We start from the raw sequence: 51,483 nt of genomic DNA on the forward strand, positions 1-51,483 counted from the left end.
GGGTGATATGGACGTTCGCGACTACGCCGTGCTGCGCGAGGCAGGCGCGTGCGCAATGCAGCGGGCAGCCGTCGATAGCCAGGATCGCTCGGCCAGAGTTGGCCTTATTGACCAGCGAGCTGACCCGGCCGCCGACACCGGCAATGCAGGACATTTCGGCCAGACCGGCACGATCCAGGCGCACCGCAAGGGTATTGGCCAGTTGCGCCACGTTGGAGCAACCCGAGCAGGCATAGACGAGGGGCAGGCGGGGTGCGGACATGCGGTTCTCCCGATTCGAAAGGGCCAGCGAAAGTATCCGGGCCAATGCAGCGGTGGCCCATGACGATCGTCAAGAAGCTGGGGCAATCCGTCGCAGTTCAGTCCTGATAAGCGGCCAGGCCCCGGCTGTCGAGTATCTCGATGCGCCGGCGCTGCACGCTGATCATTCCCGACTCGATCAGCCGGTGCAGGATGCGCGAAAAGGTTTCTGGCTGAATGCCCAGCTTGGAGGCGATCAGACGCTTGGGCACATCGAGGGTGACCACGCCGCTGTCGTCCTCTTGCGACTGATAGAGAAAGCGCACCACGCGATGACTGGCGTTGGCCAGCGTCAGGGTGTCGATTTCGTTCAGACGCTGATGCAGCCGAATGCTCAGGGTGCCGAGTATGTCCAGGCAGATGCTCGGGTGTTGCTCGAGCATGCGTCGGTAGTGCGGGCCGTTGAGGCTGGCGAGGAGGCTGGCCTTAAGTGCCGTGGCACTGACCGGATAGTTCGGCGCGCCAGTGAACAGCAAGGCTTCGGCAAATGACTCGCCAGCGCGGATGACCTCGACCAGTTTTTCTTGGCCGTCGCAGACTACGCGGTGCAGTTTCACCTGACCGCTGAACAGAAAATAGAACCGCTCCGCCTTGTCGCCCTGATGAAACAGCGAGGCACCGGCGGGCAGCCGCTTGAGGTTGGCCGAGGCGCACACTTCCTGTAGCGCGGCTTCTGGCAATCGGCTGAACAGGTGGTGTCGGCGGAGGTCCGCAACGAGGGATGTTTCGGTCAGCATGGTTCCTCCACCGGCACCTGTCCGGGATTGTTCGACGTTGCATCCTAGGAGCACGCATCGCCCACCTTCCTTGATCGCAGACAAGATCGTCGGCCGCGGTTGCCTCAGAGCCATTATAAAAATACGGCCAAGGTGAATTGACGATGGTCAATTCGCTTGCGGACGTAATTGCCTACATTTCACATCATCTAGTGTTTAAAGAAGTTTTTGTAACTACATATGGTGATGGAGGCATGATGCTGGGGCTTGAAGAAGTGAATCGACCGGTCTCGCTGCGCAAGCGGGATGGGAGGCTGGTCGCGTTCGTACTGGACAAGATCGGCGCGGCAATCGAGGCCGCGGGCCTGGCCACCGGTGAGTTCGAACAAGCCACTGCCCAGGCGCTGGCTGCTCAGGTCCTGGTACGCCTGCCGCAGCGGGTGGTGGAGGTCGAGCAGGCTCAGGATGCGGTCGAGCGCGTATTGATGGAGGCGGGTTACTACGACACGGCGCGCGCCTACATCGTCTACCGCGAGCGACATGGTCGGCTGCGGCGTGATCGCAAGTCACTGGTCGATGTCGCCTCATCGATGAACGAATACCTTTCGCGCGAAGACTGGCGGGTACGCGCCAATGCCAACCAGGGCTATTCGCTGGGCGGGCTGATTCTCAACGTGTCGGGCAAGGTCACTGCGAATTATTGGCTAGACGAGGTCTACAGCCCGGAAATCGGCATCGCCCATCGCGAGGGCGATCTGCACATCCACGACCTGGACATGCTCGCCGGCTATTGCGCGGGCTGGTCGCTGCGCACCTTGCTCAACGAAGGCTTCAACGGCATACCCGGACGCGTTGAGGCGGGACCGCCGAAGCACCTGTCCAGCGCGCTGGGGCAGATGGTCAACTTCCTCGGCACCCTGCAGAACGAGTGGGCGGGTGCCCAGGCGTTCAGCAGCTTCGATACCTATCTCGCGCCCTTCGTGCGCAAGGACGGCCTGGGATTCGCCGAAATCCGTCAGGCCATCCAAGAGTTCATCTACAACCTCAATGTGCCGTCGCGCTGGGGCACGCAGACTCCCTTTACCAACCTGACGTTCGACTGGGTCTGCCCCGAAGACCTGCGTGAGCAGATTCCCTACATCGGTGGTGAGGAGATGCCTTTCGCCTACGGTGAGCTACAGGCCGAGATGGAGTTGATCAACCGCGCCTATATCGAGGTCATGCAGGCGGGTGACGGGCTGGGCCGGGTATTCACCTTTCCGATCCCCACCTACAACATTACCCACGATTTCCCCTGGGACAGCGAAAACGCCGACCGCCTCTTCGAGATGACCGCGCGTTACGGCCTGCCGTACTTCCAGAACTTCCTCAATTCGGATATGCAGCCCAATCAGGTGCGTTCGATGTGCTGCCGCTTGCAGCTGGACGTGCGCGAATTGCTCAAGCGCGGGGGTGGGTTGTTTGGTTCGGCCGAGCAGACCGGCTCGCTCGGCGTGGTGACGGTCAACTGCGCACGCCTGGGTTATCTGCATTCCGGCGACTGGCCCGGGCTGATCGAGCATCTCGATGCGCTGCTTGAACTGGCCATGCAGAGCCTGGAGGTCAAGCGCAAGGTGATCCAGCACCACATGGATGCCGGGCTCTATCCTTACACCAAGCGTTACCTGGGCACGCTGCGCAATCACTTCTCCACCATTGGCGTGAACGGGCTGCACGAGATGGTGCGCAACTACACCGAGGATACCGAGGGCTTGCACACCGAAGCCGGCCGGCGTCTGGCCGTCGACCTGCTCGACCATGTTCGAGCCGTGCTGGTGCGCTTTCAGGAAGAAACCGGCCACCTTTACAACCTCGAAGCGACGCCCGCCGAAGGCACCACTTACCGATTCGCCAAGGAAGACCGCAAGCGCTTTCCGGAAATTCTACAAGCGGGCTCTGCCGAGGCGCCGTACTACACCAACTCTTCGCAGCTTCCGGTGGGCTTCACCGACGACCCGTTCGAAGCCCTGATGCTGCAGGACGAGCTGCAGACCAAATACACCGGCGGCACCGTATTGCACCTGTACATGGCCGAGCAGATCTCCTCGACACAGGCCTGCAAGAATCTGGTGCGCACCGCGCTGGGACGCTTCCGCCTGCCTTACCTGACCATCACCCCAACGTTCTCGATCTGCCCGGTTCATGGCTACCTGAGCGGTGAACACGAGTTCTGCCCCAAGTGCGACGAGGTGCTGGTCGCCAAGCAGCAAAGCTGCTGCGCCTGATCTGGTTCCGTAGGAGCCAGCTTGCTGGCGATCATCTATCAGCGCGCCAACTGGCGCATCGGTCTAAAACCCAACCCTGAAGGAGCGACACATGACCCAAACCACTCAACTCCCCGAAGCCCAACGTCAGCGCTGCGAAGTCTGGACCCGCGTGATGGGCTATCACCGTCCGGTCGCGGCGTTCAACCCAGGCAAACAATCCGAGCACCGTGAACGCACCCATTTCACCGAGCAGGCCGCCGGTTTGGCGCGTTAGTCATGGGCGCCGCGCTACGGGTCGGGGGCATGGTGCCCCTGACCACCCTCGACTTTCCCGATCATCTGGCCTGCGTTCTGTTCTGCCAGGGCTGTGGCTGGCGTTGCCGCTATTGTCACAACCCTGAGCTGATCCCGACCTGTGGCGCCGAGGAGCGCAGCTGGGCGGAGATTCTCGGCTTTCTCGATCAGCGGATTGGTCTGCTCGAGGCGGTGGTGTTCAGCGGCGGCGAGCCGACCCTGCAACTGGCGCTGCCGGATGCCATTGCGCAGGTGCGCGCGAAGGGCTTCAAGATCGGCCTGCACAGCGCCGGTATCAAGCCGAAACTGTTCCGCCAGGTGCTGCCGCTGGTGGACTGGGTGGGGTTCGACGTCAAGGCGTTGCCGGAGCACGGTCGACTGATCACGGGGGTCGAGGGGAGCGGCGAAGCCAACTGGAAAAGCCTCGAGGCGCTGCTGGAGAGCGGCGTCGCGCACGAATGCCGAACCACGGTCCATTGGCAGCTGTTCGACGCCGAACGTCTGTGGGAGATGGCGCAGCGATTGCGCAAACTCGGTGTCGAGCGCTTCGCCGTGCAATGCGTGCGCACGGCGAAAATGCTCGACGACGGCCTCGCCGATAGCCGTGCACCCTACGATCAGCAAAAGCTCTGGGACCGGATGGGGAGGCTGTTTCCGTCGTTCATACTGCGAGGGTAAGGGGAGAAGGCCGTCGATGCGGCGTGCGGTGGGCTAAAGCCCACCCTACGGGCGGTACATAGCGGTAGGGTGGGCTTCAGCCCACCGTCTGCGTAAACGATCCACGGCCTCTTGGCGCCGTGAGGGCCGATAACCTTCAGCCTTCACGCCTATCGCTCTGGCTGGAGCCGGCGTCGGTATCCAGCGGCCAGACGATGCTGCCCCGAGCGGCTGTTCCGCGCGGTTATCCGAGATCCCGGCGCATGCCAATGTGCGGAATCCCATCCTCGAGATAGACCTCGCCCACCGGCTTGAAGCCGTAGCGCCCGTAATAGCCTTGCAGGTGGGCCTGTGCTGACAAGTAGAACGGCCGCCCCGGCCACTTTTCCCCGGCATGGTCGAGTGCCTGCACCATCAATTTATGTCCAATGCCCTGGCCGCGAGCCGAAGGTGCAGTAACGACGCGGCCGATCACCACGTTGCCGTCCTGCTGAACGGGGTCGAGCAGGCGCAGGTAGGCGACCAATTGCTGCTCTTGCCAGGCCATCAGGTGGCAGGTATCGCCCAGCAGGTCCTTGCCGTCCACATCCAGGTACACGCATTGTTGCTCGACCACGAAGACCTCAGCGCGCAGGCGCAGAATCGCGTAGAGCTGCTGCGCGCTGAGTTCGGTGTGGTGTTTGCAGATCCAGTTGATAGACATAACGCCGACTCGCTGAGAAAAACCTGCAGCGAATACTAAAGGTATTGCGCGCCCAAACGCTGTCGATGATCCCTCTTCGGGGCAGTCGGCGCCCTCCGACTATTTCGGTGCTGGCGCGTGCTCGCGAAGCGCGAGATCAGAGTCAGCCTTGCCCCTGTAGCGACACCCGTCAACCTGTGCGCTGGTCCATCGACGTGGCGGTGGGCTGAAGCCCACCCTACGGTTGAATACCTAACAGTAGAGTGGGCGGACGAGGTTCCGCCGCAGCCTATCCACCGGCACGAGTGATTCAACTAGGCAGGGTGGGCTTCAGCCCGCCGTTCTGACTGTACGAATCAGCTCCAACCCCAGAATTGCAGATACCAGCCGTAACCAACCACCGCGATCGCCAGCCCCACGCAACCGAATGCCGCCATCCGACGCAACCCATTGGCGCCGTGGCGGCTGATCACGCGCCAGGCCAGGTAGAGACTCCAGCCGACGGCACCAACCAGCAGCAGCGCGCGGGTCGGCTGCGCCCAGGCAAGGATGAAACCCTCGTAGCGCAGCAGCTTGATGGTGGTGGCTGAAAGACCGAGAAAAAGTCCGGCGCCGCCCAGCGGCGTCAGTGTCAGCGCCAGGTGATGAAACACGTTGTCGCCGCGGTTCATCAGCCTCACCGCACCTTGCAACAGCAGCCACAGCGCACCACCGATCAGCAGTGAGCTAGCACCGATGTAGGTGAGAATCGCCGCACCGTCGAGCCAGGTGAACGCATCGTTGTTCTGCGGATAATGCGTCAGCAGCCACCAGGGCGCGTTGGCCTCCAGCGGCCAAAAGATGTCGCGATCGACCAGCCACTCGGCTGCGGTCTGCTTGAGGGTGATGAACCAGGGGCTGACCGTCCACTGAAAGGCGCCCATGGCCAGCCCGATCATGCCAAACAGCAGCAGCGTGCTGTCCCAATGACCTTGTTGCGGCTGGTTGCCGACAATGAGGATTTCCTGATTCGGCGAGCGGGCGGCGAGGGCGACAGCGCCGCGCTGGCCGCTGCAGCGACCACAGGCGTGGCATTCGCTGTTGCCTTGCATGCGGCGGATGTCGATCAGCGGGGCGCAGTTGGGCGTGGCGAGCTTCGGTCCCTGGTTGGCCTTCCACAGCTCCTCGTCGACTTTGTAGTGCATCGGCGCCAGCCGGGCGAGCAGGCCGAACACGCCGCTCACCGGGCACAGGTGCCGGCACCAGACGCGCTTACCACGGCCATAGAGGAAGCCAACGATCATCGCGGCCACCGTCGAGCCGCCAAGGATCAGCGCGGCGGCGCGACCATAGTCATAAACACTGATCAGCTGGCCATAGACGGTGGTCAGCACGAACGCGATGGTCGGCCAGCCGCTCCAGCGAATCCACTGCGGGGTGCGCTTGTTCAGCCCGCGCCAGCTGATCCATTCGCTGAGCGAGCCTTCCGGGCAGAGCACACCGCACCAGAGCCGGCCGAACAGCACCATTGACAGCAGCACGAACGGCCACCACAGCCCCCAGAACAGGAACTGGGCGAACGCCGTGATGTTGTCCAGCATCCGCGCTTCGGACGGCGGCAGCGAAAGCACCGCTGGAACCAGCAGCAGGACCAGATAGAAGCCAACCACCAGCCATTGGATCAGGCGGATGGTGTTGGCGTGCTGGCGTAGCAGGTCGCCGATGCGCGCCAGCCAGGGGGCGTTGGTGATCATGCCGTGCGAGCCTCCAGACGAGCCTCCGGCTTCGGTCGCAGCCAGGCCCAGACGGCTAGCCAGTACAGCGCCATCACCATTACCGCGGCCAGCGAAGGCATGGCGCGGTAACCGGTCAGCCCCGCAAGGGTGCTGCCCAGGGTGCCGCCGTCATCGAGCAGGGCCGAGGTGTCCCAGACCGGGTCACCGAAAACGGTGTAAAGCACTTCAGGCACGTCCATGCCCATCAGCTGGCCGCTGAAGCGGTCGAGGCCAGCCATCAGCAGCGCCGCGCCGAGCAACAGCAACAGTGCCTCGCTGACTCTGAAGAAACGCTTCCAGGAGAACAGCCGGCTGCCAGCCTGCAATGCCGCGTAGCTCAGCAGCGCGAGCGCAAAGCCAAGCACACCGCCGATGACGAAACCGGTCAGGTCCGAACCGTCCTGCTGATGGCCGATGCCATACAGGAACACCACCGTTTCGCTGCCCTCACGCGCCACAGCGAGCATCGCCAGTACCAGCAAGCCAATGCCGCTGCCCTGGCTGAGGTGCGCGGCGGCGCTGTCGACCAGATTACGTTTGAGATCGCGTCCATGGTGGTGCATCCAGCCGACCATCTGCAGGATCAACAGCGCGGCAGCCAGCAGCATGGCGCACTGGAACCACTCGCCGGCGGGACCGGCCAGCCAGTCGCCGGCGCTGAGAATGCCCCAGCCCAGCAACGAAGCCAAACCGAGGCCGGCAACCACGCCGCCCCAGAGCATGCGCAGCGCATGACGGTTGCCTGGCTGCTGGCTCAACCAGGCGTGCAGAATGCCGATGACCAGCAACGCTTCGACGCTTTCACGCCAGACGATGAACATTGATTGGCCCATATCGCTTCTCCTGTGAAGAGACTACTTGGCGATGATTTCGCCTTCCGGGAGGTCCATGTGGAACTCATCGAAGAAGGGGTAGCGGCCGGGTTTGAGCGGATGAATCACGACGAACGAGGTGACACCGGGTGAGAGCACCTTTTCCACCCGCAGGGGTGTGCTCTCGAATTCAGTCGGCCCCTTGCCGGCATTGATCACGACGATCTTGAAGCGCTGGCGAGCCGGCACTTCGATGGTTGCCGGCTCGAAATGGCCGTCGCGGATGGTCAGCTCATAGGTCGGCAGACCGGCCTGGGCGCCGCCGGCAAAGCCGGCCGCGAGCAGGGCGAGGGCTGGAAGCAGGATGCGTTGCATGCTGACCTCCGGCTCAGTAGCCGCCTTTCTTGCCGATGCCGGCGTAGGTGAACTCGTAGTTCAGCGTGCACTGTTCGAACCAGGGCGCGACGCCGGTTTCCTTGTCAACGTGACGGCCAAACATCGCGTGCTTGCCGTCTGGCGGCGAGACGGTGAAGGTCAGCTGATACTTGCCCGGGCCCATCAGTTTGACGTTATCGCCATAGTGCGGGCCGTCGTTGGCCACCATCGGGTGAAAGTCGCCTTCGATTTTTTCGTCCGAGCCTTTCTTGCTCAGCGAGTAACGAATGTTCAGGTAGGAAACGAAGCTGCCTTCCTGCCAACCGTTACGGTTGCCTTCGGTGGCGGCGATGTCGGCTTCCAGATGAACGTCAGATTTGGCGGCGTCGAGCATCATGCCGGCAGGCTCCATTTCGACCGGCTGCAAGTAAACGGCACCAACCTCCATACCGCCGCATTGTTGCGGTTCACCGATGGGGTATTCCTTGGCTTGGGCGAGGGGCGTGAGCAGCAGCGACGCGATGGCGAGGGTAGCGGGAATGCGCATGAAGCCTCCGAAGAGATGGGATGGTTGACGCAGAAAGGTTCGCACCTGTGATGCTTAACGATAATGATTCGCGTCAATTTTGAATGAAATACTTTGTAACGTATACCCTGCATCGTCCGTGACGCTGCGTTTGATAACGCGGCAGGCAGCGTCTTGAGGGGCTTTGGAGTCCTTGCTGCGTTGAGTTGTCACACCCTGATCGCGTGTTGTGGCAAAGCCGTTCTCATCGCTGCGGCTATGGCCAGTCGTTGGGTCGAGAGAACGATTAAATGCTGCGAGGTGGATCGATAGGGGCCTACCATATGCACTTTCGGAGTCGGGGAATTTCATGACTCAAGCTGTACTGGATGCCAGGACCGCCCGCGTACTGCCCTGGCTGGTCGCCATCGCGTTCTTCATGCAAACCCTTGATGGCACCATCCTCAACACCGCCTTGCCGGCCATGGCACGCGATCTTGCCGAAGACCCACTGCGCATGCAGGGAGTGGTCATCGCCTACATGCTCACCGTGGCGTTGTTGATTCCGGCCTCGGGCTGGGTAGCGGATCGCTTTGGTACCCGGCGGATCTTCTTTTCCGCCATCGTGCTGTTCACGCTCGGTTCACTGTTGTGCGCGATGAGCACCAGCTTCAATCAATTGGTGATGTCGCGTGTGGTGCAGGCGGTAGGGGGCTCGCTGATGCTGCCGGTGGGGCGTCTGGTGATATTGCGGGCCTACCCGCGCAGCGAATTCGTCCGCGTGATGACGTTCATCGCTCTGCCCGGCATGGTCGGACCATTGATTGGCCCGACGCTGGGTGGCTGGTTGGTCCAATACGCATCCTGGCACTGGATTTTTTTGATCAATCTGCCGGTGGGATTGATTGGCTGCATCGCTGCCTTTCGTTTCATGCCCGATCTGAAGAGCGCTGAGCGAATGCGCTTCGATACCTTCGGCTTCGTGCTATTTGGCAGCGCCATGGTGCTGATCACCATTGCCCTTGAAGGCCTCGGCGAAATGCAGATGCCCCATGCTCGGGTGCTACTGCTGGTGGTCATTGGCAGTGCCTGCCTGGCGGGCTACTGGCTGCGGGCGGGGCACATCGACAAACCGCTGTTCAGCCCGTCTCTGTTTCATGCCCGCAGCTTTGCCGTTGGCATTTTCGGCAATCTGTTTGCGCGCCTGGGCAGCGGGGCGTTGCCGTTTCTGCTGCCATTGCTGCTGCAGGTCGCGTTGGGCTATTCCCCGGCGCAAGCGGGCATGACCATGATTCCATTGGCGCTCGGCGCGATGTTCATCAAGCCATTGGCCAAGCCACTGATTGACCGCCTCGGCTACCGGCGCATTCTGATCGGCAACACCCTGCTGCTCGGCAGCCTGATCGCCAGTTTGGCGACCATCGACGGGCAGACTCCGACGGTACTGCTGCTCGTGCACCTGAGCCTGATCGGCATGGTTAACTCGATGCAATTCACCGCGATGAATACCGTCACGCTGGTAGGGCTCAGCAACCAGAACGCCAGCAGCGGCAACAGCCTGCTATCGGTCGTGGTGCAACTGTCGATGAGTCTGGGCGTGGCTTCGGCCGGCGCCTTGCTGGGCGGCTTCACTGTGCCAGGTGCGGATGGCGCGGCCGTACTGGACGCGTTTCACCTGACCTTCCTGTGCATCGGGGCAATGTCGATGCTGGCAGCGTCATTGTTCTTTCAGCTGGACAGCAAGCAGGCCATGTCCGCTGGGCATATTGACGCTGACTGATCGAGTTGGGATCAGCCGATACACAGCTCGGCTTCTTCCTCGTCCTCGGGGATCTCATCCGTGACAATCACCCGCGCATGCTGGGCATTGTCCTCCTCCAGACGGAGGCCGAAATACCGAGTGTCATACGCATCCCAGAACGCCTCGACCTGCTCCATCGTGGCGGCCTCGAGGAGTACCTCCAGGCTGTGCTCCAGGACAATGGTGTAGAGTTTTTCGGAAGACATGATTAGCAGGCTCGTGCTCAATTCAGGAGATGGCTGCTCCTCTGCAGCCGTGATGTCATTCTGACAGCTGACGAGCATTTGGTAGCTTCCGCTCATCGCCTGAAAAGAGATTCCCGCTGAACGGTTAGCCGCAATGTTGGTCAGTGCGAGCCGGGCTGGCGTCAGCTATCCCTCTCGCCGATCTCTCTCATCAATCCTGCCCCGTCGTGTCGCTATTTGCGACATGTCTGGCCGCTTGTAGGTCGCTGTTGGATAGCTTCGCTCAAGCGCTTCTGGCGCATAGCGCTGTGCTTCAAGCCACGTTATGGATCCATCACTACCTCCAAGCGTTCCTCCAGAACCCGCTGCCTTTGTTTACCTGTACGGGTAAACAATATCGACCTGTCGTGTATAGCGACATAATGTCTGCGCTTGCCGGATGTGCCGGTCTCGACAGAAAAGGACTTGGTTATGGGAGCAATGGGAACGTTCTGGTTGGTGACGGGAGGCTCGCTCTGTGCGGCTCTGGTGCTGGTCATCATTTCGTGGCTGCAGTGGCTGCAGCTCAGGCAACACAGGGTGGAACTCGCCGTGCTGCGCGAGTTGCTACAGGGGCTCGGCGGGATCATTCAGCGGCTGGAGCAAGAAAAGGCCGAGCTGACTGCAGGCCTGAGAGCGGAGACGGGGCAGGTCGAGTTGCTCAAGCGGCAACTGAGTCAGCTACGTGGATGACTCAGTCTGCTCGCTCGGTTTGCGGCCTACCCCTGGGGGCTGTGTTCGACCTGCTCGCAATATTTCCGGTAGCTTTCCGACAGGTCTGATGGGCACACGCCGCACTGTCGATTGCCTGGGACGGCGTGGTCGATGAACTTCGGATATGGCAGATCCAGCTCTGCCATGATCGACCTGAATCGCTCCAGCGTCACGGCCTCACCCAGCCGCGGGTTGCGGCGCTTTTCCTGAGCAATGGTTGATACGCGGCGGCCATGGTAGTCGTGGCCGGGATAGACCAGGGTGTCGTCCGGCAAGCTGAACAGTTTGCCTCTGACGCTGTGGAAAAGGTCGTCCGCACTGCCGTTCTGGAAGTCCGTCCTGCCGCAGCCGTCTATCAGGAGGGCATCGCCACTGAACAGTCGATCGCCGAGCAGGTACGCGAAGTGCCCATCCGTATGGCCCGGCGTGTGCAACGGCACCAGCTGCAGGCTGCCGACCTCAAACGGGGTGCCTTCCTCGATGCCCACGTCGGTGCAGGCCAGCTTGTCGATGGCAGGGCTTGCGATACGGCAGCCGGTTTTCCGCTTCAGTTCCAGCGCCGCGGTGATGTGATCGGCATGTATGTGCGTATCGAGCGTAAACGCCAGCTTCAGGCCGAGGCCCGCCAGCTCGGCCAGATCGCGCTCCATCGCGGAAATGACCGGGTCAATCAGCACTGCTTGTCCGGTTTCTTCGCAGCCCAGCAAATAGGTGTAGGTGGAGGAAATGGGCTCGAATAGCTGGCGAAAGATCATTTTCATCTCCGTTCAGTGATGAGATGGCTGCGGCGTTTGGTCCAGCATTTCCAGCAGCGCAAACTTCTCACGATCGATCTCGCCGCGCGTGCGGATACCTAAGCGGCGCATGATTGGGAGCGGTGGGCACCAGCCTTGGAGGCCGTGTTGCAGAAGAAACGGCAGCACAACGCCCGGGAGCAGAAACCATTTCCGGTTCACCGTCAGCCCCAGCAACAAGCCGGACAGCGCGAGCGACGAAGCGTTGACCTCCAAGGCCCGCTCAACATCCCACTCGCGATCCAGCGCGTCGATGCGCTGCATGATCGAGTGTCTATCTAGCCGGCTGAAGTGGCGAATGTTGTCGTCGGTTTGTTGATCAATGGCGTGATTGAGGGCCGCGGATGTCGAGCGGCGAACTCGATCCGCCTGGTCACTTGTGGCAATGTTCTGATGGTTCGATGTCATGGCAGTCTCCTGTTGCACGCTGTGCCTGGTGGGGCTGGCGCGACGAGAAAATGACTACGGGAACAGGGAGGCTGTGCGACGCCCTGAGTTCCGATGAGAACCGCTCCGACGAGCAGGAACACTTTATTGAGATATATATCGGTAAAATGTTCCGTCAACCTGTCCTGATCAACGGTGGAAAATGGCCTCTGCGTCAGAAATTGATATGGAAACGCTCCGCAGCAATGCGGCGGAAGCTTGCGGTCTGCTCAAGGTTCTGGGTAACCCGGACCGGCTGCTGCTGTTGTGCCAGCTGACTCAGGGTGAGTATTGCGTCGGCGATCTGGCGACTCTGACCGGTATCACTCAGCCGACCCTTTCTCAACAACTGACCGTGCTGCGGCACAACGGCATGGTCAGCACCCGTCGTGAAGGCAAACAGGTCTACTACGGCATCGCGAGCCCACAGGCGATGGAGGTCATGCAGGTGTTGTACAAGCTCTACTGCCAGGCGCCTCAAGCAGCGGAGCACGTGAGCTGAGCATCGGGCTAACGTTTGGCCTGGTGCGCGCTGCGAGACGCGACCGGCCTCCGCTGGCAGCGCTTACCATCGGATAGCGGCGCAAACGTTACTCTATCGGCGGTTGAGCTGGACGGTCATTCCGCCGCGCAGACCCCTCGAGAGGGATCTCCTGCAGACCGGCGATCAGCTCGACCTGAAGTCCATCGCCATGGGCGGTGAACCTCAGATCGCAACCGCAGCGCTCGGCGATGGCCTTGACGATGGAGAGCCCGAGTCCGCTGCCGTCACCCTCGCTGTTGCGCCAGAAGCGTTCGGTGAATCGTTCGACTTGTTGTGGGGCAATGGCCGGCCCGTGATCGACCACCCTAAAGCAGACCTTGTCTTCAGCGTGCTGCTCCAGTGACAGTTGAACGTGGGACTCTGGGCGCGTATGCCGGCGTGCGTTGTCCAGCAGATTGCGCAGCGCCGCGATGGCCAAGGCGGGCGGCATGGCCAGCTCACGCAGTGGCACGTCTGCCGCCACGTTTAAATCGATGCAGGGTCCCGGCTGCTGGCTGGCGTCAGCGATCGCCTGTTGCGCCACCTCGGCGGCCGTACATCGAAGGCCGTCATCGAAGGAAACAAGCCCCTCCACGCGTGCCAGCATCAGCAATTGCTCCAGCGTTCGGTGCAAGCGATCAGTGCCGATCTCCGCCTGGGCCAATGCCCGTTTGGCGGTGTCGCCCTCGGTCATGGCCGCGACCTGCAGATGAGTCTTGATGGCGGTCAGCGGGCTGCGCAGCTCGTGGGCGGCATCATCGGTCAGCCGCCTTTCGCGTTCGAGCGTTTGTGCAATCCGTGCAAATAGCTGGTTCTGCGTTTCCACCAACGGCACCAGCTCCGGTGGGAGCCGTTCGACGTGCAACGGTTCGACCGAGTCAACGCTGCGCTGCGCCAGGGCGGTGCGGATTCGCCTGAGCGGCGACAGGCCTTTGCCAAGGCCGATCCATAGCACGATCAGGCTGCCGAGGAGGGCGACCAGTACCGGCAGTGCCGCAGCCAGTAGCACCGAGCGCTTGAGCGTCGCGCGTTCATCGAGACGATCAGCCGTGGTGATGCGCATCCCGTCGCGGATCATGGTAAAGCTGCGCCAGGCGGTGTCGCCGATCAGTTGGTCATGAAAACCGGTGCGCTGGGCATCAAGCAGGCTGTCCGGCGCCGCATGGCTACGCGCCAGGACCTCACCGCGCAACGAGCTGACCTGGCAGGCCAATCCGTTCTCGATGCCGAGCTGCTCTGCGCTCAGGCGAGTGATGCCGCCTTCACCCAGCTGCGGCTGCGGCAGTTGCACCAGCAGGCCTGCGACCATCCGAGCCGATGCTGCCAGACGCTGATCGAGTGACAGCATCAGCTGGTTACGCACATCGAACAGCATCCAGGTGGCTGCCACCGACCAGAGCAGCACAAAAGCGGCGCCGAGGGTCAGGGTCAGACGCAGGCGCAAACTCATGAGTCGGGAGCTCTGGCGGGCTCGGTTGTCTGCCCGGCGGGTCCCAGTCGATAGCCGAGGCCCCTGACGGTTTCGACGATGCCATTACCCAGCTTGCGACGCAGATGATGGATGTGGACGTTGAGCGCGTTGCTTTCGACCTCGTCGTCCAGTCCATACACCGCGTTTTTGAGTTGCTCGGCCGAAAGCACCCGGCCCGGGTTCTGCAAGAGCGCTTGCAGCAGCGCCTGTTCGCGCCGGGACAGGTCAACAGGTTCGCCTGCCATGGAAGCCGCGCAGGCGGCCGGGTCATAGCTCAGCGGGCCGTGTTCGATCAGGTGCGTCGTTCGTCCGGCGGCCCGGCGCAGCAAGGCATGCAGCCGGGCTGCCAGTTCGCGCAGATCGAAGGGTTTGACCAAGTAGTCGTCGGCGCCCGCCTGGAGCCCCGAGACACGCTCGGCCACCGCATCCCGGGCCGTCAGAACGAGCACGGGCAGTTCGAGCCCGCGACGCCGCAGTCGCTGGAGAAAGTGCAGGCCATCCTCGTCGGGCAGCCCCAGGTCGAGAATCATCAGATCGAAGCGGGCAGTGCGCAGCAGCGCGTCGGCCTGAGCGGCGGTCGCGGCATGGGCCACCCCGAAGCCCTGGGCTTGGAGCCCGGCAACGATGCCACTCGCGATGAGTGCGTTGTCTTCTGTTAGCAGTACCTGCATGGGGGAGCTCGTCTTGAATGCACCGGTCAGTATCGCGCTTCTCGATTAACGGAGCGTTATCAAAGGGTACGCTGAGTTGCTCGCGAAGCGTCGCTTGTCGGCGTTTCTTCATCGGTCATTGGTCAGCTCCAAGCCAATTCGTTAACGGCCCCTTAATCCCCATTCGCCATGCTCGCGTTGAATCTAGTGACGGGGGTGTGTAGTTCATGCGAGCGGTTCTTTTCTCTCTGGCCTGCTGCCTCTGGCTTGTGCAGCTGGCGAGCGCCGCGCCGTTCGCGCTTGGTCAGAAGCAGGAGACGTTTTTACCGGTAGACCAAGCGTTCAGCCTACATGTAGAGCGCCCAGCCAGCGGCGGTGTCGTGCTGCGCTGGGACATCGCGCCCGGTTACTACCTGTATCAGGAGCGGCTGCGGTTCGGTGGCTTGGCAGCGGGTGGCGAACCGCAGTTGCCGCCTGGGGAGCCCTACCACGACGAGTATTTTGGTGACTCGCAGGTCTATCGCAACAGCCTGGAGGTCACCATCGCCGAGGCAGGCCTCGCCACGCTAGAACTGGGATGGCAAGGCTGCGCCGATGCCGGTCTGTGCTATCCGCCGCAGACTCGCACGATCGATTTGAAGGGGCCTGATGCAGGGACATCTGAGCCTGTTCAGGCCGATGATCAGGCACTGGCGAGCAGGCTGGCGCAACAGCCGCTTGGCTGGAGCCTGTTGATCTTCTTTGGGCTCGGCTTGCTGCTCGCCTTTGCGCCGTGCTCGTTGCCGATGCTGCCAATCCTTGCCGGTATTGTGGTCGGCAGCCGGTCCAGCCCTCGCCGCGGCATGCTGCTCGCCGCTTCCTATGTGGTCAGCATGGCGTTGGTCTACGCAGCGCTGGGTGTCGTGGCTGCGCTTCTCGGTGCGAATCTGCAGGGGTGGCTGATGCAGCCCTGGCTGATCGCCAGTTTTGCCGGGCTGTTCGTTCTGCTTTCCCTGCCGATGTTCGGTTTCTTCGAGCTGCAGTTGCCAGCTGGTCTGCGTGATCGACTAGAGCAGGCCGGGCGCACGCGCCAGGGCGGCAGCCTGGCTGGGGCCAGCGCGCTCGGGGTGTTGTCCGGTTTGCTGGTCGGGCCCTGCATGACCGCTCCTCTGGCCGCAGCATTGCTGTATATCGCCCAGAGCGGCAGCGCCGTCAACGGAGGGCTGGTGCTGTTTGCCCTGGGCCTGGGGATCGGGACGCCATTGGTATTGCTGGTGACGGTCGGCAATCGCTTCCTGCCGAAACCGGGGCCCTGGATGGATCGCGTCAAAACCACGTTCGGTTTCATATTTCTGGTCGCGGCCCTCTATGTGCTCCGCCCGTTGTTGACGGACTCCTGGTGGGTTGGTGTGTGGGGCGCATTTTGGCTGCTGGTTGCCAGCGCGCTGCTACAGCTATCGCGTCAGCTCAAGCTGCACAAGGTGTTGCTCAGCTCCGTTGCAGCGTTAGCGGGCGTATGGGGGGTTGCGCTGGTGCTGGGTGCGGCGGGTGGCGCCCAGGATCCGAATCGGCCGCTTGCCGTATTCACCAGCAACGTCGCTTCGGCAACTGAGGTCGAGGGCCCGCAGGGTTTCGTCGGTTTCGCCGATCCGGCTGTTCTTGATCGTGAACTCGCTGCCGCCAAAGCTGCCGGGCAATGGGTACTGATCGACTACTACGCGGACTGGTGTGTGTCGTGCAAGGTCATGGAGAAGGAAGTGTTTGGCAACGCGCAGGTGCAAGCTGCGCTCAAGGGTGTACGCATGCTGCGACCGGATGTGACGCAGACCAATTCCGCCACCCGCGAACTGCTGGGCCGCTATCAGGTCATGGGGCCGCCGACGCTACTGCTGATTGGCCCGGACGGGGCGGAGCGCCGTTCGCACCGCATAACCGGCGAAGTCGACGCCGGCCAATTCCTTAGCACATGGAACGAAACGATGGAGCAAGGCTGATGATGACGATGAACGTGGGGCCGTTGGCCCTGGCCGTTCCCCATGTATTGCTACTGGTGAGCCTGTTTCTCGCGATGTTGACCGGCTGGTGGGTTGGGCGGCGCAGCGAGCGCAACCCTGAACAGCAGTTGTTCAGGCTGCTGCTGGTGGCGCTGCTCGTCGCGCGGCTGACATTCGTGCTGGTTTATGCCGAGCATTTCCGTGATGAGCCCTGGCGCGTGATCGACATTCGTGACGGCGGGTTCATTGCCTGGCCGGGCGTGCTGGTGGCTGTGCTGCTTGGCGTCTGGCTAGCCTGGCGGGAGGGCAGTTTGCGCAAGCCGCTGGGTGCTGCGGTCGCTGTAGGTGTGCTGAGTTGGGGGTTCGGGACCTTTGCATTGCATGCCTTCGAGCAGGGCACGCGTCTTCCCGAGATGGGGCTGCGCGACAGTCACGGCAAACCAGTTGCCTTGCAGGATTTCGTCGGTAAACCGCTCGTCGTCAATCTGTGGGCCACCTGGTGCCCGCCCTGCCGGCGAGAGATGCCGGTGCTGGCCGAAGCACAGCGCAACCAGCGCGAGGTGACCTTTCTGTTCGTCAACCAGGGCGAAGGCGAGCGGGTCATCGCGGACTTCCTCAGCGCCGAAGGGCTCGGTTTGGAAAACGTGCTGCTCGATACCGGCGGCCGTCTCGGCCAGCACATAGGCTCTTCGGCGCTACCGACAACGCTTTTCTACGACGCCGACGGACGCCAGGTCGGCAGCCACCTCGGTGAGCTGTCTCGCGCCAGTCTGGCACGCGCTCTTGAACAACTGGAGGTAACCACTCAGCCATGAATCACCTACGACCGATCTCTTTTTTCTGTTCAACGCTGGCCTTGCTGCCCGCATCCGTGGCGCTGGCACAGGCCCTGCCTCCTGCGGTCCAGGCCGTTGAGGCTCGCGGCGCCGAAGTGGTCGGCAGCTTCGAGGCGCCGGGCGGATTGAAGGGCTACGCAGCACGCTACAACGGACAGGGCATCGCGTTGTACCTGACGCCCGACGGTGACCACGTTCTGATCGGCAGCTTGCTCGATGCCACCGGCGAAGACCTGACGCGTGCGCCCCTTGAAAGGTTGGTTTACGAACCCCTCAGCAAGGAAATGTGGCAACGGCTCGAGAGCAGCACCTGGATTCAGGACGGCTCTGTTGAAGCGCCGCGAGTCGTCTACATGTTTTCCGATCCAAACTGCCCGTACTGCAACATGTTCTGGAAGCAGGCCCGACCGTGGGTCGAGTCTGGCGACGTCCAGCTTCGCCATGTCATGGTCGGCATGCTACGTCCGGACAGCGCGGGTAAATCTGCTGCGCTTCTGGAAGCCAAGGATCCAGCGGCCGCCTTGAACACACACGAGACCGCAGGAAAGGCGAGCAAACTGGAGCCGCTTGAGGACGTATCGCCTAAGCTGACAGAGAGGCTCGAGGCGAACCTGACGCTGATGGCGGAAATGGGTGCCTCGGCAACGCCGGCCATTTACTATCTGGACGACAATGGACGTCTGCAACAGCAGCAAGGTGCACCTCGTCCCGATTCGCTGACCAAGATCATGGGGCCGCTTTCAGCGAAACGTTAAAAAGGGCGAAACAGCACTCCCCGCTGCCAAAACAATAAAAAACGATCTGGAGGCTTTATGAATATCGCTCGCTGGCCGCTGACGGGAGTGCTGTTAGCAGCCTTTCTGCCCGCCCATGCCGCCGATTCAATGGTTGTCTATACGAAGGGCGGGGCCAACCCTGCCGCGATGGCATGCATTACCTGTCACGGGGCTGAGGGCGAAGGGATGGCGGCGGCTGGCTTTCCCAGGCTTGCCGGTCTCTCGGCGGGTTACATGCGAAAGCAGTTGGCCGACTTCGCGTCTGGAGCCCGCGTCAACCCCATCATGCAGCCTATCGCCGCCGCCTTGAGTGCCGAGGAAGCGGACGCAGTCACGGCGATGCTTGCCGACAAGCCAGGACCGGAGGTGGAGCGGGTCGGCCGAACTGCGGCGGTCGAAGGCCCAGGTGAAACGCTGGCCCTGCGTGGTGCATGGGCGCGCAACATCCCTGAATGCGTCGCCTGCCACGGCCCCAGCGGAGTGGGGGTCGGTGACGCCTTTCCGCCGCTGGCGGGACAATCCGCGCAATACCTGGCCGCGCAGCTGAACGCCTGGCGTCAAGGTACGCGCAAGAACGATCCCAACGACCTGATGGGGCACATCGCCCGTAGCCTGACCGATGACGAGGTCAAGGCCGTCTCGGCGTACTTCGCCGGCTTGACCGACCAAGGAGCAGCAAGATGAACACCCAAACCAGCGTCTTGCTGTTGATCGCCCTAGCTGTACCTGCCTATGCCGATGACATCGCGATGGACGACCAGTCGCAAATCCTTACCGGGGCGGGCGAGCCGGCCAGCAGCCGGTACTTTCAGCCACCCCAGGAAAGCGAACTTCCCGACAATGCCTACGGCAAGCTGGTCCAGGAAGGCCGCGCCATCTTCGTCGACACCAAAAACCGAGCCCCGGAATATGTAGGCAACGGCCTCGCATGCGCGAACTGTCACCTCGAGCAAGGCCGCAAAGCCAACTCCGCTCCGCTGTGGGCGGCATACACCATGTACCCGGCGTACCGGAAGAAAAACAACAAGGTAAACAGCTACGCCGAGCGGCTACAGGGGTGTTTTCAATTCAGCATGAACGGCAAGGCCCCGGAAGCGGACGGGCCGGTGATCGCGGCGCTGACGGCCTATTCCTATTGGCTAGCAACGGGCGCCCCGACTGGCCAGGAACTACCCGGTCGTGCCTATCCGGAAGTGCCAAAACCGGAAGGCGGCTATGACTTGGCCAAAGGCGAGCAGGTCTATGCGGCCCAGTGCGCCGTATGTCATGGGCCGAACGGAGAAGGGCAGAAGTCCGGTGGCGATTATGTGTTTCCACCGCTCTGGGGGGCGGACTCGTTCAACTGGGGTGCCGGCATGCATCGGATAAACACCGCCGCCGCGTTCATCAAGGAGAACATGCCGTTGGGCAAGGGCGGCACCTTGTCGGATGAAGACGCCTGGCACGTGGCGGCCTTCATGAACAGCCACGAACGGCCCCAGGACCCGCGCCTGATCGACGGCTCGGTCGAAAAGACCCGAGACAAGTTCCACGCCAACGACGGCGTGAACCTCTACGGTGAAATCGTCAACGGCACGATGCTGGGCAAGGGCCTTTAGTCGATAGGGCTCGTATCGCAGCGGGCTAGGGCGCCCGCTGACGTTACACCATAGGCAGCCGCTCCCGAAGGTGATTCGCGGCGTCGACACACGTCCCTGCCGCCTGCTGCCAACTGTAGAGATTGTCGATCCTGCCGTCTGACATCAGTGCTCCCCCAGCCATCTGTTTGCGGCTGTCGCGTAATGGCCTGCTGGCTACCGGTCATCATCCGAAAGAAACAGGTCGAATGATTTGAGGAACTGTCATGGCGATCGCGCCCCAAAACTGTACGAACCGCATTTTGCGGGCCGTGAAAACAGAACGGAGGAGATACTGATGACACTCAAGCAATCGGCATCCCTATCGGCAGCAATACTCGCCGCAACCCTGGCCGTTGGCCTGCCCGGGGCTGCCGTCGCGCAGCAGACCGGCCAGACCAATCAGGCAGGCCAACAGGCCGGAACGGGGATGCGGTCCATCTCCGTAGGTCATAACGTCGTGGACGCAGTGGACGATGTGCGTGAGACCAGTGCCGACTTCATTGGCGCGCTCCTTGGCGCCGAGGAAGGCCTGGGACTTGGCAATTGGGAGCAGCAGGAACAGCGGCTCAATCAGATCGAGGAACAGTTGGAGCAGATGGAGGCCGTACTGGACGAAAAGGCCGAGGCCACGGACCAGGAGTGGATCGACTGGATGGGCGGTCCGGATTACAGCGTGACCGTGACCAAGCAGATCAAGAACCTCGGCGCCCATCTGGAGCAGGTCTCCAACATCCTCGCCGAGAATTGGCAGACCAAGGGCATCCAGGTACTGATCGGCAGCAACGTTCTGGAGCAATTACGCGACCTGCGCGAAACGACCGGCGATCTGCTCAACGCGATGGAGAATGCGGGCAGCGACTACGGTTGGACGACGGATCCGAACCAGTTCAAGCAATCGCGGGAGCGGCTGACGAAGATGTCCAACGACATCGACCAACTGTTGGTCATGTCGGACGCTGACTGGCGTGCCTATCTAGAATCTGACCGATTCCATATCGTCATCCACGACAACGTGGCGACCCTGGCCGACGTCCTTAAGAACATGACCAAACCGAACCAGGGCTGACCGGCGCTACCACCCGCCATGCAAGCGGCGGCTTGCCAAAAGCCACCGCTTGCCATACATGACGGAACCCACGAATAGCCAGGCAAGCAGCCCAGACTCAGCACCATCGATGCTCAAGGTTTTTCCAGCGGCTCAGGTATGAATCCTTGATCCCTGAGGGACTTGATCACTCCCCGAATTAGATAGTTGTTTGAAAAGCCGATCGTGTACTGCCTCGCCCCTGGATTGAGCGGCAGGAGCATCCCTTGATCTACTAGCTTTTTGATAAGGTACGTCCGTTGATTGCTCGACTGCTGAGGCAGTGCGGCTGCTACATCTGCAGACTTCACGACCTTCAATTTTATTGCGGCCGATAGCACGGTCTCTTCCGTCTCCGTGATCCACTCTCGTTCCCGTGCGAAAGCCACGGCAGGGGCGAGTATGCATTTGGTCAGGTAGGCATAGTTTGTGAGGCGGTCTACCTTCTCCAATTCATCACGAATGCCTTCCAGCACGTATGTGCACCACTCCTCCAGCCCTTCCTTTGTTCCTTTATCAGCGGTGGCAAGCATTGCGTAATAACGCTCACGGTCGTTGCAGAACACGGCTGTGGGGTTTAGCACGCGGCCGCCTGTGCTGACGTTGAAGCCATACTTCATCAGGAGCGCGTAGGTCAGAAGCCTGACCACGCGGCCGTTGCCATTACCGAATGGGTGTATCCACCCAAACCTATGGTGAGCCAGCGCTACCTTCATGAGGTCATATTTCGGGGAGTCTTCTCGATTCACGAAATCGACAAGCTCTTGCATATAAGCCTGAACCTGGATGAAGTCGGGCGGCAGGTGATCCGATTGGGATATTCGGACACCTCCGCTGCGGTAAGCACCGGGCGTTTTATCACCTTCACGCACCAGGTCGTCTACGGTCATAGCATGCAGCTCTCGGATCGTCTGCTCGGTCAGCAAAGCGCCTGGCGTCATGATCTGCTCGATGTAGTCCATCGCTTTTTCAATATTGCCAACCTCCCGCAATTGGTCCGTGTCTTGGGCCTTACCTTCTACCTTGCTGTCTATGTAGTCCGCTAAAGTCGTGTGGTTGCCTTCTATGCGGGCGGAACCAAGACTTTCCAGTGCATGGAAAAGCGATTTGAGCTGGTAAAACACCTGCGGCGGCGTATCGCCTTCAAGCCTTAGGCGGCGCAGATGCTCCAGCTCGCTCAGTACATCAACAAGCCCCGAGTCAAAGGATGGATTGAGAAGCTCAAGGTCGTGATGGGTAAACGTAGGCATATAGGAAATATCTCAAACTGGCCTAGAAGCTATCTGGAAAAATACCGAGCTAGGCCGCGTGGTTACGGTCATTCGCCAAGCATACGCCAAAAATTATCTTGAATTTGGCCTTAAGCTAAGTGAAAGGAGGGGAATAATTAAGTGCAATATCTCGGCCTGGCGGGGTTCCCATGGCCATGTAGCTTTCCACCGTAACTATCTCCGTAACCGTGCTCATAACGAGACCAAAAGTCGGGCGTTCGCGCTGGTGATTTACAAGATGCTAAAGGCGCTGGCTGACGGAGATCGCCCGTCGACCGGCTTGTGAGTTCCTTTCAACTACACAGCACTCAGGAGTAATGCTCAGGATGGCAATTCCGGATTTTCAAAGTGTCATGCGACCGGTGCTGCAGGCAGTTGGCGACGGCGTGCCGTTACCGCTTAGCGCGCTGCGCGTGCGCATCGCCGATGTATTTAAGCTGACGGAAGAAGAGCGTAAGGAGCGGCTGCCCTCGGGGAATCAGACCGTGATCAACAATCGAGTGGGCTGGGCCAGAACCTATCTGAACAAGGCTGGCCTGCTGACGATCCCGAACAAAGGAATGGTGCAGATCACCGTTCGGGGGCGGGAGGCGCTTGCCAGTGGTCCGGAGCGAATCACCGTGAGCTGGTTGAAGCAGTTCCCTGAGTTCGCCGACTTCCATACGGCCAAACCTCAGGTGATAGATGCCGCCGCCGTTGTAGACAGCGACCTGGCCGAAACCACGCCGGATGAGCAGTTGGCCGAGGCCTATCAGGCGTTGCAGCAATCCCTGGCAGACGAACTGCTGGCGCAGGTGCGGGCTGCTACGCCGAGCTTCTTCGAGCAGGTGGTGGTCGATCTGATGATCGCCATGGGCTACGGCGGTTCGCGAAAGGAGGCCGGCAAAGCGACCCAGCTCACCAACGACGACGGCATCGACGGCATCATCAAGGAAGACAAACTCGGGCTGGATGTGATTTACCTGCAAGCCAAACGCTGGGCCAACACCGTGCATCGCCCGGAGATCGACAAGTTCATCGGCGCACTGACGCGAAAGCGGGCACGCAAGGGCGTGTTCATCACCACCTCGGACTTTTCTACTGGCGCGAAGGACGCGGCGCTCGGCCTGGATATCAAGGTCGTGCTGATCGACGGCATCGAGCTCGCCCGCCTGATGGTCGAACACAACCTCGGCGTGAGTGTTAAGCAGGTGTATGAGGTCAAGCAGATCGACAGCGACTACTTTTCCGAGGAGTGACAGCGCCTCCGCTGTAATAACCAAGCGCGAACGTGACCAAGTGCCGTTCAGCTTGCCTTGGTATGCAAGGATAGAAGCCTCCGGTGGGTCCAAGATCCGGTACGGTTGGCGCTGCACACTGCGTAGCCACATCGATGCAATGGGCGGACAGGTTGAGGTCGTTGCGCGATTTCGGGATGGCTGGGGTGAAGATCAGCAACTCTGCCGAGATTGAAGTCGCCGCTCAGCAGGCGTAAGTCTTCGACAGTCGCTACTCGTGAAAGCAAAAACCCCTGAAATTCACTAGGAAAATCAGGGGTTTAGGTGTTTCGAATTGGTGGAGCCGGGGGGATTTGAACCCCCGTCCTGTCCGCGTATTTCGTGGCGTTGCGCCGTGTGGCTGCTGAAATGTTGCTGAAACTACCATTTCAAGGATTGTGATCGGCCAGGGTCGACCACGTGCCACCGGTCAGTTTAGAAATCATTTTCGGCGATTCGGGCGCCTTGAAAGGAGCTATGTACTCCCAGCCCTCGCTGCCGTCGTATTCTGTTCTACGTAGATGACCGCAGTCAGCGAACACTATTACCAAATCGCTAGACACAATCTGTGCGCCGTATCCATCGTCATAATCGAAATCAGCCAGCACTGTAAATTCATCCCACGAACACGCATGCCCTGATACTGGCGAGCCAATAAACACTATGTCGGCGCTGGCATGACCGCTTTCTGCTATAGCTTCAAGGGTTTCTTGGAGTAGGTTCATGCTGACTCCTCCATAGGGATTTGAACCGGCGTCCCGAACAGCTCTGCCGCCTTGCTGCCCGACGTGTCGCCATCGTTCGGAATGTATCGGCCATAGACGCGGGCAATCATCACCCAACTGCTGTGGCCCATCTGTTTTGCTACCCACATCGGATGCTCCCCGGCTGACAGCATCATTGATGCGTAGGTGTGCCGGGTCTGGTACGGGTTCCGGTAGCGCACCTTCGCCTTGCGGATGGTCGGAATCCAGAATGACTTCCGGATAGCCTGGTCGCCGTCGAAGGGTTTCCCGTAGCGCGGATCATGGAAGACCGGCCCGCCTACTATATAGGTGTGCGCCTTCTGCGCTTCCAGCGCGGCCAGCGCCATCGGCAGTAGCTTCACGTCCCGCAATCCCGCCGCCGTCTTCGGCAACTCCGCTTCCTTGGCCGCCTTGGTCAGTCCTCGCGATATCCGCGCCTCCCCCCGCAGCCAGTCAATATCCCCCCATTCCAGCGCCACAAGCTCCGACGTGCGAAGCCCGGTCCAGAACGCGAACTGCAACATGTTCCGGTATTGCCCGGACGCTGCTTCCAATATCGCGGCCTGTTCCTCTTTCGTGAATGGGTCGATCTCGTCTTCCGCCTTGGGCTTGCCCTTCACTGAGTAGGTCCAGCCGGCCAGCGGGTTCGCTTCGATAAGTTCATCATCGACCGCATCATTCAGCGCCGACCGCAGGCAGCTTTGCACGTTGGCGAGCCGCTTGTTCGAGGCGTCCATCTTGGCCAGCTCATCTCGCACCATCTTGCGCGTGAGCGTCACCAGCGGCGCATGTCCCAGCCTCGGCACAAGTACGCCACTGATAATCTTGCGGTAGCCGTCCAGGGTCGAGGCCTTCAGGTGCGCCTCCTTTCGGTCCAGCCACTTGTCGAGATAGTCGGAGAGTGGAATCAACCCGGTCTGATGCCCGAGCTTTACAGCGCGCTTTGACTTGGGGAAAGTCGCTGCGTAGTCGAAGGTGCCGTTATAGATGGCAAGCTCTACTGCTGCCTTGTGCTTCTCTGCACGCTTCAGATTAGCGGGGCTGGGCTCAAGTGGGAGACGCTCGCGACACTGCGCCCCTTCGTACATGAAACTGATTTCAATGCTGGACGCCGACGCGCGCCGGACTCCATTCCGCTTTCCACCCATGCTTCGTACCCTTCCACGCTGATCAGCACATGGCCGTCTGGTGCCTTGATCCAGATTTCTCCCAGCGGCCAGACTCCTTTGGAGAGCTTGGACCGTATTGCGTGCTCAGTGTAGCCGGTTGCCTCTGAAAATCGCTTGATGGTCTGATATCTGGCCATCTGGTTACTCCTTCACCGTTACGCCGGCTGCTTCGATTGCGGCGCGTGATTCCTTCCATGACTGCCAGAGCTTAGAAACCTGATCGTCCTCGTAATCGTCGCACCCCTCGCATCCTTGCGATGATCCCCAGCAGCGCATATTCGAGCCGGGATGCTCTTTCGCCATGAGCGCTTCGAACTCCGCCCGCATCTTGTCTGTGTGCTGCATGTCTATCTCCTGCTGCGTGTGGTGTTAGGCTGCTGCTCGGCCTGCAGGGACAGGGCTTCTATAGCTGCTTCGTATGCAATGACCAGGAAGACGTTCGGGCAGGAGTTCCGGTCCAGTGCCTTGCGGATCGCTTCGGCTACAGAAAACGGGTCGATGCGTTCCCGCTGCACCTGCTCCAACTGCCGCCACGTCTTGCGGTGCCGCTCCATCTCAAGCTGCAGATCGGCCTTTGCCGCTGCCAGCTCCGCGCCGATGTGCGCTACTCCCTTCAGTGTCTCGTTCATACCTGGCTCCTTGCTACGCCGCATGCCCTAGCGCCCCATCGGCGTAGTGCTCGGCGATCTGTTCGTTGAGTTTGTCCAGCAGGTCGGGCCGCAAGAATTCAAGATGCAGGTTGCTGTTTTTGAAGGCCTTGGCCTTGTAGTAGGCGTCCTCGAATACCTGTCCGGCCTTGAATGCGCCGTTCATGGCAGATTCAAAGCTGCGCGGCTGGAATAGCTGGCCGTCGAGCGTCTTGATCACGCGGTCAATGTCGTTGAGCCTGTCCTGTCCTGTGCCGTGGCGCACCTGCAGGCCGCCCGTCCAGCCCGGCTGAATCATCCAGCTCATGACGACCTTGCGACCGATCCGGAATGGCTCGTTGGCGTTGGTCCGGTAGTCATCCGACAGGCATCGAAACACGTTCACGATGCCGCGCCGGAACATCTCGCCGGAGCGTTGGTGCAGGTCGATAAACGTGGCGCGGACGGTTGAATCAGTGAACTCTGGCGGCACTGGTGACAGGCTGCGCTCGAACTGTGCGACGGCTTCGGCATCCATTAGCTGACGAAAGCCGGTAAGGTCGAACGCCCGGCGCCACATGCTGGCGTCCAGTTCGTGCCGCGCGAGCTGGGCGCTTTCCCGGAACTGGCCGGCGTTCGGCATCAGGTAGCTGCCGTGCTGGTCGAGCAGCGTCTTTGCCATGTCATTCAGGCGGCGCGCCTGCGTGTGTAGGCTAAGGGCTTTCTCTCGTGCGTCGAGCAGGTCGGTTAGCGTTACGGGGAGGGTTAGCTGTGTGAACGGGCTGACGGTCATGCTCTAGCCTCGTCTGGTCTGAATAGGCGCTCCCAAGGGGAATACATGGGACCGGTAGCTGTGTACGCTTTGCGTGAGCGGTAGGTGGGCGACTCAAAGAAACAGGCCTTGCAGCTGTAGCCGAGGCCGTCTTTTGTCCGCAGGTTCCGGAAGAAGAACTCGGTATCTGCCGGCCACCATTCTTTGCAGCAGGCGCACAATTTTTCTGGTTCGGTCATGCGGCTTTCTTCCATCGTCCGGGCGCTGGGGCTGTGATTTCCTCGGCCGGCGACATGCCTTGACGTATGCGGCGGCGGGCATGTACAGCGCTGCATTGGCCGAACCGTTCGCACAGCTCGGCGATAGATCCGGTCACGCCGTTCACTGTCCGCAGATGCTGCCTGTGCCGCGTTTCGTTTCCCTTCTTCGAGCCCGCAATCCGTGCAGCCCGTTCTTCCTCCGTCTGCTGCCACTTCACGTCCGGCATCAGCTTTACGATTTCAGTGAACTTGTTGCGTGAGATGCCCAGGGCTTCGCGTACCTGGCCTTTGCTCTGGCCGAGTGCGGCCATCGCTCGAATGGTGTCATCGAGGTTCATGGTTATTGTCCGGGGAGGAGGGCGCCGAGGGGCGCCCGGGTGGGTCAGTACTGGATGCCGTAATCGTCGTAGTCCGGCGCGTTGTCCGGCTGACGTTGCGTCTGCTGCGGGCGCTGGGTTTGCTGCTGGCGTGGCTGGGATGGCTGCGACTGCTGACCGTCCGGCTTGCCGCCGAGCAGCTGAAGAGTGCCGCCCATGTCCACAACGATCTCCGTCGTGTAGCGCTTCACGCCGTCCTTTTCCCGTTCGCGGGTCTGCAGCCTGCCTTCGAGGTAGCACTGCGATCCCTTGCGCAGATACTCGCCCGCGATCTCCGCGACCTTCCCGAAGAACACCACCCGATGCCATTCGGTGCGCTCCTGAAGCTGGCCGGTCTGCTTGTCCTTCCACGCATCGGTTGTCGCCAGCGTGATGTTTGTGACTGCGTTGCCATTGGGCATGTAACGCGTCTCAGGGTCACCGCCGACGTTGCCGATCAGGGTGACTTTATTGATACCTCTGGCCATGGTGGCTCCTTGGTTGTTGGGTTAGGCAGCGATGCCCATGACCCGATTCATCCGCTCTTCGAGCAGTTCGTAGAAAGTGGTGACGCGCTCGCTGATCTTTCGAATCAGCGCTTCGTCGCGATAGGTGCGTTTGACGAACAGGGGCATCCCCGGCCAGTAGGAAACGAAGTCGATCCACTCGCGATCAGATACCCACAAGCCACCCTGGCACTGTGCAACGTGTTCTTTCGGAACCTCGCCGGAGAGGATCACGCCGACCTGAAACTTGGGCAGCTTCGTCTTGATCTCGGTGAGGCCGGACGCGCCTACCAGCGAGTCCGGCGAGTAACCGATGCCGTGATTCAGGATGATGGCCACCTGTTCCGTGGTGACCTCTTCGCGGGCTTCGTACAGGCCCCGCGCCACGCCTTCCAGCTCGTGGCCGCGCTCGGTGTGGCGGTTGCCGCCGAACGGGTCTGCAGCCTCGCCAGTGATGCGCTCACCGATCAGAGTGTCCATGTAGGTGAAGGCGCCCGCACCGAATCCCGCCTGACCCTTACCGTTGACCAGCAGGCATTCCAGTTCGGAGCAGGTAACGATGCCAAGGCGCAAGGCCAGCCAATCGGCTGACCCTTGATCGACGTCACGGATGATCTGCATGTTCACCTCCCATGCCGTCTGCCATGCGCTGCTTGTGTCGTGCGGCGGCTCGCTCAAGCGAAGACACTATCCCGTCAAACTGGCCTGCCGGGATTTGGGACGGGTCCGGCCAGTCCTTGCCGAACTTCTCAATCACCGCCTCGCTACATTGCGAAACAATGCCCTGTAGCCGCATCAGTTGAACGCCAGTGATTACTCGGGCAGGCGCTGCGCCCGCCCCGTCGTCGTCATCGTCCTGCTCGGAGAGTCCAGTGATGCCCTTGAGTGTGTAGCGCTCCAGATAGGTCTTTGTGCTTGCACGCGCCTGGATGGCGTTCTTGGCTCCACCAGAATCAGGCGGACCGCCCATCGAAACGCTTTCTTCGTGGCCTCCTATGTGGCGCAGGTAGCAGGTGACCTCCATCCAATCTTTGTCATCCTTGGTCAGCTTCCAGAAGGACGAAAGACCGTGCTTGGAAAGCTCCGGAGTTACCGCATCGACCACGTCGTGCAGCTCGGCATAGCTCTTGTTCTTTAGTGGGCCGTCAGTAACTTTCCGGCCCTTGATGATGCGGACCGTTTCGGCTTTGAAGTTGGCGAATGCCGCGTCGTATGCCTTCTTGGCCTCGGTGCGCTCCCAGCGCTCCTGCAGGTCCATCATTTTTTCTACTTGCTCCAAGGTGGCGCCTTGCTGGATAGCTGCCAGCATCATCCCCATCGGGGAGTTTGCGGCCGGCCCGTCTGTGCGGGCCGGGAGTGAGGTGACTTGGGCTTTCGCTACTTCGTTCATGGCTGCCTCAGTAGGTAATGGAAACGCTGGGCACTTCGCCCTTGCGGATCATGTTGATAACGGCCTTGGCCTGTTCTTCGGTGATGCCGGCGCCCATGAATGCCTCTTTGATGGCAGTCAGTACGGCGGTCTTGTGGGCAATGTCTGCCTCACGGGCCTTGGCTTCACGCTCAATACGGGCCTGCTCGTCTGCCTGGCGCTGGCGTTCGGCTGCTGCTGCGCGGTCGGCGCGTTCGGCGGCGTCACGCTCCGCCTGCTCGGCGCGCTGCTGGGCTTCCAGTTCGCGGCGGGCTGACTGCTCGGCTTCCAGCTTCAACTGCAACTCGCGTTGTTCGGCGGCTGCCTTGGCGTCGGCTTCGCGCTTGGCCGCTGCGTCACGTTCGGCCTGTGCGCGCTGCTCGGCTTCGCGCTGGGCTTGCTCTGCTGCTTCACGGGCGATACGGGCTTCGCGGTCTGCCTGCTCGCGCTGTGCGGCTTCGGCGCGGAGGCGTTCGAGCTCGGCTTGCTCGGCTTCGTATGCTTGGCGCTTGGTCAGTGCCAGCTGCAGGGTGGTGAGGGTGGCAGCCTTGACGCGGTGCGCTTCAGCTTCGAACTCTTCCCACTCCGGTCCGATCTCAACCTCTTCAATCAGGCTGATGGCTGCGGCTATCTCTGCGGCTGTGCGGTCTTCGGTGTCTAGCGTGCGCAACTCTTCAAGCCGACGCGCATGCCATGCCACCCGATCCACCTCGGCCTGCTCCCACTCATTCAGCGGTGCCCGCACCTCATCACGCCATGCGTCCAGCGTGTCACGCATCCGCTTGCGCTCGGCGTCGATCTTCTTCGGGATTTCCTTCAGATCGGCGACCAGCTCCTTGCCTACGTTGTCGAGCGCCGTTTTCGAGCGGGCGACCTTGTGCGCAATCGATGCGATGGCGTCGCGGCCTTTCTTCGTCGACACATCCGGCACGAAGGCGTCGATCTCGGCGCGGATCTGCTGTAGGTACGGGTCAAGCCCGTTCGCAGCCTGGAAGACCTGAATTGCGGTTTCTTTCGGCGGCACGATGGCCAGTTGGGTTTCTGTAGACACATGAGCTCCCTGGCCGCGTCTCGCGCAGCCTGTCAGTAGGTTGGTTTATCCGAAGAAGTGATGCAGGGCGCCGATCTGAACCGCTATCAGCACGTCCAGGGCGAAGAAGCCGATCAGCGCAATCCACGCAGCCGCATAGCTGTGGCCTGTGGGGGTGTCGTCGTGTTCGTAGGGGTCGAGGGGGAGGGCTTGAGTTGTCACGGTGCTATCACTCCTGCAAGTCCGCTCAGATAGAGCCAGCCGGTAATCCCGGCCAGCGTCAGTAGAAAGCCGCGCCACCATGCGTAGCGGAGGGCTCTTTGGCGTTGGCTAGCCATCACATGGCCCTCCCGATTTCGGCGGCAGCGCGGACAATTGCAAGGCGCATCGCTTCCAGTTCAGAGAGCGATCCGTCAGCGCCGTAGTCCTGTTCGATATGGCCCTCGCAACCATTTTGATCGTCGAACCACACTTCACCGCCGCCGCCATGACTGCCAATGATGAGCTTCAGCTTCACCGCTAGCCGGAGCGCGTCGCCGTCATCGTCGAGTGGGTTCCATGGCACGAATTCGTCACCTTCAAGAATCCAGATGTCCCGCAGATCAACGGCGCCATTGTGGTATTCGATGTGCTCGCCCCAGCCGCCAGAAACGCCAGCCGCCTTAGCCGCCAGCTCAAGCAATTCCCTGTCATCCATCTACACACCCCCCAACAGGCCGACATGGGCCAAGTAGGCTAGGAAGCCAGCCACGCCTAGCAGCCCGAAGGCCCCGGCGATTTCCTTTGCGGCGTTCATGGCTGCTCTCCTTGCTGGGCGGCGTCTATTGCTTCGTCTAGGCGATCTCGGCTTGGGCAGTCAGTCCCCGGCTTGGCTTGTTGCTTCGGATCGCGAATGACGCATAGCGGGCTGTTCCACCAGTCGGCCATCCGCAGCCACCGATACCGCTCGGCATCCTTCTGCGCTGCATCCCGCTCAGCGAGAAGGGCTTCGTAGTCGGAGACCCGAACCCAGTCGCCAAGCACGTCCTCATGCATCAGCGCGCTCAGTCCGTAGTAGCCGAACGGGTCATACCGCTTCACTTCCTTGCTCATGCCGCCACCTCATGTTCTGCCATGCCATACAGCCGATCCGTCAGCGCGTTCAGGCTGGTCAATATCTGCGCCTCGGTTTCCAGAGGGCTCGGCTTCAGGTAGATGTACTCGCTCAGCGTCTGTGCGTAGCTGGGATCGGCGTAAACCGTGCCGGCCGGGTCAACGCTTACCGCCAGCGTCTCGACGTGACCGTTGAAGTTGATGTGTGCGATGTGCCGGCCCGACTCTTTCAGATGAATGCAGGCCGAAAACAGCCGCTCAACTTCCTCTCGAATCTTGTCGTTCATGCTGCGTCTCTCCTGATCTCTTCGGCGTGTTCGCGGCGCCGGTTGGCCTCGTGTTCGAGGAAATCGTCTATCCGGTCATCGCAGTAGTCGATGAAGGCCTGGACGGTTGCTTCGTCGTGCTCGTCGAGCTGATCCCTGATCGCCTCTTCAAGCGTTGTGTTATCAGCAGGCAGGGACGGCTCTCGGCGCCGCTGGCCGCGTACTAGTGCGTTCATGCTGAATCCTCGCGGAATGGCACCCACTGCAAAGCCCCCGTCCTGTATCGCAGGACCAGTGGTTACAAGGGGAGGCTTTGCGGTGAGTGCTGGGGTAGGAAGGCCGCTATCGGCGGCAAGTCGGCCATCTCAACGGGCAAGCTGTGAGAGCCCGCCAATGGCTGCCGGTGTTTTACGCAATCAGGGCACTACCGGCTTATCCCTGTCGCGGATATCCCGAAGGTCCGCCGAGCGCGGATGTGATTCATGGCGCTACCAGCACCGGGCGCCGTCCGGTTATTACAGGCCCGTTAGGGTCTGGTCTGGCTGGCTCAGGAGGGGGTTATTTGGTGCGGGCTTGCTCTTTGATCAGTGCAGAGCGAGAGGCTTCCCAGCCAGAACAGAAGCTGTCGATGCTGACAATCTCATCTGCGAGCTCGAATGCTCGCTTCCAGTGCGCATTGGTTTCGCCTTCAATCAGCTGACTGGCAACCCGACTTCTGTATTTGCGGAATGCTTGATGCATTTCTTCCATCATCCTTCTCCTTTCAAATTCCTCCCCCACCACTCAGCAATGATCCATACGATCCAGATAGCGGTGAGGAGGAGTAAGCCGTGATAGGGGGTCATGCCGTGCCGCGGGCCTTAGCTATTGCCGCCCTTGCTGGTTGAGTCGTGAAACTGTCTGGCGCGTACTCTCCCGAAATGATGGCCTCAACCAGATCGGCAAGTTCGGTCAGCGCCTCAAGCAGCTCAGGCGCGGCGGCTATCAAGTGTGCATTGGCGTACGTCTCAACGCCGTGATGCCAGACCTTAGCTCCGCCCAAATCGACAGGGCTTATTGCGCATATGCCAAGCCCAACGTCATTGGCTGGAGAAATATCACTGCCGTCTACGATCCACGGCCCAGGCGTATGTCCGTTACTCATCTCATCCTCCTATGTGCTGATGGGTGCCCATGGGGCGGGGCTAGAGGTCGATTTCCTGAACCTCGAAAACCTGCTCAGGCTTCTCGAAAATATCTTCATCTGCGTATGCCTCTCGGAAGTACTCGGCGAGTGATGAGCATTCACCCTTAGGTCGACGCTTCCCTGCCGCCGTCATGGCGTCATACTCATCTGCAAAGCACACGCCTTCCGTTTTTCCCTTGTTCCAAACCAGATAAACCTTTGCCATTTCGGTATCTCCGTTGTTTATCTCTGCCTCTCCAGCCACACCTCATAAGCCAGGGTGGCTAATAGAACGGCTGCCATTAGGTACAGCTCGTGGAGGGCGGGCATGGGTTAGGCCGCTTCCCAGCCCAAGTTCTTGATGTAGTCGCCGCCAGCGCAGATGCGCAGATCTTCTATTGCTGACAGATCCTTGATCTCGTCCAGTGCCGCGCGCGCCCTTTCGGTGGCTAGCTCTGCGTGTCGTAGCTGCCAGCGCTTCCGCGACTTGTAGGACTCAAGCGCCTTGGCTTTTTCTGGGTACGCAAAACGCCTCCCTGATTCCTTCAGCACGCGCTTGGCATACTTGGGGATGCCACCACGCTCAAGTCGAGCCTTGGCGACATAGGCGTAGCTGGGAACTACCAGCCAGTAGCAGTGTTCGGTTTCGCGAATGACTACGTACCGCTTGCAGATGATCGAAACCCCTTCAGGGCCGATCTCGTCGATGTACCGGAAGTGATCCGGCCAAACTGGATTGCTCATCCTGATTACCTCCGTTCGTTGTTAAGCCACCAACTCCACATCATCCACTCGCTTAACCCTTGTCAGCGCCCCACCGTAAACTGCAGATCGGCGCGACGGCCTACCGCATGCCTTCCATACGGAAACTGCTCTGTGCCCCTGTCCTTGGGTACTAGCGATAGGGCGGGGCTGGGTGGCGCGGGTTGCTTGGCGGGCTTCATACGTGCCTCCTTGAACTGTCAAGGAATCCTTGGTAGTTCGTTTCGGTTGCTAGCTGCCGGGCCTAACGATGAGTGTTCGACTCGGCTATCAGCAGCCGGTCAATCTGCTGGTCAAGCTTCCTGTTCTCCAGGCTGTTGCTAAGCGCGCAAAGCAGCCAGATCACGATCCACAATCCGCCAGTCAGGATGCTGAAGATCAGGTGGAATATATGGCTCGTCTTCTTGCGGCGCATTTCAAGCATTACTGCGTGAGTGCTCATGTGTGATGCCTCGTTGGTTGTCTTCCCGATGAGCCCTGTCGCCAAGGCTATTGCGATTTCACAAGCCCACTTTTGCGGAGTTTCTCGATCAGCTCCGGGGTTTCCTTTAGAAGCCAACAGGCAGGCATTGAAACTATCTTTTGCTTGCGTTCGCGCCCGACCAAGTCAAGTACGACGTTTCCGCATACGGCGTGTCCGGTCTTGCAGAAGGTTCCAGAGCGCCAGGCTAGCTTGTGCCCCGGATAGAGCTCGTAACCGTTGATGATCACGCGGTCGCTCATATCAGTCTCCTTGTTAGCGGCTCGTTTCCCGCTGCCCACTCCAGAAGAATGGGCAGAAGGAATCGTCTCGCCGATATCTTGCGCTTCGTGCCCGCTGCTGATTGCAGGCCTTGAGTCTTCAGTGGTTTGGCATCGGGGCTTCCTGGTCACGTCGCTCGATCAGCGTTGCGGCGTGGTCATCGGTCAATACAACATGCGGGGTACAGCCCCTGGCGCCCGGTTAAGTAGGCACACCGCATGAGGTCCGGCGCTCCTCATAGCCGAGGCTCGGAGCGCTAATTCTGTTTCTACGCATTGCCCGTTCGGGTCATTCGCTCGGTTCGGTCAGCACCTCGCCTGTTCCAGCCCCTCAATGGCTTTTCCAGTGCGCCGGTCGCCGTCGAGGCAATGCGGTTTGTGTTGCGGCAAATTCTTAAAGAGTTTCCGGGGATTCACCCGAGGCCCATTTCGAGGCCCTGAAGCGTGGCGCGCTTCGATGGGTGTAAATTTAGCGGGATGATAAATATCAGTCAATAGCATTTTGTTAAATATTCCAAAAACATTTAGCAGGACGGATAATTAATGGCAGGGCGCGGTCACAAGGGCGGCGCTGATGGAAAGCGCAAAACACGCAGATTCCGACAGGAGGCACGTATGGCAGGCGTAACGGTGCGAGGGCAGATAGATTGGGCGGTGCGAGATGAGCGCTTTAGCGTGCCGGTAGGCGGCGCCGTAGAGCTTGGGAGGGTTGCCGTAAGGCTGCTAGTCGAGGAGTTCGGAACCGACCAGGCACGACAAATACTCCGCGATGAACTCGCAGAGTATCTGTTGGATTACAAGGGGGCTGGAGCAGATGACAGGAGTGCGCGTCGAGAGTGAGGCTATAGAGGCTCGTTGCGGCGCCGCACTGGGCGGATCGTAGACCACCAGAAGACAAAGCCGATAATCGTGATGGACTCGGCTACCTCTTCGGCAGTATAGAACTCGTCCGGGTACTCCTCTGAGTTCTCGGAGCGCAGGCGGAGCCCGCCGCCAGGGATTCGGTACAGGTACTTAACTCGCAGCAGGCCGTCATGTCTTAGCGCATAGATTGAGCCGTCGAAGACTTCCTTCGTTCCTACGTCAATGCCTATCGTGGCGCCGTCTAGAATGAGTCGTGCCATGCTATAGCCTGAAACCTGTGCGGCTATAGCGTTTTCCGGCTCGACCCCCGCAGCGCGCAGCGTAGAGCGCGACAGCCGAATTACCTTCCCGGTTATTTCTGGAGCATCACAGCTGCCGTCTCCGGCCGCCAGCTCAACCTCTTTGTAAAGCGGTACTGCCACGTCGTCACCCTCCAGAGGCGTATCGCTGCCCCAGGGAGATATCTCGCCTAGCACGTGCAGCTCGTTGTCGCCTGGAGAGGATATCGGGAAATCGAGGACATTGTTTAGCTCGCCGCTACTCCGTCCGTCGCTTGACGTCAGATTACTGTCCGAGCCGTGTATCTGGTCGAACCATCCTCGCGGCAGCAGCTCAGCAAGCTCAATCCGCCGAGCCATCTCGTCGCCAAGCTGGCGGGGCGTTTTATCTGACAGCACCTGGCTGATGTAAGACGGAGATGTTCCCCATATTTCGGCGCAGGCCCGCTTAGTCCGCCCCTTTAAGAGCGCGAGCAAATTAATGCGCCGAATGTCGTTGATATCCATGCACAGACCCTTGTCTCCGGTAACCGAATTTACCGGAGACGTAGTCTTGCAGCTATCCGTTAAATTAAGAATAAACAATACGCTAACGCTCCCCTTGCTCTAGCGTTATCAAACCGCTAAATTAGCTCCTGTATTCACAGGAGTCTCCCTATGTCGACCCAGATCAGCGAATGGCTCAACAGCCACTGCGACAACGAGCGAAAGAAGCTCGCTGAAGCGGCGTCCACATCTGTTGGCTATCTCTGGCAGCTGGCCGGCGGTCACCGCAAGGCTTCTCTTGAGTTAGCCGCCCGCCTCAACAAGGCAAGCAAAGGCGCGCTGACTCTTGAAGGCATGCGTCCCGATCTCGTGGAGATCCTCACCAAGACCAAGCGTAGCCGTAAGGCCGCCTAACAACTCCGTCGCAGCAGAAGGAAATTGCCATGTACATGGACCCAAGCCAGAAACGTTCTATCCCCGTCAAGGTTCGGTTTGAGCCTGTTCTTGACCGAATCCTGCGCAAAGCAGCCGACAAGTCCAGACGCCAGTACGCGACCTATCTGTACGAAGTAATCGACTGGGCCATAGCCAATGGAGCTATCGAGGAGCTGATGCAGGACCGGGAAGAGAATATCGCGGGCTGAAGCCCCTATGGAGGGCCGAATGCATTTTCAAAGAGAAAACCTGCCCGCAGAGGCTAGGGAAAAGATCACCGCACTTATGAATGCCAGGGGCTGGAGCTTTGAGCAGGCAATTAACGAGATAGCGATTGTGGGGGTAGCGAATGGCGCGACCTCCGCAGTTGGCCGGCACAAGGCTCCGGTTCTTCATCTGGTGCCCCTGAATAGGGACTCCGGGAGGGGCTGAGCAAGACCCTGAATAGGGTACGTCCGAGGCCCTCTTAGGGGGCTTGAAAAAAACCAAGGCAATAAAAAAGCCACCGGACGAGGGTGGCTTCTTCAACAGCGGTACAACGAGAACAGGAAAGATTATGGACAACGTGATTCACATAAGCAACACCAAGCGGGGGTTTACCCGGATGGACAACAGCATCATGGATGCCATGGCTGCAGTTGATCTGCCAGCTCGCGAGTTCCGCGTTCTGATGGCAGTGGCACGCCAGACCATTGGATACCAGACCGAGACCAAGCGTCTGTCTGCTGATGAGCTGGGTAGGCTCACCAACATGCGCCGGGATGTTGTCTCCAAGGCGATCAGTCATCTCCTTGAGCGCCGCATCATGTTCCGCGTAGGTGGAAGCCGTGGCGAGTTAGGTATTTCCCCTGTCTCCGAGTGGTCCTTCTACGAAGAGAAACAAGACCGTCTCACTGAGACCAAAACGTCTCACTCAGCCCAAATCGTCTCACTGAGAAATGACGCGAGTGAGACCAAAACGGCAACTTGCTTCCTTTATACAAAGAAAACAACTCTTCCTTCGGAAGAGATTGTAACGCCCCACGTGAAGAGCAAGCCTGCTGCCAAGGCGAAGAGCCGCAAGCCATCCTCGGCAGGGTTCGGCCTGACTCACATGCTGGCTGATAACCCCCATGCCATCCCTGATCAACTGCTTCAAGACTGGGTTGCCCTGCGCAAGCAGAAGCGCGCCGCACTGAGCGCAACCGTCTGGACCGCCCTGAACGCCGAGCTGGACAAGTGCGTAGCCGCAGGCATCTCCGCTGAGACCGCAATGACCGAAGCGCTGGTCGCTGGCTGGCAGGGTTTCAAGGTCGATTGGATTGTTAACCGCTTGACCACTGAGGGCCGTCTGCAGGCTCGCAACACCTCGGCTCCCGACTTCCACAGCGGTGACACCAGCTGGGCAAACGACTTGGGAGACCTGTGATGCGAAACGTCAATGATCTGATCCCGTCCGCCACCAGCGGCAACCACGTCGCCGTTGCTGAGCCAGTCACTGCGCCACGCGCTATCGACCAAGGCACCGCCAGCGTCGTGAACAAGCTCTTCGTCGAGCTGCAATCCATCTTCCCCGCCTGGAAGCAGGCATGGCCGACCACTGAGGCGCTGGACGCTGCCAAGAAGTCTTGGATCAAGGGATTCATGGCCGCTGGTATCAACTCGCTCGAGCAGATCCGCTTCGGTATCCAGCAGTGCCGCAAGTCCGGTGGCGACTTCGCGCCGAGCGTCGGCCGCTTCATCCGCTGGTGTGAGCCGAGCCCGGAAATGATGGGCCTGCCAGATGCCGCGAAGGCGTACCGCGAAGCCTGCCGCATTGCACACCCGGCAGCAGACCGCACCGGCGTACATGCAGCGGTATACCACGCCGCTTGTGAAACCGGCTTCTACGAACTGTCCAGCCTGCCCGAAGAGCGCAGCCGCAAGCTGTTCGAGCGCAACTACGGCATCACCGTCCGGATGGTTATGACCGGCGAGCCGCTTCGGGAAATCCCGCTGGCCCTGCCTGAAACCGTGACCGTCTGCACGCCGGAAGTCGGGCTCGCAGCTCTGGCCGCACTGCGCGCGAAGGTGAAGGCATGAACCGCTCTCACTCCCCAACGCCGCCGCAACTGGCGCGAATTGGCGAATACAAGGCACAGGGTTACGTAATCGACCCTACTAAATCCAGCGAATCGGTAGAGATGACCAAGGGCGCTCGTCGGATAGCAATCTGCTGGAACGGAACGGTTAAGGCATTGGGGGCGGGTAAATGAATCAGCACGACAGAGATAGCGCAGAGCTTCGCCGGCTGTGTGCCGAGCGTGATCTTTACAAGGCTCAACGAGACGAATTGAGGCAGGCACTCAACCACTATCGGAGTCGTTTCTATGTGGCGCAGCAAGCCAAATACCCGCACGAGGCAATGGATGCTCTCGCGCTCTCTCGCTACCGCGTCGTCGGCTCTGGTCCCGGCACTTTGCACCGATACGCAGTTCGAGCGGGAGACGGCGAGCAAGAGCTATATCGCGGCAGCAAGTCAGACTGTGAACACGTTGCTCGCAGACTTGCCGGGGCGTTTCTCGACGGAGGGTTAGCCATTAGCGGTATCCACACCGCCTCGCAGGCCGAGCAGCAGCCGGAGCAGAGTGGCCTGGTCGAGACCGTGATGCGGGAGCCTTCGAAATGAGTGATTTTTCGGAGATGACAGAAGCCTTCGAGCAGGCCCGCACATTCGAACACCCGTGGCAGATGACCCGCGATGAGTGGAACGCAGCTCGCGAGGAAGTCCGCGCCAATGTTGCTCAGTGCCGGTTCACTGCTGCATCAGGATCGCAAGAGGTCGCGCGTCATGGCCGTCTGGTCTGGCTTCTCTACGGCGTCTGTGACCACGCCCGCCAGCAACTGAACCTTGCCCTGTCAGGCGAAATCACGCTGAGCGCAGACGAGTTCGCTGAGTGCCAAGAGCGAATCGACACCCCTGTGACGCATACGGACGTGATCGGCAAGGCGCTTTCCGAAGGTCAGCCGGTTCCGCTTCACGTCATCGCCAGCCTTCAACCAAACAGCAAGGAGGCAGCATGAGCCAGTTTGACTTCGCTGAGGCTTTCGAGCAGGCCCGCACAGCTCCCGACGTAACAGATCGCGCCACAGGGCTAGAGGAGGCAGACCGCATCGGTGGCGTGGCGCTGGTACAGGCCAGGCTGCATGGGCAGGGCGCTGAGTTCTGTGCCGACTGTGACGAGCCAATTCCAGACGCTCGCCGCAAGGCCTATTCGTCGGCAGTGTGCTGCGTGGACTGCCAGGGCCTGCGCGAGGGTCGCCGCAATGGCTAAATCCCCAAAGCCCATGCCGGTCTACATGACCCTTCGCAAAATGATCGACCCAGCTACCGGAAAGGAGCGTGCCGCATTCGTGGCCGCTTCCGATGCCGATGCAACGCTGATGGCTGAGCGCGGTTTCAAGCTCAACGCCAGGGTTCGCGCCGACCTCAAGCAGCCCCGCAACGAGCGATTCAACCGCCTTGTTCATGGCCTGGGCCGTGTACTGGTCCAGAACATCGACCGCTTTGCCGGTATGCAGGCACACGCCGCTATCAAGGAGCTGCAGGCCGAATCTGGCGTGTACTGCGACCGGGAAGAGTTCGACATTCCCGGCCTTGGTCGCCTGAGCCGCCTTGTTCCGCAAAGCCTCGCGTTCGATTCGATGGGCGAGGAGGCATTCCAAGACTTCTGGCGCCAGTGCTGCGCGTATCTGGTGAAGACCGATTGGCCGACGCTGACCGAAGATCGCCTGACCGGGATGGCTGAGTTCGAGACGTTCAGGGAGGTGGCATGAAGCAAACCAAGCTCACCAAGGCCGCGCGCGGTCGTGATTGCCAAGTTCGTTTGCCTGGCTGCCCCAACAACACCGAAACGACCGTTCTCGCGCATTACCGCCTCGCTGGTACATGCGGCATGGGTATCAAACCGAACGATCTGCAGGGAGCGCACGCCGATGATTATTGCCACTCAATCTGCGACGGCCGCACCAAGGCACCGGAAGGCATGACCCGCGAAGACATTCGCCTCGCTCACGCTGAAGGCGTGCTGCGGACCATTGACGTACTTGTGAAAGAGGGAGTGGTAGCAGCATGACCGACGCAATCAACCCAACCCATTACACCCGCGGCGGCGTTGAGTGCATCGACGCCATCGAGTCGGCCACGGTCGATAAGCACGGCATCGAGGCAGTCTGCACCGCCAACGTCATCAAGTACCTCTGGCGCTACGAGGCGAAGAACGGCATCGAGGACGTGAAGAAGGCCCGCTGGTATCTGGAGCGCCTGCTTGCTCACCTTGGCAAAGTGCAAGAAGCGCAGTTTGGTCAGCAGAACACCATCGACTACCGCACCGATGCCGAGAAGGCGGAGCGGCCATGAAGCTATCTCAGATCGATCTACAGGCGAGGCTAGGCGATGAAGTGCTCTGCGGCGAATGCTGGATTGAACTTGGCGGAATTGACTGCCGATGCTCGGGCGCTGATCGAAGCGGACAAGCAAGCCTGCCTGATCCGGTGGAAGGTGCGCGACCTCAAGGGGCCGGAGAAGCAGAGGCAGGGCAACGTACTGCTGGCAGCTGTTCCGGAGAGTGCGCGGCCTTCCGTTGTGCAAGCGCTGAAGGCGAGGGGGAGTAGATGAAATTGGCCGTCCCGACCGAGCACGAAGAACAAAAGAACGTCGTTAAGTGGTTCGACATGCAGTACCCGGCCCTGCGCGGTCGCTTGGCAGCCGTTCCGAATGGTGGCCAGCGCCACATAGCGGTAGCGGCAAAGCTCAAGGCTGAGGGCGTCCGCAAGGGATTCCCCGACATGATGCTTTTGAAGCCATCGGGCGGCTACTTCGGCCTATTCATCGAACTCAAGCGCATCAAGGGCGGCAGCGTATCGCCCGAGCAAGCCGATTGGCTCGACTGGCTCAGTCAGCAGGGTTTCTTGGCAGCAGTATGTAAAGGGGCTGATGAGGCCCGCAAGACTATTCAGGACTATCTGGGGAGAGCCGCCTAATGGCCGCACGCGTATTCACTGACGAGCAGCTTATCGAAGCGCTCAAGACCATGACGAACGCGCAAGCGGCCAAGCACTTCGGTGTCTGGACGCGCACGATCGAGGTTCGCCGGGCAAAGCTGGCTCGTAAGGGCTGGAGTCCTGAGCACGACATGACCAAGACCGTGCCGGATGGCTTTCACCTGAAGGGCACCTCGACGCTGTATGACGACGAAGGCAAGCCGAAGCTGCAATGGGTCAAGACCAGTATCGACCACGAGCGGCAGCGCGAGCTGTTCATGCAGGCCGCCGAGGCAATGGCCGCTGAGCTGCCGCAGGTTCGTTCGGTTATGTCGCCAGAGAAGACCCTGCCGCACCTGATGGCCGTATACCCAATCGGTGACGCGCATATTGGAATGCGGGCATGGGGCGAGGAGACGCAGGGCGAAAGCTGGGACATGACTCGCGCCGTTCAGGTCCAGTGCGGCGCGATGGCTGCCCTGGTGGAGCTGGCCCCGGCCGCAGAGCAAGCAGTCATCATAAACCTTGGCGACTGGTTCCACGCCGACAACATGGCAGGAATGACAGAGCGCTCCGGCCACGTCATGGATCTGGACGGCCGCTACGCCAAGATGATCGACGTAGGGATGATGGTCATGCGCCAGTGCATCACGTCAGCCCTGAAGAAGCACAAGACGGTTCGAGTGATCAACGTAGTCGGCAACCACGACGACACGGGCGCGCTCTGGATGAGCGTAGCCCTGCGCCACACCTACGAGAACGAGCCCCGCGTTCAGGTGGATCGCGCCCCGTCGGCATTCCACTACATCGAGTTCGGCAAGGTGCTGATTGGCTGCCATCACGGCCACACCTGCAAGGGTGAGCGTCTGCCCGGCGTCATGGCTGCAGACCAGGCTCAAGCCTGGGGCCGCACTGAGCATCGCTACTGGTATCTCGGCCACGTCCATCACCAGAGCGTGAAGGAGTATGCCGGCGTCACCGTCGAGAGTTTCAACACCCTCACCGCCAAGGACGCCTATGCAGCGTTCGGCGGCTACCGCGCACGCCAGAACATGAAGTGCATCGTCATGCATTCGGAGCACGGCGAAGTTTCGCGTCACACCGTCAGCCCTGAGATGTTGAAAGGAGAGGCAGCATGACCTACCCATCAGTTGTATCAGCAGTAGTCCGGGCTCTGGCTGCGGAGACGATCAATAGCGCGGGGGGCGTTGACTTCGAGCCAAAGGTTCAGGCTGCGCGTGTGCCGGGTGCGATCTGCGGCAAGGAAGAGGCTTTCTTAACGGACTGTTGGGTCCATGGCCGTCTGCATAAGGCATTGCCGGCTCACCTATGGGATGCGCTTACCTCGAAGTACAGCACTCACCTGGACCGCAAGCACGCAGCCATGATTGCTGTTGCGGGGCGCGTGAAGTCACCAGCGCCGAAGCGGTTCGTCGAATGCGCGACCGCAACCTGGGCATTCCCGAAGCTGCCGGGCGTGGATGGCAAGCGCTCGACCAATGTGCTGCCGGCCAGCTGGTACTTGCTTGATAACTGGGATGAGGACGGTCGCCCGCAGAAGACGCTGGAAAGATGGCGCCGGGACATTCGCCGGGATCTGGAGCGCATGGTGGATCTGGCGTTGGTTGAGGCTCATGAAATCCTCGCGGCTGAGGGGATTCTTTCTGATCAGGCTGCTTGATTGGTAGGAATCCTCACGAGCGCGAAGATATTTGCAATCTCCTATTGCATTTAGTAATCCGCTGAGCCAATATCCACCCATCCTGACCGATTTACGCGTTAAGGAATGACACTGAACAAATGAAGCCCCGGCACAGTGCAATCTGGTCGGGGTTTCGTCGTTATGCGCAAACGGTCGTACAGGGCTCACCTACCCAGCGCACCAATTCAACACATCCGCCATGCCTCTAGCCGCCTCGAACCCTGTTCAAGCCGGTCATGCACAAATCGCGCGGATCTTTATTCGCACCCCATTGCAAACTCTGCCCACCAATGTGCAGAAAACGCGCAATGCAGTGCAACCCTATTGCAAACGAATGCCAGGGCTGACTGGCTAAGCGTCAAGATAAGCGGGAGGCGGAAAGCGCGCCGACACGCTGGGAACCCTAGTAATAGGCATTACCCTACCCATGCCTGAGATCAGTACAGGCCGTTTGCAACCCATTACAAGCCTCGGCCATGTGTCGGGGCTTTCTTGTTTCCGGCCCCATGCCTTTGACTGCTTCCTAGCTCCGAGCGGATAGCGATAGGCATGTGAGGCCTGACTTATTCACGAGACTCCACTATGACCGACAGCCATGAGGGCAGAACAGTGCATGAGCGAGTCGGTGCCTTGGAGCAAGAGGCAGCCGTAACCCGGCACCGTCTCGACAGATTCGACCGCGACCATGCGCAATCGCCCAATCGCCTGACCAAGCTTGAGCAACAGTTCGAGCACATGACCCGCCAGCTCACCGCAATCGGAGAGAGCCAGGACGAGGTATCCGGGAAGGTCGACACGCTGAGTACCAAGCTCACCTACGGCATCGGTGCCGGCGTGGTGCTGGTGGCAGTGTTCGACAAGCTATGGCCGTTCGTTGCCAAGGGGTTAGGCTCATGAACCTGATTCCTGAGTGGCGCAAGTCGTGGCGCCTATCAAGCATTCAGTTCGCACTCATCACAGCAGCGCTAAACGCAGCAGCGGTGGGGTGGGTAGCGTTCGACGGACACATCAGTCCGATCCTGTGGGCCAGCGTGAACATGGTTCTGGGTATGGCTGCCGCTATCTCCAGGGTGATCCCTCAGCCGAAGGTTACGGGTAACGATCCATGAGACGCGCCCACGCCTACCTCCTATCCGCCTACCTAATAGCCTGCCTATGTGGCCTGCTCATCTGTGAGGCCTGGAGATGGGGGAGGAGAGAGTGGAAGCACAAGAGGGTTCGTTGTACCAAGCGGCCAACCGTTAACCAATAGAGAAAACACCATGGCACGTCCAAGTAAGTACAAAGCTGACTTTGCCGAGCAGGCGAGAAAGCTGTGCAAGCTTGGCGCCACCGATCAGGAATTGGCTGATTTCTTCGAGGTGGCGATCAGTACGCTCAACCTCTGGAAGATTCAGCACCCTGAGTTTTCGGAGTCCTTAAAGCTCGGCAAGGAAGTGGCAGACGAGAGAGTCACCAATGCCCTGTACCAACGGGCAATGGGCTACAGCCATCCAGACACTGATATCCGGGTCATTGACGGCGCGATCGTTGAGACGCCGCTGATCAAGCATTACCCGCCAGACACAACCGCCGCGATCTTCTGGCTGAAGAACCGCAAGTCGGATGAGTGGCGCGACCGTCAAGAGGTTGTGCACGACGTAGTGGGCACGCTCGCAGATAGGATGGCTAAAGCTCGTGAAAGGACAAAGCAGGAATGACCTTGAGCTTCAGCTGATCGATGACATTGCCAGCTTCACTCATGATCCGCAGGGCTTCGCGATGTACGCGTTCCCATGGGATGAGGGTGAGCTTTCCGGCGTTGAGCGTCCTCGCGACTGGCAGTGGGAAACGATGGGCGTCATTGGCGACCATCTCAGTAATCCAGAGACGCGCTTTCAGCCGCTGATGATCTCGGTAGCGTCTGGTCACGGTATCGGCAAGTCAGCCGAGATGGGCATGATCCTCAACTGGGCCATGTCCACCTGTGAAGATTGCAAGGTCGTCGTAACGGCCAACACTGAGAACCAGCTACGGACGAAGACGTGGCCAGAGATCGGCAAGTGGTTCCGCCTGGCGATCAACAAACACTGGTTCAACGTCACCGCGACGAAGGTTGCCTCGGTTGACCCTGAGCACACCGACAGCTGGAAGGCTGACGCGGTGCCTTGGAGTGAGCACAACACCGAAGCATTCGCCGGCCTGCACAACAAGGGCAAGCGCATTGTCCTGATCTTCGACGAAGCCTCGAACATTGCCGACAAGGTGTGGGAGGTCGCAGAGGGAGCGCTGACGGACGAAGACACCGAGATCATATGGTTGGCCTTCGGTAACCCGACGCGCAACACAGGCCGCTTCCGTGAGTGCTTCACGCGCTACAAACACCGCTGGGTCACCAAGCAGGTTGACTCACGCACCGTAGACGGCACGAACAAGCAACAGATCGCCAAGTGGGCGGATGACTACGGCGAAGACTCCGACTTCTTCCGTGTGCGTGTGCGCGGCATGTTCCCGAGGGCGTCCGACTTGCAGCTGATTCCGACTGATTGGGTGGCTGAGGCCATGCGGCGCGAGGCTGTGTTCGGTCTGTCTGATGCGCTGGTCTGCGGTATCGACATTGCCCGCGGTGGTGCTGACAACAACGTCATTCGCTTCCGGCGTGGCTTGGATGCTCGATCGATCAAGCCTATCCGCATCCCTGGCAGCGAGACGCGAGACACCACTGTGTTCATCGCCAAGGTGTGCACGACGGTGCAAGAACACAAGCCGGACGCTGTATTCGTCGACTCGACTGGCGTCGGCGGGCCAGTGGCTGACCAGCTGCGACGGCTCATGCCTGGCATCGTCATCATCGACGTGAACTTCGCCAGCGCTGCCCCTGATAACCACTACGCGAACATGCGGACGTACATCTGGTGGATGTTGCGCGAGTCGCTGCGTGCTGGCCTTGCCATCGAGCAGTGCCCGGACCTTGAGGCTGAACTGACCTCGCCGGAGTACACGCACAACCAGCGGGACCAGATCGCGCTGGAGAAGAAGTCAGAGATCAAGAAGCGCCTCGGGATCAGTCCTGATGACGCCGACGCACTGGCTCTGACCTTCACATTCCCCGTCCAGAAATCCCAACACACGCACGAGCAGGGTACAGCGCTGCTCAGCGACTACGACCCATTCGCGAGGCCATGACCATGTGCAGCACCAAACTCAAGAAGATCATCAAGAAGGTGGACCCGCTCATGGGCGGTGACAAGATCCTGGACGAACTGGGCCTGCCATCTGTGTTCGGCGATGAGCAGGGCTTCGTCCAAGAGCCAATCGAGATGGGCGCCTCGCAGGTTGCTGCGGCCCCTGATGCTCCGACCGAAGTCGATGGCGGCGTATTGGCTGCCCGTGATGACGAACGCCGTCGCCGCGCTGCTGCAGCAGGCCAGAACAGCACCATCCTGACTGGTGGCCTTGGTTCCGCAAACACTGGGCAGAAAACACTTCTGGGGGCGTAAATGGCTGACTCTCTGCGTCAACAGCTGGACCGTCGGCTGTCCCAGCTCAAGAACGAGCGCGACAAGGGCTGGCTGCCACTGTGGCGCGACATCAGCGATCACATTGCTCCGGATATGGGGCGATGGAATACCTCGGATGTGAACGAAGGCAAGCGCCGCGATCAGTTGATCATCAACTCGACCGGGCGCAGCGCGCTGAAGATCCTGGCCTCTGGCATGTTTTCCGGCATGACCAGCCCGTCACGGCCTTGGTTCAAGCTGGCCACGCCTGACGCTGCGCTGATGGAGTTCGGGCCGGTCAAGACCTGGCTGCATCAGGCCGAGCTGGCCATGCAGGACGTGTTTGCACGCTCCAACCTCTACAACGTGTTGCCCACTCTGTACGCAGAGCAGGGCGCGTTCGGTGTTGGTGCTATTGCCTGCATGCCTGATGATGACGAGTTCATCAGGTTCTACAACTTCACGGCCGGCAGCTACATGGCCGCAACGAGTGCCAGGCAGCAAGTCGACACCCTCTATCGCGAGTTCAAGATGACCGCGCGGCAGATGGAGCAGCAGTTCGGCAAGGAAGCGCTCAGCTCCACCGTGCAAACGCTGCTGGGCACCAATCCTGATGCCTGGGTCGACGTGTGCCATGCAGTAGAGCCCAATGACAAGCGCATCGCCACACGCGATGACAGCCGCAATATGCCGATCCGCTCCGTCTACTGGGAGAAGGGCGGCGACCAAGACAAGATGCTCCGCGAGTCGGGCTTCAAGTCCTCACCAATCATGGTCCCGCGCTGGGATGTGAATGGGGAGAACGTCTACGGCTCCGGCCCCGGCTCGGTTGCGTTGGGTGACACCAAGGCGCTGCAGCTGATGGAGAAGCGCAAAGCTCAGATGCTGGAGAAGGGCGTCAACCCGCCGATGGGGGCGCCTGGCTCTCTGCGTGGGCAACGTGCATCGATCCTGCCGGGTGATATCACTTACATCGATCAGAACGCCATAGGGCAGGGTTTCGCGCCGCTGTATCAGATCGACGCCTCATGGTACGGCACATTGCGTGCCGAGATCATGGCGCACGAAGAGCGGATCAACACAGCATTCTTTGTCGACCTGTTCCTGATGATCAGCAGTATGGACGACGTGCGTACAGCGACCGAGATCGCCGCGCGCAAGGAAGAGAAGATGCTGATGCTCGGCCCTGTGCTCGAACGCATGAACGACGAACTGCTAGACCCGCTGATCGATCGCGTGTTCAGCCTGATGATGGAGCAGTCTGCTCCGCGCTGGGCTGGCTTGCTTCCAGGCAATCCGATGCTGCCGCCTCCGCCGAAGGAGTTGGCCGGCATGGACCTGAACGTCGAGTACGTGTCGATCCTGGCTCAGGCACAGAAGGCGCTTGGCGTGTCGGGCATCGAGCGGGCCATCGGCTTTGCGGGCAACCTCGCAGGCATACAGCCGGACATCATCGACAAGATCGACTTCGATCAGGCCGTCGACGAGTACACCGCAATGTTGGGTGTGCCGCCGACGATTGTCCGTTCGGATCAGGATGTTGCGCAGATGCGCCAGGCGCGTGCTCAAGCCCAGCAGCAGCAGGCCGCCATGGAGCAGATGAGCGCAGGCATCCAAGGCGCCAAGCTTCTCTCCGAAACCGACGTCTCCGGCGATAACGCACTCACCGCACTGGTAGGCCAATGACCAACGCAGCCAACAAAGCCGCCGCCGACAAGGCCGCGGTACTGGATCAGTTCGCCTCGAAACAGGCCGACGATGACTTCCTCTGGCTGATGGGCCAGCAGTCCGGGCGCCGCTTCGTGTGGGGTCTGCTGAGCCGCTGCAACCTGTTCTCAACCAGCTTCAACACCCACGGCGGGCTGATGACGCTGGCCGAGGGTAAGAAGCAGATCGGCTACCAGTACCTGGAAAAGATCAACCAGCTCTGCCCTGACCTCTACGTCGTGATGATGAACGAGGCAAACGAGGCCGTGCACAACCGACTGCTCCAACTGGAGCAAACAGAGGGAACCAATGACTGACTCTACTCAAGCAAGCGCTCCGGAATCACCCACCAGCGCAGCGGCAGACGTTCAGTCCGGAGCCCCTGCAGTTGCACCTGTGACCGAGCCAACCCCGGCAACGCCGGAAGCTCCCGCAGCGGCAACGGCAGAGGCACCCGGCCAGCCAGCAACGCCAGTGGAATACACGGACTTCGCCGTGCCGGAAGGCTTGGAGATGGACGCGGAAGTGCTGACCAACTTCAAGGGGATCGCCAAAGAACTCGGCATTCCTCAAGAGGCAGCACAGAAGCTCATCGACTTGCAGGCATCGCTGGAGACCAAGCGTTCCGCTGCAGCAGAGCAGGCGAAGGCCGAACAAGCGCAGCAATGGGCAGCCCAGATCAAGGCCGACAAGGAACTGGGCGGCGAGAACTACAGCAAGACCGTAGAGACCGCCGTGAAGGCCATTGAGCAATACGGCTCCCCCGAGCTGCGCAGCCTACTGAACGAAACCGGGATCGGTAACCACCCCGAGCTGGTGAAGTTCTGTCATCGCATTGGCAAGGCCATCTCCGAGGATGGCCTGGTAATGGGCGGCACCCAATCCGCTCGCGAAATGAGCATTGTCGACGCCTTCAAGTAAGGCAAAACCGAGATCAGTAAGGAGAACCCACAATGGGTATTTTGACTTCCACCATGCCGACTCTGCTGGATAAGTTCAGCCGATCGGAGAAAGACGGCAAGATCGCCAAAATCGTTGAACTCATGGCCAAGCAGAACGATGTTCTGATGGACGCCGAGTATCAGGAGTGCAACGACGGCAGCAAGCACAAGACCACCATGCGCTCCGGTATCCCTGAGCCAACCTGGCGCATGTTCAACAAGGGCGTCCAGCCTTCCAAGTCCACCACTGTTCCGGTGCTCGACACCACTGGCATGATGGAAGACTACGGCCTCGTTGATAAGGCGCTGGCTGACCTGAGCGGCAACGCTGATGCCTTCCGCGTGTCCGAGAACATCGCCAAGCTGCAGGGCTTCAACAACAAAGCCGCGCGCTACATGATTTACGGCAACACCGACTCCGAGCCGGAGGCGTTCCTCGGCCTGGCTCCGCGTTACAACGACAAGTCGGCCGAGTCTGGCGCAAACATCGTTGACGCTGGCGGCACCGGTGCTACCAACACCTCCATCTGGTTCGTGACCTGGGGCGAGCAAACCACTCACCTGCTCTATCCAAAGGGCAGCGTGGCCGGCTTCCAGCACCGCAACCTGGGCGAAGACACCGCCAAGGATTCCGCTGGCGGCGAGTTCCAGGCGTACCGCGACCATTTCAAGTGGGATCTCGGCATGTCCGTGCGCGACTGGCGTGCAAACGCTCGTATCGCGAACATCGACGTCACTGCTCTGACCAAGGACGCCGCGACTGGTGCCGACCTGATCGAGAAAATGATCGAGGCGTTCTACCTGCTGGAGAACCCGATGCAGGGCGAAGGCCGCACGGTCATCTACTGCAACCGCACGATTCAGACCTTCCTGCACAAGCAGGCGGCCAATGCCAATAACGTCAACCTGACGCTGGGCGAGTACGCCGGCCGCAAGATCCCTGAATTCCTGGGTATGCCGATCAAGCGTGTTGACGCCATCCTCAATACAGAAGCCCGCGTGGTTTAAGGAGACTCATCATGCTTTTTGACGCGAAACTTCTGATGTCCAATCATCAGGCCATCACCGCGACCGCCGCCTCCACCGACGTAATCGACACGGGCAGCACTAAGGACGTAGGCAAGGACGGCAGTGTCCCGCTTGCCGTTCAAGTTACCGAAACCTTCAATGCTCTCGACAGCCTGAGCATTGCCATCCAGACCGACGGCGATTCAGCCTTTGGCTCGCCCAAGACACTGGCAACCGTCACCGTCCTACTGGCCGACCTGAAGGCCGGCTATCAGCTGCCAATCATCACCCTGCCGCAAGGGTGCGAGCGCTACATTCGCCTGAACTACACCGTCAACGGTGTAGGTGTGCCGACCGCTGGCAAGGTCACTGCAGGCATCGTGGCTGGGGTGCAGACCAATGGCTAAGCACTACAAGGTGCTTGAGCGCTCCTTCATCAACGGGCGTCTGTGCGAGCCCGGCGATGTTGTGTCGCTTGAGATCGACAGCCCCGGCGGTCACCTTGAAGAAGTGAAGGCCGGACCCAAGCAGGAAAAGGCAAAGCCCGGCCAAAAGCCGGCCGCCAAGCCTGAAGAAAAGCCGGAAGACAACCTTCCGGACGCGTAACACCAAGGGGCCTACGGGCCCCTTTCTATTTCCGGAGATCGCATGGCCAGTGTCGTCCAAATCTGCAACATGGCGCTTACCCGCATCGGGCAGAACCAGTTCATCGACTCGATAGACGAGCAGAGCAAGGCGGCCGAGCTGTGCGCGCTCCACTATGAGCAGGGCCGCGATCAGGTGCTGCAAGACTTCCCCTGGCCGTTTGCTGAGGCGCGTGTCTCGCTGGCTGACATCGGGTCACCGCCGCAAAACTGGGCCTATCGGTATCGCTACCCGACCGACTGCCTACAGATCCGGCACATCACCACGCCAGGTATGCGT

Annotated in this window: 74 protein-coding genes (2 of these 74 running past the window's edge); 40 read left to right on the plus strand and 34 right to left on the minus strand. The window is 60.3% G+C overall.

The window, feature by feature from the left end; translation table 11 throughout:
• Positions 1-262 carry the 5' portion of a putative zinc-binding protein gene (locus tag RT21_RS19790; protein ID WP_045430026.1) on the minus strand. The gene continues 134 nt to the left of window position 1, outside the view, so only the first 262 of its 396 coding nucleotides appear in the window; it begins with the start codon at positions 260-262; its stop codon lies beyond the left edge, outside the window.
• Between the two features lie 97 nt (positions 263-359).
• Positions 360-1,037, minus strand: coding sequence for a Crp/Fnr family transcriptional regulator (locus RT21_RS19795; RefSeq protein ID WP_045430023.1), 678 nt, complete (start codon positions 1,035-1,037; stop codon positions 360-362).
• 236 nt (positions 1,038-1,273) lie between these two features.
• Between RT21_RS19795 and RT21_RS19800 the strand changes: the two genes are divergently transcribed.
• From RT21_RS19800 to RT21_RS19810, 3 genes are all read left to right on the plus strand, one after another.
• The gene (locus RT21_RS19800) at positions 1,274-3,280 is read left to right on the plus strand and encodes a ribonucleoside triphosphate reductase (RefSeq protein ID WP_046164083.1); all 2,007 of its coding nucleotides are present in this window, start codon (positions 1,274-1,276) and stop codon (positions 3,278-3,280) included.
• A 91-nt stretch (positions 3,281-3,371) separates the two neighbouring features.
• Complete coding sequence (nrdD, locus tag RT21_RS19805) at positions 3,372-3,536, plus strand: anaerobic ribonucleoside-triphosphate reductase (RefSeq protein ID WP_045430017.1); 165 nt, start codon at positions 3,372-3,374, stop codon at positions 3,534-3,536.
• A gap of 2 nt (positions 3,537-3,538) precedes the next feature.
• Positions 3,539-4,234, plus strand: a complete 696-nt coding sequence (locus tag RT21_RS19810) for an anaerobic ribonucleoside-triphosphate reductase activating protein (RefSeq protein ID WP_045430014.1) — start codon at positions 3,539-3,541, stop codon at positions 4,232-4,234.
• Between the two features lie 223 nt (positions 4,235-4,457).
• On the opposite strand, the gene RT21_RS19815 is transcribed toward RT21_RS19810, so the two are convergent.
• From RT21_RS19815 to RT21_RS19835, 5 genes are all read right to left on the minus strand, one after another.
• Complete coding sequence (locus RT21_RS19815) at positions 4,458-4,916, minus strand: GNAT family N-acetyltransferase (RefSeq protein WP_046164084.1); 459 nt, start codon at positions 4,914-4,916, stop codon at positions 4,458-4,460.
• Positions 4,917-5,251: 335 nt separating this feature from the next.
• Positions 5,252-6,628: a 4Fe-4S binding protein gene (locus RT21_RS19820; protein WP_046164085.1), complete on the minus strand. Its 1,377-nt coding sequence runs from the start codon at positions 6,626-6,628 to the stop codon at positions 5,252-5,254.
• Positions 6,625-7,482: an FTR1 family iron permease gene (locus RT21_RS19825; RefSeq protein ID WP_045430008.1), complete on the minus strand. Its 858-nt coding sequence runs from the start codon at positions 7,480-7,482 to the stop codon at positions 6,625-6,627. The genes RT21_RS19820 and RT21_RS19825 overlap by 4 nt, the downstream gene beginning before the upstream one ends.
• Positions 7,483-7,503: 21 nt before the next feature.
• Positions 7,504-7,836, minus strand: coding sequence for a cupredoxin domain-containing protein (locus RT21_RS19830; RefSeq protein ID WP_045430005.1), 333 nt, complete (start codon positions 7,834-7,836; stop codon positions 7,504-7,506).
• A gap of 13 nt (positions 7,837-7,849) precedes the next feature.
• Positions 7,850-8,383 carry an iron transporter gene (locus tag RT21_RS19835; protein ID WP_046164086.1) on the minus strand — a complete coding sequence of 178 codons (534 nt, stop codon included), beginning with the start codon at positions 8,381-8,383 and terminating at the stop codon, positions 7,850-7,852.
• Between the two features lie 328 nt (positions 8,384-8,711).
• On the opposite strand from RT21_RS19835, the gene mdtD reads away from it, so the two are divergent.
• Positions 8,712-10,121, plus strand: coding sequence for a multidrug transporter subunit MdtD (gene mdtD, locus RT21_RS19840; protein ID WP_046164087.1), 1,410 nt, complete (start codon positions 8,712-8,714; stop codon positions 10,119-10,121).
• Positions 10,122-10,132: 11 nt separating this feature from the next.
• Here mdtD and RT21_RS19845 read toward each other — a convergent pair whose 3' ends face one another.
• Positions 10,133-10,348, minus strand: a complete 216-nt coding sequence (locus RT21_RS19845) for a hypothetical protein (RefSeq protein ID WP_045432156.1) — start codon at positions 10,346-10,348, stop codon at positions 10,133-10,135.
• Between the two features lie 459 nt (positions 10,349-10,807).
• Between RT21_RS19845 and RT21_RS19850 the strand changes: the two genes are divergently transcribed.
• Positions 10,808-11,059 carry a hypothetical protein gene (locus RT21_RS19850; RefSeq protein ID WP_082082201.1) on the plus strand — a complete coding sequence of 84 codons (252 nt, stop codon included), beginning with the start codon at positions 10,808-10,810 and terminating at the stop codon, positions 11,057-11,059.
• A 26-nt stretch (positions 11,060-11,085) separates the two neighbouring features.
• On the opposite strand, the gene RT21_RS19855 is transcribed toward RT21_RS19850, so the two are convergent.
• Together RT21_RS19855 and RT21_RS19860 are read right to left on the minus strand one after the other, a co-directional pair.
• Positions 11,086-11,835: an MBL fold metallo-hydrolase gene (locus RT21_RS19855; protein WP_046164088.1), complete on the minus strand. Its 750-nt coding sequence runs from the start codon at positions 11,833-11,835 to the stop codon at positions 11,086-11,088.
• A 12-nt stretch (positions 11,836-11,847) separates the two neighbouring features.
• Complete coding sequence (locus tag RT21_RS19860) at positions 11,848-12,282, minus strand: hypothetical protein (protein ID WP_046164089.1); 435 nt, start codon at positions 12,280-12,282, stop codon at positions 11,848-11,850.
• 181 nt (positions 12,283-12,463) lie between these two features.
• Between RT21_RS19860 and RT21_RS19865 the strand changes: the two genes are divergently transcribed.
• Positions 12,464-12,802, plus strand: a complete 339-nt coding sequence (locus RT21_RS19865) for an ArsR/SmtB family transcription factor (RefSeq protein ID WP_046164090.1) — start codon at positions 12,464-12,466, stop codon at positions 12,800-12,802.
• 88 nt (positions 12,803-12,890) lie between these two features.
• Here RT21_RS19865 and RT21_RS19870 read toward each other — a convergent pair whose 3' ends face one another.
• Together RT21_RS19870 and RT21_RS19875 are read right to left on the minus strand one after the other, a co-directional pair.
• Positions 12,891-14,273, minus strand: coding sequence for an ATP-binding protein (locus tag RT21_RS19870; protein ID WP_046164091.1), 1,383 nt, complete (start codon positions 14,271-14,273; stop codon positions 12,891-12,893).
• On the minus strand, positions 14,270-14,965 hold the full coding sequence (locus tag RT21_RS19875) for a response regulator (protein WP_046164092.1): 696 nt from the start codon (positions 14,963-14,965) through the stop codon (positions 14,270-14,272). The genes RT21_RS19870 and RT21_RS19875 overlap by 4 nt, the downstream gene beginning before the upstream one ends.
• 206 nt (positions 14,966-15,171) lie before the next feature.
• On the opposite strand from RT21_RS19875, the gene dsbD reads away from it, so the two are divergent.
• From dsbD to RT21_RS19905, 6 genes are all read left to right on the plus strand, one after another.
• Positions 15,172-16,917: a protein-disulfide reductase DsbD gene (gene dsbD / locus RT21_RS19880; RefSeq protein WP_177327111.1), complete on the plus strand. Its 1,746-nt coding sequence runs from the start codon at positions 15,172-15,174 to the stop codon at positions 16,915-16,917.
• Complete coding sequence (locus RT21_RS19885) at positions 16,917-17,732, plus strand: TlpA family protein disulfide reductase (protein WP_046164093.1); 816 nt, start codon at positions 16,917-16,919, stop codon at positions 17,730-17,732. The genes dsbD and RT21_RS19885 overlap by 1 nt, the downstream gene beginning before the upstream one ends.
• Complete coding sequence (gene dsbG, locus RT21_RS19890; protein WP_046164094.1) at positions 17,729-18,508, plus strand: thiol:disulfide interchange protein DsbG; 780 nt, start codon at positions 17,729-17,731, stop codon at positions 18,506-18,508. The genes RT21_RS19885 and dsbG overlap by 4 nt, the downstream gene beginning before the upstream one ends.
• 57 nt (positions 18,509-18,565) lie before the next feature.
• Positions 18,566-19,213: a c-type cytochrome gene (locus RT21_RS19895; RefSeq protein WP_046164095.1), complete on the plus strand. Its 648-nt coding sequence runs from the start codon at positions 18,566-18,568 to the stop codon at positions 19,211-19,213.
• Complete coding sequence (locus tag RT21_RS19900; protein ID WP_046164096.1) at positions 19,210-20,127, plus strand: c-type cytochrome; 918 nt, start codon at positions 19,210-19,212, stop codon at positions 20,125-20,127. Before RT21_RS19895 ends, RT21_RS19900 begins: the two co-directional genes overlap by 4 nt.
• A 316-nt stretch (positions 20,128-20,443) precedes the next feature.
• Positions 20,444-21,214 (plus strand): hypothetical protein, encoded by a 771-nt coding sequence (locus RT21_RS19905; RefSeq protein WP_046164097.1) that lies wholly within the window; start codon positions 20,444-20,446, stop codon positions 21,212-21,214.
• Positions 21,215-21,327: 113 nt separating this feature from the next.
• Here RT21_RS19905 and RT21_RS19910 read toward each other — a convergent pair whose 3' ends face one another.
• Positions 21,328-22,482, minus strand: a complete 1,155-nt coding sequence (locus RT21_RS19910) for a Fic family protein (protein ID WP_046164098.1) — start codon at positions 22,480-22,482, stop codon at positions 21,328-21,330.
• 347 nt (positions 22,483-22,829) lie between these two features.
• Here RT21_RS19910 and RT21_RS19915 point away from each other — a divergent pair, with 347 nt between their 5' ends.
• Complete coding sequence (locus tag RT21_RS19915; protein ID WP_046164099.1) at positions 22,830-23,741, plus strand: restriction endonuclease; 912 nt, start codon at positions 22,830-22,832, stop codon at positions 23,739-23,741.
• A gap of 407 nt (positions 23,742-24,148) precedes the next feature.
• Here RT21_RS19915 and RT21_RS19920 read toward each other — a convergent pair whose 3' ends face one another.
• From RT21_RS19920 to RT21_RS20010, 19 genes are all read right to left on the minus strand, one after another.
• A complete protein-coding gene (locus RT21_RS19920; protein ID WP_046164100.1) occupies positions 24,149-24,484 on the minus strand; it encodes a hypothetical protein in 336 nt (111 codons plus the stop codon).
• Complete coding sequence (locus RT21_RS19925; protein WP_256203906.1) at positions 24,481-25,593, minus strand: Arm DNA-binding domain-containing protein; 1,113 nt, start codon at positions 25,591-25,593, stop codon at positions 24,481-24,483. The genes RT21_RS19920 and RT21_RS19925 overlap by 4 nt, the downstream gene beginning before the upstream one ends.
• A 222-nt stretch (positions 25,594-25,815) precedes the next feature.
• Entirely contained in the window at positions 25,816-26,019 is a 204-nt protein-coding gene (locus RT21_RS19930; RefSeq protein ID WP_046164102.1) for a phiTE_015 family protein, read from the minus strand.
• A gap of 2 nt (positions 26,020-26,021) precedes the next feature.
• The gene (locus RT21_RS19935) at positions 26,022-26,303 is read right to left on the minus strand and encodes a hypothetical protein (protein WP_046164103.1); all 282 of its coding nucleotides are present in this window, start codon (positions 26,301-26,303) and stop codon (positions 26,022-26,024) included.
• 13 nt (positions 26,304-26,316) lie between these two features.
• Entirely contained in the window at positions 26,317-27,093 is a 777-nt protein-coding gene (locus RT21_RS19940; protein WP_046164104.1) for a DUF4942 domain-containing protein, read from the minus strand.
• A 214-nt stretch (positions 27,094-27,307) separates the two neighbouring features.
• The gene (locus tag RT21_RS23070; RefSeq protein ID WP_052724775.1) at positions 27,308-27,670 is read right to left on the minus strand and encodes a hypothetical protein; all 363 of its coding nucleotides are present in this window, start codon (positions 27,668-27,670) and stop codon (positions 27,308-27,310) included.
• A gap of 44 nt (positions 27,671-27,714) precedes the next feature.
• Positions 27,715-28,176 (minus strand): single-stranded DNA-binding protein, encoded by a 462-nt coding sequence (gene ssb, locus RT21_RS19950; RefSeq protein ID WP_046164106.1) that lies wholly within the window; start codon positions 28,174-28,176, stop codon positions 27,715-27,717.
• 21 nt (positions 28,177-28,197) lie between these two features.
• The gene (locus tag RT21_RS19955) at positions 28,198-28,815 is read right to left on the minus strand and encodes a lambda exonuclease family protein (protein WP_046164107.1); all 618 of its coding nucleotides are present in this window, start codon (positions 28,813-28,815) and stop codon (positions 28,198-28,200) included.
• The gene (locus RT21_RS19960) at positions 28,799-29,584 is read right to left on the minus strand and encodes an ERF family protein (RefSeq protein WP_046164108.1); all 786 of its coding nucleotides are present in this window, start codon (positions 29,582-29,584) and stop codon (positions 28,799-28,801) included. The genes RT21_RS19955 and RT21_RS19960 overlap by 17 nt, the downstream gene beginning before the upstream one ends.
• Positions 29,585-29,591: 7 nt before the next feature.
• Positions 29,592-30,653: a coiled-coil domain-containing protein gene (locus tag RT21_RS19965; protein ID WP_046164109.1), complete on the minus strand. Its 1,062-nt coding sequence runs from the start codon at positions 30,651-30,653 to the stop codon at positions 29,592-29,594.
• A 45-nt stretch (positions 30,654-30,698) separates the two neighbouring features.
• A complete protein-coding gene (locus RT21_RS19970) occupies positions 30,699-30,854 on the minus strand; it encodes a hypothetical protein (RefSeq protein WP_156155738.1) in 156 nt (51 codons plus the stop codon).
• Between the two features lie 115 nt (positions 30,855-30,969).
• On the minus strand, positions 30,970-31,314 hold the full coding sequence (locus RT21_RS19975) for a hypothetical protein (protein ID WP_218186916.1): 345 nt from the start codon (positions 31,312-31,314) through the stop codon (positions 30,970-30,972).
• Between the two features lie 110 nt (positions 31,315-31,424).
• Positions 31,425-31,724 (minus strand): hypothetical protein, encoded by a 300-nt coding sequence (locus RT21_RS19980; RefSeq protein WP_046164112.1) that lies wholly within the window; start codon positions 31,722-31,724, stop codon positions 31,425-31,427.
• The gene (locus tag RT21_RS19985) at positions 31,721-32,011 is read right to left on the minus strand and encodes a hypothetical protein (protein WP_046164113.1); all 291 of its coding nucleotides are present in this window, start codon (positions 32,009-32,011) and stop codon (positions 31,721-31,723) included. The genes RT21_RS19980 and RT21_RS19985 overlap by 4 nt, the downstream gene beginning before the upstream one ends.
• A complete protein-coding gene (locus RT21_RS19990; protein WP_046164114.1) occupies positions 32,008-32,226 on the minus strand; it encodes a hypothetical protein in 219 nt (72 codons plus the stop codon). The genes RT21_RS19985 and RT21_RS19990 overlap by 4 nt, the downstream gene beginning before the upstream one ends.
• 322 nt (positions 32,227-32,548) lie before the next feature.
• Complete coding sequence (locus RT21_RS19995; RefSeq protein ID WP_042919533.1) at positions 32,549-32,740, minus strand: hypothetical protein; 192 nt, start codon at positions 32,738-32,740, stop codon at positions 32,549-32,551.
• 91 nt (positions 32,741-32,831) lie between these two features.
• Positions 32,832-33,134, minus strand: a complete 303-nt coding sequence (locus RT21_RS20000) for a hypothetical protein (RefSeq protein WP_046164115.1) — start codon at positions 33,132-33,134, stop codon at positions 32,832-32,834.
• 40 nt (positions 33,135-33,174) lie between these two features.
• Positions 33,175-33,381: a hypothetical protein gene (locus RT21_RS20005; RefSeq protein WP_046164116.1), complete on the minus strand. Its 207-nt coding sequence runs from the start codon at positions 33,379-33,381 to the stop codon at positions 33,175-33,177.
• A gap of 107 nt (positions 33,382-33,488) precedes the next feature.
• The gene (locus RT21_RS20010; RefSeq protein WP_046164117.1) at positions 33,489-33,899 is read right to left on the minus strand and encodes a hypothetical protein; all 411 of its coding nucleotides are present in this window, start codon (positions 33,897-33,899) and stop codon (positions 33,489-33,491) included.
• A 268-nt stretch (positions 33,900-34,167) separates the two neighbouring features.
• Between RT21_RS20010 and RT21_RS23685 the strand changes: the two genes are divergently transcribed.
• The gene (locus RT21_RS23685; RefSeq protein ID WP_156155739.1) at positions 34,168-34,365 is read left to right on the plus strand and encodes a hypothetical protein; all 198 of its coding nucleotides are present in this window, start codon (positions 34,168-34,170) and stop codon (positions 34,363-34,365) included.
• Between the two features lie 41 nt (positions 34,366-34,406).
• Here the strand turns inward: RT21_RS23685 and RT21_RS20020 are convergent, their stop codons facing one another.
• Both RT21_RS20020 and RT21_RS20030 read right to left on the minus strand, forming a co-directional pair.
• The gene (locus tag RT21_RS20020; RefSeq protein WP_046164119.1) at positions 34,407-34,640 is read right to left on the minus strand and encodes a hypothetical protein; all 234 of its coding nucleotides are present in this window, start codon (positions 34,638-34,640) and stop codon (positions 34,407-34,409) included.
• 860 nt (positions 34,641-35,500) lie between these two features.
• On the minus strand, positions 35,501-36,307 hold the full coding sequence (locus tag RT21_RS20030) for a S24 family peptidase (RefSeq protein ID WP_046164121.1): 807 nt from the start codon (positions 36,305-36,307) through the stop codon (positions 35,501-35,503).
• Between the two features lie 150 nt (positions 36,308-36,457).
• On the opposite strand from RT21_RS20030, the gene RT21_RS20035 reads away from it, so the two are divergent.
• The 26 genes from RT21_RS20035 to RT21_RS20165 form a co-directional block, all read left to right on the plus strand.
• Positions 36,458-36,700 (plus strand): helix-turn-helix domain-containing protein, encoded by a 243-nt coding sequence (locus RT21_RS20035; RefSeq protein WP_046164122.1) that lies wholly within the window; start codon positions 36,458-36,460, stop codon positions 36,698-36,700.
• 29 nt (positions 36,701-36,729) lie between these two features.
• A complete protein-coding gene (locus tag RT21_RS20040) occupies positions 36,730-36,930 on the plus strand; it encodes a hypothetical protein (protein ID WP_046164123.1) in 201 nt (66 codons plus the stop codon).
• Positions 36,931-37,277: 347 nt separating this feature from the next.
• Positions 37,278-38,129, plus strand: a complete 852-nt coding sequence (locus tag RT21_RS20050) for a replication protein (RefSeq protein ID WP_046164125.1) — start codon at positions 37,278-37,280, stop codon at positions 38,127-38,129.
• Positions 38,129-38,782 (plus strand): replication protein P, encoded by a 654-nt coding sequence (locus RT21_RS20055; RefSeq protein WP_046164126.1) that lies wholly within the window; start codon positions 38,129-38,131, stop codon positions 38,780-38,782. Before RT21_RS20050 ends, RT21_RS20055 begins: the two co-directional genes overlap by 1 nt.
• Entirely contained in the window at positions 38,779-38,955 is a 177-nt protein-coding gene (locus RT21_RS23690; RefSeq protein ID WP_156155740.1) for a hypothetical protein, read from the plus strand. Before RT21_RS20055 ends, RT21_RS23690 begins: the two co-directional genes overlap by 4 nt.
• Positions 38,952-39,368: a hypothetical protein gene (locus tag RT21_RS20060; RefSeq protein ID WP_046164127.1), complete on the plus strand. Its 417-nt coding sequence runs from the start codon at positions 38,952-38,954 to the stop codon at positions 39,366-39,368. The genes RT21_RS23690 and RT21_RS20060 overlap by 4 nt, the downstream gene beginning before the upstream one ends.
• Positions 39,365-39,763, plus strand: coding sequence for a hypothetical protein (locus RT21_RS20065; protein WP_046164128.1), 399 nt, complete (start codon positions 39,365-39,367; stop codon positions 39,761-39,763). Before RT21_RS20060 ends, RT21_RS20065 begins: the two co-directional genes overlap by 4 nt.
• The gene (locus RT21_RS20070) at positions 39,760-40,014 is read left to right on the plus strand and encodes a TraR/DksA C4-type zinc finger protein (protein ID WP_046164129.1); all 255 of its coding nucleotides are present in this window, start codon (positions 39,760-39,762) and stop codon (positions 40,012-40,014) included. Before RT21_RS20065 ends, RT21_RS20070 begins: the two co-directional genes overlap by 4 nt.
• On the plus strand, positions 40,007-40,516 hold the full coding sequence (locus RT21_RS20075; RefSeq protein ID WP_046164130.1) for a hypothetical protein: 510 nt from the start codon (positions 40,007-40,009) through the stop codon (positions 40,514-40,516). Before RT21_RS20070 ends, RT21_RS20075 begins: the two co-directional genes overlap by 8 nt.
• Positions 40,513-40,815 carry a DUF1364 domain-containing protein gene (locus RT21_RS20080; RefSeq protein ID WP_046164131.1) on the plus strand — a complete coding sequence of 101 codons (303 nt, stop codon included), beginning with the start codon at positions 40,513-40,515 and terminating at the stop codon, positions 40,813-40,815. The genes RT21_RS20075 and RT21_RS20080 overlap by 4 nt, the downstream gene beginning before the upstream one ends.
• The gene (locus RT21_RS20085) at positions 40,812-41,099 is read left to right on the plus strand and encodes a DUF3310 domain-containing protein (protein ID WP_046164132.1); all 288 of its coding nucleotides are present in this window, start codon (positions 40,812-40,814) and stop codon (positions 41,097-41,099) included. Before RT21_RS20080 ends, RT21_RS20085 begins: the two co-directional genes overlap by 4 nt.
• Before the next feature lie 254 nt (positions 41,100-41,353).
• Positions 41,354-41,722: a VRR-NUC domain-containing protein gene (locus RT21_RS20095; protein WP_046164134.1), complete on the plus strand. Its 369-nt coding sequence runs from the start codon at positions 41,354-41,356 to the stop codon at positions 41,720-41,722.
• Positions 41,722-42,861: a hypothetical protein gene (locus RT21_RS20100; RefSeq protein ID WP_046164135.1), complete on the plus strand. Its 1,140-nt coding sequence runs from the start codon at positions 41,722-41,724 to the stop codon at positions 42,859-42,861. Before RT21_RS20095 ends, RT21_RS20100 begins: the two co-directional genes overlap by 1 nt.
• Complete coding sequence (locus tag RT21_RS20105; RefSeq protein ID WP_046164136.1) at positions 42,858-43,403, plus strand: hypothetical protein; 546 nt, start codon at positions 42,858-42,860, stop codon at positions 43,401-43,403. Before RT21_RS20100 ends, RT21_RS20105 begins: the two co-directional genes overlap by 4 nt.
• Before the next feature lie 603 nt (positions 43,404-44,006).
• The gene (locus tag RT21_RS20110) at positions 44,007-44,321 is read left to right on the plus strand and encodes a hypothetical protein (protein WP_046164137.1); all 315 of its coding nucleotides are present in this window, start codon (positions 44,007-44,009) and stop codon (positions 44,319-44,321) included.
• Positions 44,318-44,533, plus strand: coding sequence for a DUF7940 domain-containing protein (locus RT21_RS20115; RefSeq protein WP_046164138.1), 216 nt, complete (start codon positions 44,318-44,320; stop codon positions 44,531-44,533). Before RT21_RS20110 ends, RT21_RS20115 begins: the two co-directional genes overlap by 4 nt.
• A gap of 153 nt (positions 44,534-44,686) precedes the next feature.
• The gene (locus RT21_RS20120; RefSeq protein WP_046164139.1) at positions 44,687-45,124 is read left to right on the plus strand and encodes an SAM-dependent methyltransferase; all 438 of its coding nucleotides are present in this window, start codon (positions 44,687-44,689) and stop codon (positions 45,122-45,124) included.
• Entirely contained in the window at positions 45,102-46,589 is a 1,488-nt protein-coding gene (locus RT21_RS20125) for a terminase (RefSeq protein WP_046164140.1), read from the plus strand. Before RT21_RS20120 ends, RT21_RS20125 begins: the two co-directional genes overlap by 23 nt.
• 2 nt (positions 46,590-46,591) lie before the next feature.
• Complete coding sequence (locus RT21_RS23940) at positions 46,592-46,903, plus strand: hypothetical protein (RefSeq protein ID WP_218186917.1); 312 nt, start codon at positions 46,592-46,594, stop codon at positions 46,901-46,903.
• Entirely contained in the window at positions 46,904-48,589 is a 1,686-nt protein-coding gene (locus RT21_RS20135; RefSeq protein WP_046164141.1) for a portal protein, read from the plus strand.
• Complete coding sequence (locus tag RT21_RS20140; RefSeq protein WP_052724777.1) at positions 48,586-48,927, plus strand: hypothetical protein; 342 nt, start codon at positions 48,586-48,588, stop codon at positions 48,925-48,927. The genes RT21_RS20135 and RT21_RS20140 overlap by 4 nt, the downstream gene beginning before the upstream one ends.
• A complete protein-coding gene (locus tag RT21_RS20145) occupies positions 48,920-49,531 on the plus strand; it encodes a peptidase (RefSeq protein ID WP_156155741.1) in 612 nt (203 codons plus the stop codon). The genes RT21_RS20140 and RT21_RS20145 overlap by 8 nt, the downstream gene beginning before the upstream one ends.
• A 32-nt stretch (positions 49,532-49,563) precedes the next feature.
• On the plus strand, positions 49,564-50,559 hold the full coding sequence (locus RT21_RS20150) for a major capsid protein (RefSeq protein WP_046164142.1): 996 nt from the start codon (positions 49,564-49,566) through the stop codon (positions 50,557-50,559).
• A gap of 11 nt (positions 50,560-50,570) precedes the next feature.
• The gene (locus RT21_RS20155) at positions 50,571-50,966 is read left to right on the plus strand and encodes a Bbp16 family capsid cement protein (RefSeq protein ID WP_045429797.1); all 396 of its coding nucleotides are present in this window, start codon (positions 50,571-50,573) and stop codon (positions 50,964-50,966) included.
• The gene (locus RT21_RS20160; protein ID WP_046164143.1) at positions 50,959-51,165 is read left to right on the plus strand and encodes a hypothetical protein; all 207 of its coding nucleotides are present in this window, start codon (positions 50,959-50,961) and stop codon (positions 51,163-51,165) included. The genes RT21_RS20155 and RT21_RS20160 overlap by 8 nt, the downstream gene beginning before the upstream one ends.
• Positions 51,166-51,207: 42 nt before the next feature.
• Positions 51,208-51,483, plus strand: the 5' end (the start) of a protein-coding gene (locus RT21_RS20165) for a phage connector family protein (RefSeq protein WP_046164144.1). Its footprint extends 321 nt past the window's final position; 276 of the gene's 597 nt are visible here — the first part of the coding sequence; its start codon is at positions 51,208-51,210; the stop codon falls past the right edge of the window.

The sequence above is a fragment of the Pseudomonas sp. 10B238 genome (genome assembly GCF_000970615.1).
Classification (GTDB): Bacteria; Pseudomonadota; Gammaproteobacteria; order Pseudomonadales; family Pseudomonadaceae; genus Stutzerimonas.

Excerpts from the sequence above, each read along its gene's own strand:
- RT21_RS20115 (WP_046164138.1), top strand. The coding sequence starts at position 44,318 with ATGAACCTGATTCCTGAGTGGCGCAAGTCGTGGCGCCTATCAAGCATT.
- RT21_RS20110 (WP_046164137.1), top strand. The coding sequence starts at position 44,007 with ATGACCGACAGCCATGAGGGCAGAACAGTGCATGAGCGAGTCGGTGCC.
- RT21_RS20105 (WP_046164136.1), top strand. The coding sequence starts at position 42,858 with ATGACCTACCCATCAGTTGTATCAGCAGTAGTCCGGGCTCTGGCTGCG.
- RT21_RS20020 (WP_046164119.1), bottom strand. The coding sequence starts at position 34,640 with ATGAGCGACCGCGTGATCATCAACGGTTACGAGCTCTATCCGGGGCAC.
- RT21_RS20050 (WP_046164125.1), top strand. The coding sequence starts at position 37,278 with ATGGACAACGTGATTCACATAAGCAACACCAAGCGGGGGTTTACCCGG.
- RT21_RS19940 (WP_046164104.1), bottom strand. The coding sequence starts at position 27,093 with ATGACCGTCAGCCCGTTCACACAGCTAACCCTCCCCGTAACGCTAACC.
- RT21_RS19875 (WP_046164092.1), bottom strand. The coding sequence starts at position 14,965 with ATGCAGGTACTGCTAACAGAAGACAACGCACTCATCGCGAGTGGCATC.
- RT21_RS20040 (WP_046164123.1), top strand. The coding sequence starts at position 36,730 with ATGTACATGGACCCAAGCCAGAAACGTTCTATCCCCGTCAAGGTTCGG.
- RT21_RS19825 (WP_045430008.1), bottom strand. The coding sequence starts at position 7,482 with ATGGGCCAATCAATGTTCATCGTCTGGCGTGAAAGCGTCGAAGCGTTG.
- RT21_RS20085 (WP_046164132.1), top strand. The coding sequence starts at position 40,812 with ATGACCGACGCAATCAACCCAACCCATTACACCCGCGGCGGCGTTGAG.
- RT21_RS19850 (WP_082082201.1), top strand. The coding sequence starts at position 10,808 with ATGGGAACGTTCTGGTTGGTGACGGGAGGCTCGCTCTGTGCGGCTCTG.
- RT21_RS19915 (WP_046164099.1), top strand. The coding sequence starts at position 22,830 with ATGGCAATTCCGGATTTTCAAAGTGTCATGCGACCGGTGCTGCAGGCA.
- RT21_RS23685 (WP_156155739.1), top strand. The coding sequence starts at position 34,168 with ATGAGTGTTCGACTCGGCTATCAGCAGCCGGTCAATCTGCTGGTCAAG.
- RT21_RS19800 (WP_046164083.1), top strand. The coding sequence starts at position 1,274 with ATGCTGGGGCTTGAAGAAGTGAATCGACCGGTCTCGCTGCGCAAGCGG.
- RT21_RS20010 (WP_046164117.1), bottom strand. The coding sequence starts at position 33,899 with ATGAGCAATCCAGTTTGGCCGGATCACTTCCGGTACATCGACGAGATC.
- RT21_RS20055 (WP_046164126.1), top strand. The coding sequence starts at position 38,129 with ATGCGAAACGTCAATGATCTGATCCCGTCCGCCACCAGCGGCAACCAC.
- RT21_RS20120 (WP_046164139.1), top strand. The coding sequence starts at position 44,687 with ATGGCACGTCCAAGTAAGTACAAAGCTGACTTTGCCGAGCAGGCGAGA.
- RT21_RS19980 (WP_046164112.1), bottom strand. The coding sequence starts at position 31,724 with ATGAGCAAGGAAGTGAAGCGGTATGACCCGTTCGGCTACTACGGACTG.
- RT21_RS19960 (WP_046164108.1), bottom strand. The coding sequence starts at position 29,584 with ATGAACGAAGTAGCGAAAGCCCAAGTCACCTCACTCCCGGCCCGCACA.
- RT21_RS23690 (WP_156155740.1), top strand. The coding sequence starts at position 38,779 with ATGAACCGCTCTCACTCCCCAACGCCGCCGCAACTGGCGCGAATTGGC.
- RT21_RS20065 (WP_046164128.1), top strand. The coding sequence starts at position 39,365 with ATGAGTGATTTTTCGGAGATGACAGAAGCCTTCGAGCAGGCCCGCACA.
- RT21_RS19885 (WP_046164093.1), top strand. The coding sequence starts at position 16,917 with ATGATGACGATGAACGTGGGGCCGTTGGCCCTGGCCGTTCCCCATGTA.
- RT21_RS19900 (WP_046164096.1), top strand. The coding sequence starts at position 19,210 with ATGAACACCCAAACCAGCGTCTTGCTGTTGATCGCCCTAGCTGTACCT.
- RT21_RS20150 (WP_046164142.1), top strand. The coding sequence starts at position 49,564 with ATGGGTATTTTGACTTCCACCATGCCGACTCTGCTGGATAAGTTCAGC.
- RT21_RS19995 (WP_042919533.1), bottom strand. The coding sequence starts at position 32,740 with ATGGAAGAAATGCATCAAGCATTCCGCAAATACAGAAGTCGGGTTGCC.
- dsbG (WP_046164094.1), top strand. The coding sequence starts at position 17,729 with ATGAATCACCTACGACCGATCTCTTTTTTCTGTTCAACGCTGGCCTTG.
- RT21_RS20160 (WP_046164143.1), top strand. The coding sequence starts at position 50,959 with ATGGCTAAGCACTACAAGGTGCTTGAGCGCTCCTTCATCAACGGGCGT.
- RT21_RS20095 (WP_046164134.1), top strand. The coding sequence starts at position 41,354 with ATGAAATTGGCCGTCCCGACCGAGCACGAAGAACAAAAGAACGTCGTT.
- RT21_RS19855 (WP_046164088.1), bottom strand. The coding sequence starts at position 11,835 with ATGATCTTTCGCCAGCTATTCGAGCCCATTTCCTCCACCTACACCTAT.
- RT21_RS19930 (WP_046164102.1), bottom strand. The coding sequence starts at position 26,019 with ATGCAGCACACAGACAAGATGCGGGCGGAGTTCGAAGCGCTCATGGCG.
- nrdD (WP_045430017.1), top strand. The coding sequence starts at position 3,372 with ATGACCCAAACCACTCAACTCCCCGAAGCCCAACGTCAGCGCTGCGAA.
- RT21_RS19920 (WP_046164100.1), bottom strand. The coding sequence starts at position 24,484 with ATGAACCTACTCCAAGAAACCCTTGAAGCTATAGCAGAAAGCGGTCAT.
- RT21_RS23940 (WP_218186917.1), top strand. The coding sequence starts at position 46,592 with ATGTGCAGCACCAAACTCAAGAAGATCATCAAGAAGGTGGACCCGCTC.
- RT21_RS19955 (WP_046164107.1), bottom strand. The coding sequence starts at position 28,815 with ATGCAGATCATCCGTGACGTCGATCAAGGGTCAGCCGATTGGCTGGCC.
- RT21_RS19820 (WP_046164085.1), bottom strand. The coding sequence starts at position 6,628 with ATGATCACCAACGCCCCCTGGCTGGCGCGCATCGGCGACCTGCTACGC.
- RT21_RS20070 (WP_046164129.1), top strand. The coding sequence starts at position 39,760 with ATGAGCCAGTTTGACTTCGCTGAGGCTTTCGAGCAGGCCCGCACAGCT.
- RT21_RS20100 (WP_046164135.1), top strand. The coding sequence starts at position 41,722 with ATGGCCGCACGCGTATTCACTGACGAGCAGCTTATCGAAGCGCTCAAG.
- RT21_RS19990 (WP_046164114.1), bottom strand. The coding sequence starts at position 32,226 with ATGAACGCACTAGTACGCGGCCAGCGGCGCCGAGAGCCGTCCCTGCCT.
- mdtD (WP_046164087.1), top strand. The coding sequence starts at position 8,712 with ATGACTCAAGCTGTACTGGATGCCAGGACCGCCCGCGTACTGCCCTGG.
- RT21_RS20135 (WP_046164141.1), top strand. The coding sequence starts at position 46,904 with ATGGCTGACTCTCTGCGTCAACAGCTGGACCGTCGGCTGTCCCAGCTC.
- RT21_RS23070 (WP_052724775.1), bottom strand. The coding sequence starts at position 27,670 with ATGAACCTCGATGACACCATTCGAGCGATGGCCGCACTCGGCCAGAGC.
- RT21_RS19795 (WP_045430023.1), bottom strand. The coding sequence starts at position 1,037 with ATGCTGACCGAAACATCCCTCGTTGCGGACCTCCGCCGACACCACCTG.
- RT21_RS19925 (WP_256203906.1), bottom strand. The coding sequence starts at position 25,593 with ATGTACGAAGGGGCGCAGTGTCGCGAGCGTCTCCCACTTGAGCCCAGC.
- RT21_RS20145 (WP_156155741.1), top strand. The coding sequence starts at position 48,920 with ATGACTGACTCTACTCAAGCAAGCGCTCCGGAATCACCCACCAGCGCA.
- RT21_RS20000 (WP_046164115.1), bottom strand. The coding sequence starts at position 33,134 with ATGAGTAACGGACATACGCCTGGGCCGTGGATCGTAGACGGCAGTGAT.
- dsbD (WP_177327111.1), top strand. The coding sequence starts at position 15,172 with ATGCGAGCGGTTCTTTTCTCTCTGGCCTGCTGCCTCTGGCTTGTGCAG.
- RT21_RS19985 (WP_046164113.1), bottom strand. The coding sequence starts at position 32,011 with ATGAACGACAAGATTCGAGAGGAAGTTGAGCGGCTGTTTTCGGCCTGC.
- RT21_RS19935 (WP_046164103.1), bottom strand. The coding sequence starts at position 26,303 with ATGAACGAGACACTGAAGGGAGTAGCGCACATCGGCGCGGAGCTGGCA.
- RT21_RS20080 (WP_046164131.1), top strand. The coding sequence starts at position 40,513 with ATGAAGCAAACCAAGCTCACCAAGGCCGCGCGCGGTCGTGATTGCCAA.
- RT21_RS19830 (WP_045430005.1), bottom strand. The coding sequence starts at position 7,836 with ATGCAACGCATCCTGCTTCCAGCCCTCGCCCTGCTCGCGGCCGGCTTT.
- RT21_RS19845 (WP_045432156.1), bottom strand. The coding sequence starts at position 10,348 with ATGTCTTCCGAAAAACTCTACACCATTGTCCTGGAGCACAGCCTGGAG.
- RT21_RS20060 (WP_046164127.1), top strand. The coding sequence starts at position 38,952 with ATGAATCAGCACGACAGAGATAGCGCAGAGCTTCGCCGGCTGTGTGCC.
- RT21_RS19835 (WP_046164086.1), bottom strand. The coding sequence starts at position 8,383 with ATGCGCATTCCCGCTACCCTCGCCATCGCGTCGCTGCTGCTCACGCCC.
- RT21_RS19905 (WP_046164097.1), top strand. The coding sequence starts at position 20,444 with ATGACACTCAAGCAATCGGCATCCCTATCGGCAGCAATACTCGCCGCA.
- RT21_RS19865 (WP_046164090.1), top strand. The coding sequence starts at position 12,464 with ATGGCCTCTGCGTCAGAAATTGATATGGAAACGCTCCGCAGCAATGCG.
- RT21_RS20155 (WP_045429797.1), top strand. The coding sequence starts at position 50,571 with ATGCTTTTTGACGCGAAACTTCTGATGTCCAATCATCAGGCCATCACC.
- ssb (WP_046164106.1), bottom strand. The coding sequence starts at position 28,176 with ATGGCCAGAGGTATCAATAAAGTCACCCTGATCGGCAACGTCGGCGGT.
- RT21_RS20140 (WP_052724777.1), top strand. The coding sequence starts at position 48,586 with ATGACCAACGCAGCCAACAAAGCCGCCGCCGACAAGGCCGCGGTACTG.
- RT21_RS19810 (WP_045430014.1), top strand. The coding sequence starts at position 3,539 with ATGGGCGCCGCGCTACGGGTCGGGGGCATGGTGCCCCTGACCACCCTC.
- RT21_RS20005 (WP_046164116.1), bottom strand. The coding sequence starts at position 33,381 with ATGGCAAAGGTTTATCTGGTTTGGAACAAGGGAAAAACGGAAGGCGTG.
- RT21_RS19815 (WP_046164084.1), bottom strand. The coding sequence starts at position 4,916 with ATGTCTATCAACTGGATCTGCAAACACCACACCGAACTCAGCGCGCAG.
- RT21_RS19895 (WP_046164095.1), top strand. The coding sequence starts at position 18,566 with ATGAATATCGCTCGCTGGCCGCTGACGGGAGTGCTGTTAGCAGCCTTT.
- RT21_RS20030 (WP_046164121.1), bottom strand. The coding sequence starts at position 36,307 with ATGGATATCAACGACATTCGGCGCATTAATTTGCTCGCGCTCTTAAAG.
- RT21_RS19910 (WP_046164098.1), bottom strand. The coding sequence starts at position 22,482 with ATGCCTACGTTTACCCATCACGACCTTGAGCTTCTCAATCCATCCTTT.
- RT21_RS20035 (WP_046164122.1), top strand. The coding sequence starts at position 36,458 with ATGTCGACCCAGATCAGCGAATGGCTCAACAGCCACTGCGACAACGAG.
- RT21_RS19860 (WP_046164089.1), bottom strand. The coding sequence starts at position 12,282 with ATGACATCGAACCATCAGAACATTGCCACAAGTGACCAGGCGGATCGA.
- RT21_RS20075 (WP_046164130.1), top strand. The coding sequence starts at position 40,007 with ATGGCTAAATCCCCAAAGCCCATGCCGGTCTACATGACCCTTCGCAAA.
- RT21_RS19870 (WP_046164091.1), bottom strand. The coding sequence starts at position 14,273 with ATGAGTTTGCGCCTGCGTCTGACCCTGACCCTCGGCGCCGCTTTTGTG.